This window comes from Tenacibaculum sp. HL-MS23 (assembly GCF_032463465.1).
Classification (GTDB): Bacteria; Bacteroidota; Bacteroidia; order Flavobacteriales; family Flavobacteriaceae; genus Polaribacter; species Polaribacter bernardetii.
This window is the reverse complement of the sequence record NZ_CP135989.1, coordinates 2,610,344-2,668,014: the sequence shown is the minus strand read 5'-3', so window position 1 is coordinate 2,668,014 and position 57,671 is coordinate 2,610,344. Positions and strand designations below refer to the sequence as shown.

Annotated in this window: 51 protein-coding genes and 5 tRNA genes (2 of these 56 running past the window's edge); 19 read left to right on the top strand and 37 right to left on the bottom strand. The window is 32.1% G+C overall.

The features are described 5' to 3' along the window. The 4 genes in view from hemN to RRF68_RS12440 are tightly spaced (at most 39 nt apart) and all read right to left on the bottom strand, a layout consistent with a single transcriptional unit that may run on beyond the window. Positions 1 to 39 carry the start of an oxygen-independent coproporphyrinogen III oxidase gene (gene hemN, locus RRF68_RS12455; RefSeq protein WP_315944532.1) on the bottom strand. 1,323 nt of this gene lie to the left of the window's left edge, so the window shows 39 of its 1,362 coding nt (coding positions 1-39); its start codon is at positions 37 to 39; its stop codon lies off the left edge, out of view. Next, on the bottom strand, positions 39 to 704 hold the full coding sequence (gene deoC, locus RRF68_RS12450; RefSeq protein WP_315944531.1) for a deoxyribose-phosphate aldolase: 666 nt from the start codon (positions 702 to 704) through the stop codon (positions 39 to 41). The genes hemN and deoC overlap by 1 nt, the downstream gene beginning before the upstream one ends. A gap of 3 nt (positions 705 to 707) precedes the next feature. Further along, on the bottom strand, positions 708 to 1,040 hold the full coding sequence (locus RRF68_RS12445; RefSeq protein WP_315944530.1) for an AraC family ligand binding domain-containing protein: 333 nt from the start codon (positions 1,038 to 1,040) through the stop codon (positions 708 to 710). Between the two features lie 39 nt (positions 1,041 to 1,079). After that, complete coding sequence (locus RRF68_RS12440; protein ID WP_315944529.1) at positions 1,080 to 3,452, bottom strand: heavy metal translocating P-type ATPase; 2,373 nt, start codon at positions 3,450 to 3,452, stop codon at positions 1,080 to 1,082. Positions 3,453 to 3,555: 103 nt separating this feature from the next. Here RRF68_RS12440 and RRF68_RS12435 point away from each other — a divergent pair, with 103 nt between their 5' ends. Continuing rightward, the gene (locus RRF68_RS12435; protein WP_315944528.1) at positions 3,556 to 4,242 is read left to right on the top strand and encodes a Crp/Fnr family transcriptional regulator; all 687 of its coding nucleotides are present in this window, start codon (positions 3,556 to 3,558) and stop codon (positions 4,240 to 4,242) included. Between the two features lie 49 nt (positions 4,243 to 4,291). Here the strand turns inward: RRF68_RS12435 and RRF68_RS12430 are convergent, their stop codons facing one another. The 24 genes from RRF68_RS12430 to RRF68_RS12315 form a co-directional block, all read right to left on the bottom strand. Further along, complete coding sequence (locus RRF68_RS12430) at positions 4,292 to 4,600, bottom strand: DUF3467 domain-containing protein (RefSeq protein ID WP_315944527.1); 309 nt, start codon at positions 4,598 to 4,600, stop codon at positions 4,292 to 4,294. Between the two features lie 54 nt (positions 4,601 to 4,654). Then, the gene (rpoC, locus tag RRF68_RS12425; RefSeq protein WP_315944526.1) at positions 4,655 to 8,926 is read right to left on the bottom strand and encodes a DNA-directed RNA polymerase subunit beta'; all 4,272 of its coding nucleotides are present in this window, start codon (positions 8,924 to 8,926) and stop codon (positions 4,655 to 4,657) included. A gap of 107 nt (positions 8,927 to 9,033) precedes the next feature. Beyond that, a complete protein-coding gene (gene rpoB, locus RRF68_RS12420; RefSeq protein ID WP_218773114.1) occupies positions 9,034 to 12,846 on the bottom strand; it encodes a DNA-directed RNA polymerase subunit beta in 3,813 nt (1,270 codons plus the stop codon). A gap of 236 nt (positions 12,847 to 13,082) precedes the next feature. Beyond that, positions 13,083 to 13,454: a 50S ribosomal protein L7/L12 gene (rplL, locus tag RRF68_RS12415; RefSeq protein WP_315944525.1), complete on the bottom strand. Its 372-nt coding sequence runs from the start codon at positions 13,452 to 13,454 to the stop codon at positions 13,083 to 13,085. 48 nt (positions 13,455 to 13,502) lie between these two features. Continuing rightward, positions 13,503 to 14,018 carry a 50S ribosomal protein L10 gene (rplJ, locus tag RRF68_RS12410; RefSeq protein ID WP_218773116.1) on the bottom strand — a complete coding sequence of 172 codons (516 nt, stop codon included), beginning with the start codon at positions 14,016 to 14,018 and terminating at the stop codon, positions 13,503 to 13,505. A gap of 21 nt (positions 14,019 to 14,039) precedes the next feature. Next, a complete protein-coding gene (gene rplA, locus RRF68_RS12405) occupies positions 14,040 to 14,729 on the bottom strand; it encodes a 50S ribosomal protein L1 (RefSeq protein ID WP_218773117.1) in 690 nt (229 codons plus the stop codon). A gap of 20 nt (positions 14,730 to 14,749) precedes the next feature. Then, on the bottom strand, positions 14,750 to 15,187 hold the full coding sequence (gene rplK / locus RRF68_RS12400; protein ID WP_218773118.1) for a 50S ribosomal protein L11: 438 nt from the start codon (positions 15,185 to 15,187) through the stop codon (positions 14,750 to 14,752). A 65-nt stretch (positions 15,188 to 15,252) separates the two neighbouring features. Then, the gene (gene nusG, locus RRF68_RS12395) at positions 15,253 to 15,801 is read right to left on the bottom strand and encodes a transcription termination/antitermination protein NusG (protein ID WP_218773119.1); all 549 of its coding nucleotides are present in this window, start codon (positions 15,799 to 15,801) and stop codon (positions 15,253 to 15,255) included. A 2-nt stretch (positions 15,802 to 15,803) separates the two neighbouring features. Further along, positions 15,804 to 15,995, bottom strand: coding sequence for a preprotein translocase subunit SecE (gene secE, locus RRF68_RS12390; protein ID WP_218773120.1), 192 nt, complete (start codon positions 15,993 to 15,995; stop codon positions 15,804 to 15,806). A gap of 53 nt (positions 15,996 to 16,048) precedes the next feature. Beyond that, a tRNA-Trp gene (locus RRF68_RS12385) sits at positions 16,049 to 16,120 on the bottom strand. 56 nt (positions 16,121 to 16,176) lie between these two features. Then, the gene (gene tuf / locus RRF68_RS12380; RefSeq protein WP_315944524.1) at positions 16,177 to 17,364 is read right to left on the bottom strand and encodes an elongation factor Tu; all 1,188 of its coding nucleotides are present in this window, start codon (positions 17,362 to 17,364) and stop codon (positions 16,177 to 16,179) included. Between the two features lie 75 nt (positions 17,365 to 17,439). Further along, positions 17,440 to 17,512, bottom strand: a tRNA-Thr gene (locus RRF68_RS12375). Positions 17,513 to 17,529: 17 nt separating this feature from the next. Further along, positions 17,530 to 17,602 (bottom strand) — tRNA-Gly (locus tag RRF68_RS12370). Between the two features lie 71 nt (positions 17,603 to 17,673). After that, positions 17,674 to 17,756 (bottom strand) — tRNA-Tyr (locus RRF68_RS12365). 42 nt (positions 17,757 to 17,798) lie between these two features. Continuing rightward, positions 17,799 to 17,872 (bottom strand) — tRNA-Thr (locus tag RRF68_RS12360). A 99-nt stretch (positions 17,873 to 17,971) separates the two neighbouring features. Next, positions 17,972 to 18,280: a ribosome hibernation-promoting factor, HPF/YfiA family gene (gene hpf / locus RRF68_RS12355; protein WP_218773122.1), complete on the bottom strand. Its 309-nt coding sequence runs from the start codon at positions 18,278 to 18,280 to the stop codon at positions 17,972 to 17,974. Between the two features lie 14 nt (positions 18,281 to 18,294). Continuing rightward, positions 18,295 to 19,182, bottom strand: a complete 888-nt coding sequence (locus RRF68_RS12350) for a tyrosine-type recombinase/integrase (RefSeq protein WP_315944523.1) — start codon at positions 19,180 to 19,182, stop codon at positions 18,295 to 18,297. Positions 19,183 to 19,269: 87 nt separating this feature from the next. Then, positions 19,270 to 19,467, bottom strand: a complete 198-nt coding sequence (gene rpsU / locus RRF68_RS12345; protein WP_028888499.1) for a 30S ribosomal protein S21 — start codon at positions 19,465 to 19,467, stop codon at positions 19,270 to 19,272. Between the two features lie 309 nt (positions 19,468 to 19,776). Then, positions 19,777 to 20,943: an acyl-CoA dehydrogenase family protein gene (locus RRF68_RS12340; protein WP_218773124.1), complete on the bottom strand. Its 1,167-nt coding sequence runs from the start codon at positions 20,941 to 20,943 to the stop codon at positions 19,777 to 19,779. A 26-nt stretch (positions 20,944 to 20,969) separates the two neighbouring features. Continuing rightward, positions 20,970 to 21,869, bottom strand: coding sequence for a ComEA family DNA-binding protein (locus RRF68_RS12335; protein WP_315944522.1), 900 nt, complete (start codon positions 21,867 to 21,869; stop codon positions 20,970 to 20,972). 11 nt (positions 21,870 to 21,880) lie between these two features. Continuing rightward, on the bottom strand, positions 21,881 to 23,497 hold the full coding sequence (locus RRF68_RS12330; RefSeq protein WP_275314888.1) for an alanine/glycine:cation symporter family protein: 1,617 nt from the start codon (positions 23,495 to 23,497) through the stop codon (positions 21,881 to 21,883). A gap of 87 nt (positions 23,498 to 23,584) precedes the next feature. After that, on the bottom strand, positions 23,585 to 24,484 hold the full coding sequence (locus RRF68_RS12325) for an SDR family oxidoreductase (RefSeq protein ID WP_315944521.1): 900 nt from the start codon (positions 24,482 to 24,484) through the stop codon (positions 23,585 to 23,587). Then, positions 24,484 to 25,488 carry a potassium channel family protein gene (locus RRF68_RS12320; RefSeq protein ID WP_218773128.1) on the bottom strand — a complete coding sequence of 335 codons (1,005 nt, stop codon included), beginning with the start codon at positions 25,486 to 25,488 and terminating at the stop codon, positions 24,484 to 24,486. The genes RRF68_RS12325 and RRF68_RS12320 overlap by 1 nt, the downstream gene beginning before the upstream one ends. Then, the gene (locus RRF68_RS12315; protein ID WP_218773129.1) at positions 25,485 to 25,712 is read right to left on the bottom strand and encodes a PspC domain-containing protein; all 228 of its coding nucleotides are present in this window, start codon (positions 25,710 to 25,712) and stop codon (positions 25,485 to 25,487) included. The genes RRF68_RS12320 and RRF68_RS12315 overlap by 4 nt, the downstream gene beginning before the upstream one ends. 108 nt (positions 25,713 to 25,820) lie before the next feature. Here RRF68_RS12315 and uvrA point away from each other — a divergent pair, with 108 nt between their 5' ends. The 6 genes from uvrA to RRF68_RS12285 all read left to right on the top strand — a co-directional run bounded on the left by uvrA (position 25,821) and on the right by RRF68_RS12285 (position 37,433). Continuing rightward, on the top strand, positions 25,821 to 28,643 hold the full coding sequence (gene uvrA, locus RRF68_RS12310) for an excinuclease ABC subunit UvrA (RefSeq protein WP_315944520.1): 2,823 nt from the start codon (positions 25,821 to 25,823) through the stop codon (positions 28,641 to 28,643). Positions 28,644 to 28,709: 66 nt separating this feature from the next. Then, positions 28,710 to 29,420: a TIGR00730 family Rossman fold protein gene (locus tag RRF68_RS12305; RefSeq protein WP_275314890.1), complete on the top strand. Its 711-nt coding sequence runs from the start codon at positions 28,710 to 28,712 to the stop codon at positions 29,418 to 29,420. A gap of 91 nt (positions 29,421 to 29,511) precedes the next feature. Continuing rightward, the gene (locus RRF68_RS12300) at positions 29,512 to 30,474 is read left to right on the top strand and encodes a hypothetical protein (RefSeq protein WP_315944519.1); all 963 of its coding nucleotides are present in this window, start codon (positions 29,512 to 29,514) and stop codon (positions 30,472 to 30,474) included. A gap of 65 nt (positions 30,475 to 30,539) precedes the next feature. Beyond that, on the top strand, positions 30,540 to 32,294 hold the full coding sequence (locus RRF68_RS12295) for a hypothetical protein (RefSeq protein WP_315944518.1): 1,755 nt from the start codon (positions 30,540 to 30,542) through the stop codon (positions 32,292 to 32,294). 116 nt (positions 32,295 to 32,410) lie between these two features. Continuing rightward, positions 32,411 to 34,864: a thiamine pyrophosphate-dependent enzyme gene (locus tag RRF68_RS12290; protein WP_315944517.1), complete on the top strand. Its 2,454-nt coding sequence runs from the start codon at positions 32,411 to 32,413 to the stop codon at positions 34,862 to 34,864. Positions 34,865 to 34,997: 133 nt separating this feature from the next. Then, positions 34,998 to 37,433: a zinc-dependent metalloprotease gene (locus RRF68_RS12285; protein WP_315944516.1), complete on the top strand. Its 2,436-nt coding sequence runs from the start codon at positions 34,998 to 35,000 to the stop codon at positions 37,431 to 37,433. A 49-nt stretch (positions 37,434 to 37,482) separates the two neighbouring features. On the opposite strand, the gene RRF68_RS12280 is transcribed toward RRF68_RS12285, so the two are convergent. Then, entirely contained in the window at positions 37,483 to 38,754 is a 1,272-nt protein-coding gene (locus RRF68_RS12280) for a DUF2851 family protein (RefSeq protein ID WP_315944515.1), read from the bottom strand. 242 nt (positions 38,755 to 38,996) lie between these two features. Between RRF68_RS12280 and RRF68_RS12275 the strand changes: the two genes are divergently transcribed. From RRF68_RS12275 to RRF68_RS12265, 3 genes are all read left to right on the top strand, one after another. Next, complete coding sequence (locus tag RRF68_RS12275; RefSeq protein ID WP_315944514.1) at positions 38,997 to 39,626, top strand: NAD(P)H-dependent oxidoreductase; 630 nt, start codon at positions 38,997 to 38,999, stop codon at positions 39,624 to 39,626. Between the two features lie 119 nt (positions 39,627 to 39,745). Next, positions 39,746 to 41,182 (top strand): sodium:solute symporter, encoded by a 1,437-nt coding sequence (locus RRF68_RS12270; RefSeq protein ID WP_315944513.1) that lies wholly within the window; start codon positions 39,746 to 39,748, stop codon positions 41,180 to 41,182. Further along, positions 41,175 to 41,333 carry a hypothetical protein gene (locus tag RRF68_RS12265; RefSeq protein WP_218773138.1) on the top strand — a complete coding sequence of 53 codons (159 nt, stop codon included), beginning with the start codon at positions 41,175 to 41,177 and terminating at the stop codon, positions 41,331 to 41,333. The genes RRF68_RS12270 and RRF68_RS12265 overlap by 8 nt, the downstream gene beginning before the upstream one ends. 80 nt (positions 41,334 to 41,413) lie before the next feature. On the opposite strand, the gene RRF68_RS12260 is transcribed toward RRF68_RS12265, so the two are convergent. From RRF68_RS12260 to RRF68_RS12250, 3 genes are all read right to left on the bottom strand, one after another. Further along, positions 41,414 to 41,671 carry a DUF6952 family protein gene (locus RRF68_RS12260; RefSeq protein ID WP_315944512.1) on the bottom strand — a complete coding sequence of 86 codons (258 nt, stop codon included), beginning with the start codon at positions 41,669 to 41,671 and terminating at the stop codon, positions 41,414 to 41,416. A gap of 82 nt (positions 41,672 to 41,753) precedes the next feature. Beyond that, positions 41,754 to 42,062: a thioredoxin family protein gene (locus RRF68_RS12255; protein WP_315944511.1), complete on the bottom strand. Its 309-nt coding sequence runs from the start codon at positions 42,060 to 42,062 to the stop codon at positions 41,754 to 41,756. A gap of 77 nt (positions 42,063 to 42,139) precedes the next feature. Continuing rightward, positions 42,140 to 42,781, bottom strand: coding sequence for a peroxiredoxin (locus RRF68_RS12250; protein WP_315944510.1), 642 nt, complete (start codon positions 42,779 to 42,781; stop codon positions 42,140 to 42,142). Between the two features lie 264 nt (positions 42,782 to 43,045). On the opposite strand from RRF68_RS12250, the gene RRF68_RS12245 reads away from it, so the two are divergent. Then, positions 43,046 to 43,615 carry a hypothetical protein gene (locus RRF68_RS12245; RefSeq protein WP_275314899.1) on the top strand — a complete coding sequence of 190 codons (570 nt, stop codon included), beginning with the start codon at positions 43,046 to 43,048 and terminating at the stop codon, positions 43,613 to 43,615. On the opposite strand, the gene RRF68_RS12240 is transcribed toward RRF68_RS12245, so the two are convergent. Beyond that, complete coding sequence (locus RRF68_RS12240; protein ID WP_315944509.1) at positions 43,612 to 45,147, bottom strand: GH3 auxin-responsive promoter family protein; 1,536 nt, start codon at positions 45,145 to 45,147, stop codon at positions 43,612 to 43,614. The two genes, RRF68_RS12245 and RRF68_RS12240, sit on opposite strands and share 4 nt — an antisense overlap. Before the next feature lie 155 nt (positions 45,148 to 45,302). On the opposite strand from RRF68_RS12240, the gene RRF68_RS12235 reads away from it, so the two are divergent. The 3 genes from RRF68_RS12235 to RRF68_RS12225 are packed head-to-tail and all read left to right on the top strand — an operon-like array spanning position 45,303 to position 46,211. Further along, positions 45,303 to 45,662, top strand: coding sequence for a YtxH domain-containing protein (locus RRF68_RS12235; RefSeq protein ID WP_218773144.1), 360 nt, complete (start codon positions 45,303 to 45,305; stop codon positions 45,660 to 45,662). Then, positions 45,662 to 46,024 (top strand): hypothetical protein, encoded by a 363-nt coding sequence (locus tag RRF68_RS12230; RefSeq protein WP_315944508.1) that lies wholly within the window; start codon positions 45,662 to 45,664, stop codon positions 46,022 to 46,024. Before RRF68_RS12235 ends, RRF68_RS12230 begins: the two co-directional genes overlap by 1 nt. After that, entirely contained in the window at positions 46,005 to 46,211 is a 207-nt protein-coding gene (locus RRF68_RS12225) for a hypothetical protein (protein ID WP_315944507.1), read from the top strand. Before RRF68_RS12230 ends, RRF68_RS12225 begins: the two co-directional genes overlap by 20 nt. A gap of 100 nt (positions 46,212 to 46,311) precedes the next feature. On the opposite strand, the gene RRF68_RS12220 is transcribed toward RRF68_RS12225, so the two are convergent. From RRF68_RS12220 to RRF68_RS12205, 4 genes are read right to left on the bottom strand one after another with little or no spacing between them, the layout of a single operon-like run. Continuing rightward, a complete protein-coding gene (locus RRF68_RS12220; RefSeq protein ID WP_315944506.1) occupies positions 46,312 to 47,475 on the bottom strand; it encodes a sigma-54 dependent transcriptional regulator in 1,164 nt (387 codons plus the stop codon). Positions 47,476 to 47,522: 47 nt separating this feature from the next. Further along, positions 47,523 to 48,368 (bottom strand): mechanosensitive ion channel family protein, encoded by an 846-nt coding sequence (locus RRF68_RS12215; RefSeq protein WP_275314902.1) that lies wholly within the window; start codon positions 48,366 to 48,368, stop codon positions 47,523 to 47,525. A 13-nt stretch (positions 48,369 to 48,381) separates the two neighbouring features. Further along, positions 48,382 to 49,704: an ABC transporter permease gene (locus tag RRF68_RS12210; RefSeq protein ID WP_275314903.1), complete on the bottom strand. Its 1,323-nt coding sequence runs from the start codon at positions 49,702 to 49,704 to the stop codon at positions 48,382 to 48,384. 3 nt (positions 49,705 to 49,707) lie between these two features. Continuing rightward, positions 49,708 to 50,637 (bottom strand): ABC transporter ATP-binding protein, encoded by a 930-nt coding sequence (locus RRF68_RS12205; protein WP_275314904.1) that lies wholly within the window; start codon positions 50,635 to 50,637, stop codon positions 49,708 to 49,710. Between the two features lie 189 nt (positions 50,638 to 50,826). On the opposite strand from RRF68_RS12205, the gene RRF68_RS12200 reads away from it, so the two are divergent. From RRF68_RS12200 to RRF68_RS12180, 5 genes are all read left to right on the top strand, one after another. Then, positions 50,827 to 51,285, top strand: coding sequence for a MarR family winged helix-turn-helix transcriptional regulator (locus tag RRF68_RS12200; RefSeq protein ID WP_218773151.1), 459 nt, complete (start codon positions 50,827 to 50,829; stop codon positions 51,283 to 51,285). Between the two features lie 18 nt (positions 51,286 to 51,303). Next, positions 51,304 to 53,709 (top strand): 3-hydroxyacyl-CoA dehydrogenase/enoyl-CoA hydratase family protein, encoded by a 2,406-nt coding sequence (locus tag RRF68_RS12195; protein WP_315944505.1) that lies wholly within the window; start codon positions 51,304 to 51,306, stop codon positions 53,707 to 53,709. A gap of 5 nt (positions 53,710 to 53,714) precedes the next feature. After that, positions 53,715 to 54,905 carry an acetyl-CoA C-acyltransferase gene (locus tag RRF68_RS12190; RefSeq protein ID WP_315944504.1) on the top strand — a complete coding sequence of 397 codons (1,191 nt, stop codon included), beginning with the start codon at positions 53,715 to 53,717 and terminating at the stop codon, positions 54,903 to 54,905. Between the two features lie 18 nt (positions 54,906 to 54,923). Continuing rightward, entirely contained in the window at positions 54,924 to 56,720 is a 1,797-nt protein-coding gene (locus RRF68_RS12185; RefSeq protein ID WP_275314905.1) for an acyl-CoA dehydrogenase family protein, read from the top strand. A 311-nt stretch (positions 56,721 to 57,031) separates the two neighbouring features. Continuing rightward, positions 57,032 to 57,671 carry the 5' portion of a cyanophycinase gene (locus RRF68_RS12180; protein WP_315944503.1) on the top strand. The gene runs 581 nt beyond the window's last position, so the window shows 640 of its 1,221 coding nt (coding positions 1-640); the start codon lies at positions 57,032 to 57,034; its stop codon lies beyond the right edge, outside the window.

The following is a 57,671-nucleotide window of genomic DNA, read 5'->3' as shown; positions in this document are numbered from 1 at the left end:
TGGACCCGGAATATTATATTTTTGTATAAGTGAATTCATTAATATATACCTTTATCTGAGACTCCTTTTGTAACTAAAGACACTCCCGATGATGTTCCTAAACGAGTTACACCCATAGTAATATATTCTTCAGCAATTTCTTTGTCTCTCACTCCGCCGGCAGCCTTTATTTGCACTTTATCATTCGTAACTTCTTTCATTATTTGAATATCAGTTGTAATTGCTCCGCTTGTTCCGAATCCTGTAGATGTTTTTATAAAATCTGCTCCTGCATTAACCGCTAATTGCGATACCTCTTTAATTTGTCCTTTTGATAAATAACAATTTTCAAAAATCACTTTTAATGTGTTTTTACCAATAGCTTCTTTTATCAATCTAATCTCATTTTCAACATACGCAATTTCGCCATCTAGTAATTTACCTATATTAATAACCATATCAATTTCTGATGCTCCGTTTTCTATACAATTTTGTGCTTCAAAAACTTTTACTTCTGTAGTCATCGCTCCTAAAGGAAATCCGATTACAGCCGCAATTTTCACATTCGTGTTTTGCAACTCTTCTTTTACTAATTTAACATACGATCCGTTTACACAAACTGCATAAAAAGCATGTTCCTTTGCTTCACTACACAATTGAATAATTTCACTTCTTGTTGCTGTTGCTTTTAGTAGTGTATGATCTATATATTTATTTATTTGCATAATTTATATGTTTTTAACTCTCTTTATAGTGTCTAATTTCGATAAAGTTAATCGCACAACACTCTCTTCTACAGCTGTAAGATTATGAATTATTTTTGGTTCTAATGAAATTAAATCACCTGTATTTAATTGTTTTACTTCTCCTTCTAAACCAAAATCAATACAACCTTTTAATACCTGAACAATAATAGCAAATGGCGCCTGATGATCTTTCATTATCTGTCCTTTTTTGAATACTATTCGTATTTCTTTCGAAAAATCAGTATCCAGTAATAATGACACTGCTGGCTTATTTTCATTGAAATTTACCTCTTCTAAAAATGATGCTATCTTCATATATTTTTTATTAAATATCCATTACGGATTTGGTAATTACTATTTTATTTTTCTTCCTAATAAATTTGTTGCAACAGTTGTAAATACCACAATACTAATAGAACTTAAAGGCATTAAAATTGCTGCGATTACAGGTTTTAACTGACCTGTTGTTGCAAAATACAATCCTATTAAATTATAACATAAAGAAAGTATAAAGCTATACTTAATTATTTTAATTGCTTTTTTTGAAACTTTCATATAACTCGCTATTTGATTGAATTTAGAAGCATCTAAAATAGCATCGCAAGCAGGTGAAAACACATTGATATTTTCTGACAATGAAATTCCGACATTACTCTGTGCCAAGGCCCCTGCATCATTAAGTCCGTCACCAATCATAATTACATGCGCTCCTTTATTTTGTAATTCTTCCACATAATGCAATTTATTTGCTGGCTTTTGATTGAATAAAAACGAAGTGTTTTTTGGTAACAACGTTTCTAAATATTTCTTTTCTCCTTCATTATCACCAGAAACAACAGCTAAATTATAGTTAAAATTTAATTCAGAAAACAAATCTCCAACACCGTTTCTATAGGCATTTTTAAAAATATACTTTCCTTTATATTCATCATTCACACGAATATGAACAGAGGTATCTAGATTAATTTGTTCTTCCGTATTTTTCACAAAAGAAGAAGATCCAACTCTTATTTTGGTTTCTTTTGATGTCGCTTCAATCCCTTTTCCAGTAAACTCTTTAAAATTGGTCACAGAAATCATTTCTTCTTTTAAAGAACCGTATAACATTCTACTTAACGGATGGTTTGAAGCTCGCAACGTACTTTTTAATAGTGCTTTTTCTTCGGATGACAACTCAACACCTTTATAATCAATTTCATTTTCTTTACTGGTTGTTAAAGTTCCTGTTTTATCAAAAATTACACTATCAATTGCTGCTAATTGCTCTACCACAGTAGCATTTTTTAAATAAAATTTCTTCTTACCTAAAATACGCAACATGTTTCCTAAAGTAAACGGTGCAGCTAAAGCAATGGCACACGGACACGCTATAATTAACACTGCCGTAAATACATTTAGCGCTTTACTTGCATCAAAATACAACCAAAATGCAGTAGCAATAAATGCGATTAATAATATTGTAATTGTAAAATGCTGACTAATACGATCTGTTAATGTTTTAAAAGACGAATTTTTATCTTTTTTAAACACATCGTTACTCCATAATTGCGTTAAATAACTTTGTGAAACCGACGTTAAAACTTCCATTTCTATAATTCCAGATAATTGTTTTCCACCTGCGAATAATTTATCTCCTGATTTTTTTGATACAGGAATAGCTTCTCCTGTAACAAAACTATAATCAATTTTAGCATCACCGTTTATCAAAATTCCATCTACGGGAATTAATTCTTGATTTCTAATTAGCAGTCTATTTCCTTTTTCAACATCATATATCTGTACATTTTCTTCTTTTCCTTCGGATGAAATCCTTGTAACAGCAATCGGAAAATACGATTTATAATCACGCTCAAAAGACAAGAAATTGTAGGTTTTTTGCTGAAAAAACTTCCCTAATAATAAAAAGAAAACCAATCCTGTTAAAGAGTCAAAGAAACCTGTTCCCAAATCAAAAATAATTTCTGCCGAACTTCGGATAAATAAAACAGCAATACCTAAAGCAATCGGAACATCAATATTTAAAATTTTAGAACGCAACCCTTTATAAGCCGAAATAAAATAATCCTGCGAAGCATAAAAAACTACAGGTAATGAGAATACAAACATTAACCAACGGAAGATTCCTTTATAGTGCTCTAACCAAAAACCTGATACTTCAAAATATTCTGGAAATGATAAAAACATTACATTTCCGAAAGAAAATCCAGCGATGCCTAATTTATAAATCAAGCTTCTATCTACTTTCTTTTTCCCTACTTCATAATCCTCTAAACTAATATAAGGTTCGTAGCCTATAGAGCTTAACAGCACTACAATTTCTTTTAATGAAATGGTTTCAGAATTATACGTGATCCGTACTGTCTTTTTAGGAAAATCAACTTGCGAAGCACTAACATTTCTTTGCAACTTATGTAAATTTTCTAATACCCAAATACACGAACTACAATGTATATGTGGAATATATAAATTTACAACATGTATGTTACCATCATTAAACTCTAATAGTTTATCAACAATAGCTACGTTGTCTAGAAAATCGTATTTTCCTTTAATTTCTTCAGGAATAGCTCCTGGATTGTTTTGAAAATCATAATAACAGGTTAAATCGTTTTCTGAAAAAATTTCAAAAACCGTTTTACATCCATTGCAACAAAAAAACTTTTCTTTTACAGAAATTGTTTTTGTGTCACATTCGTTACCACAATGAAAACATAGTGTGTTTTCCATATTTACTCTTTTGCCTAGTACAAATATCTACTATCGTCAATTATTAAAACATGATATTTATCAGCTTTTAGTTATATTTGAATCTCCTAAACAGACCGCTAACATGAGCAAATGTGAACAATGCATTATTCGTCAATTTAATTCTTTAAAATCTCTTACAAAAGATGAATTAGTTAGAATTGCTGGTTGTAAAACTTCTAAAACAATAAAAAAAGGATCGGTTTTATTTGAAGAAGGGGAACATATAAATGGGGTTTTTTGTATTAAAGACGGCGTTTGTAAAGTCTCTAAAATGAGTGATAACGGTAGAGACCAAATTGTAAATTTGGTTAGAAAAGGAGACATACTTGGTGAACGAAGTTTAATAAACAATGAAGCTTCTAACTTAAAAGCTATTGCTGTAAATGATATGGAAGTTTGTTTTATTCCTAAAGAAGAAATTGTTAGGGATTTAGAAGGAAACCCTAAGTTTACAATGGATATTCTTAAAAACATGGCTTTAACGCTTAAATCAGCTGATAATTTTATTGTTGATATGGCTCAAAAAACTGTTAAACAACGTTTAGCTGCAACATTGCTAAGTCTTGATGATAGATTTGCTAAAAATGAAAACGGAGCTTTAGATATACTTTTATCTAGAGAAGATATTGCTAATATTATTGGTACAGCTACCGAATCGGCAATTCGATTACTTTCTGAATTTAAAAAGAAAAAAATAATAAACTTAAAAGGTAAAGAAGTTTTTATTCTTGATATTCAAGCTTTAAAAGATATTTCTACAGGATTTTAAATTTCTATTTAAAACAAAAAAAACGCCTAATAATAGACGTTTTAAATTTTTAAGCTTCACCGGTTGTTCCTCCAAAATTCATCGGAATAGGCATCTGCTCATAATCTTTTATTTCACCGTGCGCTTGTTCAAATTTTCTAACATTTTCAGCTAAAGCCTTTGTAAGTCTTTTAGCATGTTGTGGTGTTAAAATAATTCTCGATTTTACTTTTGCCTTAGGTACACCTGGCATTATATTAATAAAATCTACTATAAATTCAGATACTGAATGATTAATAATTGCTAGGTTACTATACGTTCCTTCAGCAACATCTTGATCTAATTCAATATTTAATTGTGGATCTTTATTTTCTTCCATAATATAAGTTATAAAAAAAGACCTCTAAAATTTAGAGGCCTTTTGTATTAGAAATTATAAATTTTTCTCCATTTCATCACTAGGTCCAACAATCTGACGATCGTAAGATCTCATTCCTGTTCCTGCTGGTATACGTTTACCAACAATTACATTTTCTTTTAATCCTTCTAAGGTATCTATTTTACCGTTTACTGCGGCTTCGTTTAATACTTTAGTCGTTTCCTGGAATGACGCTGCTGATATAAACGACTTCGTTTGTAACGAAGCTCTAGTAATACCTTGTAATACTTGTTCAGCTGTTGCTGGCTGAGCATCACGAGCGGCTACTAAGTTTTTATCTGCTCTACGTAAAATTGAGTTTTCATCTCTTAATTGACGAGCTGAAACCATTTGACCTGGTTGTAAATTCTCTGAGTCTCCAGCATCTTCAACAACTTTCATTCCGTAGATAGCATCGTTATCTGTAATAAAGTCGTTCTTATGAATTAATTGATTCTCTAAGAATAAAGTATCTCCAGAATCAATAATTCTAACTTTACGCATCATTTGACGAACTACTACTTCGAAATGCTTGTCATTAATTTTCACACCCTGTAAACGATATACTTCTTGAATTTCGTTTACTAAGTATTCTTGTACTGCAGAAGGTCCTTTAATATTTAAAATATCTATAGGAGTTGTTGCTCCGTCAGATAACGGCATACCTGCTTTAATGAAATCGTTTTCTTGAACTAAAATCTGGTTAGATAATTTCACTAAATACTTAGTAATATCTCCTGTTTTAGATTCAATAATAATCTCACGATTACCACGCTTAATTTTACCGAAAGATACTACACCATCAATCTGAGCAATTACTGCTGGATTAGATGGGTTACGTGCTTCAAATAATTCTGTTACCCGTGGTAAACCTCCTGTAATATCCCCTGCTTTACCAGACTTACGTGGAATCTTAACTAATGTATGACCAGACGCTACTTTGTCGCCATCACTAACCATTAAGTGAGCACCTACTGGTAAACTATACGAACGTAAAGCATTACCATCAGCATCTTCAATAATTAATGAAGCAATGATTTTCTTATTTTTAGAATCGATCATTACCTTTTCTTGGAAACCAGTTTGTTCATCAATTTCAACAGAGTAATTAATACCTTGCTCTAAATTGTCAAACTTAACTCTACCATCAAATTCTGATACGATAACTCCGTTAAATGGATCCCATTGACATACTGCATCTCCTTTTTTGATGGTTTTTATATCTTTATTAAAGATAATCGATCCGTAAGGAATAATGTTTGTACTTAATACGATATCAGTCTTTTTATCAATAATTTTAATTTCCGCTGTACGTGATATAACGATTTCAATTTCTTTACCGTCGTTGTCTTTACCACTTACTGTGCGTAAATCTTCAATCTTAACTTTACCATCAAATTTTGCAATTAACTTATTCTCTTCAGAAATGTTTCCTGCAACCCCACCAACGTGGAATGTACGTAATGTTAACTGTGTACCAGGCTCTCCAATAGATTGTGCTGCAATTACACCAACTGCTTCACCTCTTTGAACTTTTTTACCTGTTGATAAAGATTGTCCGTAACATTTTTCACAAATACCTCTTTGAGATTCACATGTTAATGCAGAACGAACTTCTACTTTATCAATTCCTGATGCTTGAATCTTATCAGCTAAATTAGGTGTAATTAATTCACCTGAACCAACTAAAAGATCTTCAGAGTTTGGAGCATAAACATTATGTAATGATGTACGACCTGAAATACGATCACTTAAAGATTCAACGATTTCATCATTTTTCTTTAATGGAGCTACTTCTAACCCTCTTAAAGTACCACAATCAACTTCGTTTACGATTACATCTTGAGATACATCTACTAAACGACGTGTTAAGTATCCTGCATCGGCTGTTTTTAATGCGGTATCGGCTAATCCTTTACGTGCACCGTGTGTTGATATAAAGTATTCAAGAATAGATAATCCTTCCTTAAAGTTAGAAAGAATTGGATTCTCAATAATTTCTCCACCACCAGCTGTCGATTTTTTAGGCTTTGCCATTAATCCACGCATACCTGTTAACTGACGAATTTGCTCTTTAGATCCACGTGCTCCAGAATCTAACATCATAAATACTGAGTTAAATCCTTGTTGGTCTTCACGTAAACGCTTCATAGATAATTCTGTTAATCTATTATTCGTAGATCCCCAAACATCAATTACTTGGTTATAACGTTCTTTTTGTGTTAACATACCCATGTTGTAGTTTCCTACAATTACATCCACTTCTTTATTAGCTTCTGCAATCATGCTATGTTTTTCTTCTGGAATAATGATATCTCCTAATGAGAATGATAAACCTCCTTCAAAGGCATATCTATATCCCATATTTTTAATTTCATCTAAGAAACTTCCTACAGCAGGAATGTTGGTAACTTTTAAAATCCCTCCAATAATTCCTCTTAATGATTTTTTAGTTAAAACCTCATTGATATATCCAGCTGCTTTTGGTACTTTTTCGTTAAATAAAACTCTACCAACTGTTGTTGCTATAATTCTAGTAACGTCTTGCCCATCTACAACATCGTGTGTACGAACTTTAATACCTGCATTTAAGTCTACTTTTTCTTCATTTAAGGCTATAATAACCTCTTCTGGAGAATAGAAAGTTAATCCTTCACCTTTAATAGGCACTTCTGGAGTAGACTTTCTTTCTTTAGTCATGTAATAAAGACCTAATACCATATCCTGAGATGGTACCGTAATAGGTGCACCATTAGCAGGGTTTAAGATATTGTGTGACCCTAACATTAATAACTGTGCTTCTAAAATAGCTTCAGGTCCTAATGGTAAGTGAACTGCCATTTGATCCCCATCAAAATCGGCATTGAAGGCAGAACAAGCAAGTGGATGTAATCTAATTGCTTTTCCTTCAATTAATTTTGGTTGAAATGCTTGTATACCAAGTCTGTGTAATGTAGGTGCACGGTTTAATAAAACTGGATGCCCTTTAATTACATTTTCTAAAATATCCCAAACAACAGGTTCTTTTCTATCTATAATTTTCTTTGCAGATTTTACAGTTTTTACAATACCTCTTTCTATTAACTTACGAATAACAAAAGGTTTGTATAATTCTGCTGCCATATCTTTTGGCAATCCACATTCTGATAATGCTAATTCTGGTCCAACAACAATTACCGAACGTGCAGAATAATCAACACGTTTACCTAATAAGTTTTGACGGAAACGACCTTGTTTACCTTTTAAACTATCAGATAAAGATTTTAATGGTCTGTTAGATTCAGTTTTTACTGCAGATGATTTACGTGTGTTATCAAACAATGAATCTACTGATTCTTGTAACATACGTTTCTCATTACGTAAAATAACCTCTGGTGCTTTAATTTCCATTAATCGCTTTAAACGATTGTTACGGATAATTACACGACGGTATAAATCATTTAAATCTGAAGTAGCAAAACGACCACCATCTAATGGCACTAACGGACGTAATTCTGGTGGTATAACTGGTACCGCCTTCATAATCATCCACTCTGGGTTGTTTTCTCTATTTTTTTGAGAATCTCTAAAAGCTTCTACAACATTTAAACGTTTTAAAGCTTCGTTTTTACGTTGTTTAGAAGTTTCTGTATTTGCTTTGTGACGTAATTCAAATGATAATGATTCTAAATCGATTCTTTCTAATAAATCAATTAAACATTCAGCTCCCATTTTAGCAATAAACTTCGTAGGATCTGTATCATCTAAATACATATTTTCTTGTGGAAGTGTATCTAAAATATCTAAATACTCTTCTTCTGTTAAGAAGTCCATTTTTTGTAATGGCTCTCCGTCAACAGTTTTAGCGTCACCTGGTTGAATTACTACATAACGTTCGTAGTAAATAATCATATCTAACTTCTTTGATGGCAAACCTAAAAGGTATCCCATTTTGTTAGGTAATGATCTAAAATACCAAATGTGAGCTACAGGTACCACTAAATTAATGTGACCTACTCTATCTCTACGTACTTTTTTCTCAGTAACTTCTACTCCACATCGGTCACAAATAATTCCTTTATAACGGATTCGTTTGTATTTACCACATGCACATTCATAATCCTTTACAGGACCGAAGATACGTTCACAGAATAAACCATCTCTTTCTGGTTTATGTGTACGGTAGTTTATAGTTTCTGGTTTTAAAACCTCACCTCTTGAAGCGCCTAAAATAGACTCTGGTGATGCTAAACCAATTGAAATTTTGTTAAACTTTTTAACAGTGTATTTTTCGTTCTTTCTTGCCATAATGAGTAATGGATTCGAATTAAAAATTTGCCTCTAATGAAGCGTATATTTAAAATGATTTATTGGTAGGTAATTAAAATAATTACCTACCAATATTTCACTGTTTGTTATTCCTCTAATTTAACGTCTAATCCTAAACCTTTCAGTTCGTGCATTAATACGTTAAAAGATTCTGGTAAACCTGGTTCTGGCATAGTTTCACCTTTTACGATTGCCTCGTAAGTTTTGGCTCTACCTAATACATCATCAGATTTCACTGTTAAGATCTCACGTAAGATACTCGATGCACCATATGCTTCAAGTGCCCAAACTTCCATCTCTCCAAAACGCTGACCACCAAACTGAGCTTTACCTCCTAATGGTTGTTGTGTAATTAATGAGTAAGGTCCGATAGAACGCGCATGCATCTTATCTTCAATCATGTGACCTAACTTAATCATATAAATTATACCTACCGTTGCTGGTTGATCGAAACGTTTCCCTGTACCTCCATCATATAAATATGTATGTCCGTAACGTGGAATTCCTGCTTCATCTGTTAAGGCATTAATCTGATCAATGTTTGCTCCATCAAAAATTGGTGTAGCATACTTTTGATCTAATTTTTGACCTGCCCATCCAAGAACTGTTTCATAAATCTGACCAATATTCATACGAGATGGTACTCCTAATGGATTTAATACGATATCAACTGGTGTTCCGTCTTCTAAGAAAGGCATATCTTCTGCTCTTACAATACGAGCAATAATACCTTTGTTTCCGTGACGTCCTGCCATCTTATCTCCTACTTTTAATTTACGCTTTTTAGCAACATAAATTTTTGCAAGTTTTAAGATTCCTGCTGGTAATTCGTCCCCTACTGAAATAGTAAATTTCTCGCGACGTAAAGAACCTTGTAAATCGTTAACTTTTATTTTATAATTGTGAACTAATTCAACAACTAATCTATTTAAGTCTTTATCTGTCGTCCAAGTTCCGTGTAAGTGTGTAAAATCACCTACAGAATTTAACATTTTTTGAGTGAATTTTTTACCTTTTGGTAAAACCTCTTCTCCTAAATCATTAAATACACCTTGAGACGTTTTTCCTGTAATTAAATTGAATAATTTTTCAATTAATACATCTTTTAAATCTTCGAACTTATGAACATAAGACGCCTCTAAAGTTGCAATTGCTTCTTTATCACGAGCACGTTTTGTTTTATCTTTTACAGCACGTTTGAATAATTTCTTATTAATTACTACACCTCTTAATGATGGTGACGCTTTTAATGATGCATCTTTTACATCACCTGCTTTGTCACCAAAGATAGCTCTTAATAATTTTTCTTCAGGAGTTGGATCAGATTCTCCTTTTGGTGTAATTTTACCAATTAAGATATCACCAGGATTTACCTCTGCTCCAATACGAATCATTCCGTTTTCATCTAAGTCTTTTGTAGCCTCTTCAGAAACGTTAGGAATATCGTTTGTTAATTCTTCAGCTCCTAATTTCGTATCACGAACATCCAAAGAATATTCATCAATATGTATAGAAGTGAAAATATCTTCACGAACAACTTTTTCAGAAATTACAATCGCATCCTCAAAGTTATACCCTTTCCAAGGCATAAAGGCTACTTTCATGTTTCTTCCTAAAGCTAATTCTCCTTTTTGTGTTGCATAACCTTCACAAAGTACTTGACCTTCTTCAACTCTATCACCAACTTTTACAATTGGTTTAAGGTTAATGTTCGTACCTTGATTCGTTTTTCTAAACTTAATTAAGTTATATGAAATATCATCAGAGTCAAAGCTTACTAAACGCTCTTCATCAGTTCTATCATACTTAATTTTTATCTTATTAGCATCAACATACTCAACAACTCCAGCACCTTCAGCATTGATTAAGATACGAGAATCTTTAGCAACTCTACGCTCTAATCCTGTACCTACAATTGGTGATTCTGGACGTAATAATGGAACTGCTTGACGCATCATGTTCGATCCCATTAATGCACGGTTGGCATCATCATGCTCTAAGAAAGGAATTAACGACGCTGAAATAGATGCTATCTGGTTAGGAGCAACATCCATATAATCAATCTCAGTAGGTGTAACTACAGGGAAATCTCCCCCTTCACGTGAAATTAATTTATCTCCAACAAAATCTCCATCTGCATTAATCTCTAGATTAGATTGTGCAAATTTCATTCCTTCTTCTTCTTCAGCACTTAAATATATATGCTCTTGGTCTAACTCGATGTTTCCTTCGATTACCTTTTTATAAGGTGTTTCGATAAAACCTAAATTATTAACTTTTGCAAATACAGCTAAAGATGAAATTAATCCAATGTTCGGCCCTTCTGGCGTTTCAATCGGACATAAACGACCGTAATGTGTATAGTGAACATCACGAACCTCAAAACCTGCTCTTTCTCTAGATAAACCTCCAGGTCCTAGTGCAGATAAACGACGTTTGTGCGTAATCTCTGCTAATGGATTGGTTTGATCCATAAATTGAGATAACTGGTTAGTACCAAAAAACGAATTAATTACTGAAGACAATGTCTTCGCATTAATTAAATCAATCGGAGTAAATACTTCGTTATCACGTACATTCATTCTTTCACGAATAGTACGAGCCATACGAGCTAAACCTACACCAAATTGACCTGCTAATTGTTCACCAACAGTTCTTACACGACGGTTAGATAAGTGGTCGATATCATCTACTTCTGCTTTCGAGTTAATTAACTCAATTAAGTATTTGATAATCGTAATAATATCATTTTTTGTTAATACCTTCTGATCAATTGGTTCGTTTAACTGTAATTTGGTATTCATTCTAAAACGACCAACTTCACCTAAACTATAACGCTGTTCAGAGAAGAATAATTTTTCAATAATTCCTCTTGCTGTTTCCTCATCTGGCGGCTCAGCATTACGTAATTGTCTATATACGTGTTCTACTGCTTCTTTTTCAGAATTGGTAGGATCTTTCTGTAATGTATTGTGAATGATTGCATAATCTGCCATGTCATTATCTACCTTATGCAATAAGATAGTTTTAGCACCTGCATCGATTATTTCATCAATATGTTCTTTTTCTATGATAGTATCACGGTCAAAAACTATTTCGTTACGCTCAATAGATACAACTTCTCCTGTATCCTCATCAACGAAATCTTCATGCCAAGTTTTTAAAACTCTAGCTGCTAGTTTACGCCCTAATACCTTCTTTAATCCTGCTTTAGAAACTTTTACTTCTTCCGCTAAATCAAAGATCTCTAATATATCTTTATCTCTTTCAAAACCGATGGCTCTGAATAACGTAGTTACTGGTAATTTTTTCTTTCTATCAATATAAGCGTACATTACTTGATTGATATCAGTTGCAAATTCTATCCAAGATCCTTTAAAAGGAATTACTCTTGCAGAGTATAACTTGGTTCCGTTTGCGTGGAAAGATTGTCCAAAGAAAACACCAGGTGAACGGTGTAACTGAGAAACCACAACTCTTTCTGCACCATTAATAATAAAGGTACCAGAATTAGTCATGTAAGGAATTGTACCTAAATACACATCTTGAACAATTGTTTCAAAATCTTCGTGTTCAGGATCTGTACAATAAAGCTTTAATCTTGCTTTTAATGGTACACTATGTGTTAATCCTCTTTCTATACATTCTTGAATGCTATATCTAGGTGGATCTACAAAGTAGTCTAAAAATTCTAATACAAATTGATTACGTGTATCTGTAATCGGAAAGTTATCCATGAAGGTTTTGTACAAACCTTCTTCACCACGCTCATCTGCTTTAGTTTGCAATTGGAAAAAGTCTTGGAATGACTTTACCTGTATATCTAGAAAATCTGGATAGTCGGTACCTAATTGCGATGATGCGAAGTTAATTCTTTCAGTAGTGTTTATCGTTGCCAAAAGAGATGCTATTTTTAAATTAAAAATATTATTTTTTGAAACTATATAGTTTCAATAATGCAATTTTAATTGCTTTGCTGACTTAAAATCAGCTCTTTATAGTCGTATTATCACTAGTCTAAAACAGTAATAAAATAAAGAACGAATATATACACAAAATGGTTTAGGACTAGAAACATGAGTTCCTAGTACCTAAACCTTAATTGTTTTATCCCGTTTTAACTCGGGAGTATAGCTTACTTAAGCTCTACTTCAGCTCCTGCTTCTTCTAAAGATTTTTGAAGACCTTCTGCTTCATCTTTAGATACTCCTTCTTTGACTGGTGCTGGTGCACTATCAACGATTGCTTTAGCTTCTTTTAAACCTAATCCAGTTAATTCTTTAACTAACTTTACTACCGCTAATTTAGAACCACCTGCTGCTTTTAAGATTACATCAAATTCAGTTTGCTCTTCTGCTGCATCTCCTCCTGCTGCTGGACCTGCTACTGCTACTGCTGCTGCTGCTGGCTCAATACCATACTCATCTTTTAAAATATCAGCTAATTCATTAACCTCTTTTACTGTTAAGTTAACTAATTGCTCTGCGAAATCTTTTAAATCTGCCATTTTAATTGTTTTTGAAATTTTTATTATTTAGTTTATTAGTGCGCGAAATTATTTTTCTGATAACGTCTTTAAAATACCTGATAATTTATTACCTCCTGATTGTAATGCTGAAACAACATTCTTAGCAGGTGATTGTAATAACGAGATAATATCTCCAATAAGTTCTTCTTTAGACTTAATGTTAACTAGTGAGTCTAATTGGTCATCTCCAACATAAACTCCCTCTTCAACATATGCTCCTTTTAATAAAGGTTTGTCTGATTTTTTTCTGAACTCTTTAATAACTTTTGCTGGTGCATTTGCAACTTCAGCAATCATCATTGAAGTATTACCTTTTAAAACATCCTGTAAATCTCCGAAATTTTTATCAGAAGCTTCCATTGCCTTTGAAAGCAAAGTGTTTTTAACAACAGCTAATTCTACGCCAGCTTTAAAACATGCTCTACGTAAGTTAGATGTAGTTACTGCATCTAAAGCAGAAATATCTGCTAAATAAATGATACTTGTATCTGCTAATCTTGCTGTTAAATCTTGTATTACTTGTGATTTGTCTTCTCTTGTCATAATTAAAAAGTTTTAACTGCCTTATGATACAGATTTTTCATCTACAGCAACACTAGGACTCATAGTTGAAGACATAAAAATACTCTTAATATAGTCTCCTTTAGCCGCTGTTGGCTTTAATTTAATTAACGTTTGTAGTAACTCATTTGCATTTTCCTGAATCTTCTGAGCATCAAATGATACTTTTCCGATCGCAGCATGTACAATACCAGTTTTATCAACTTTAAAGTCAATTTTACCAGCTTTAACTTCCTGTACTGCTTTTGCAACGTTCATAGTTACTGTACCTGTCTTTGGGTTAGGCATTAAACCTCTTGGTCCTAACACACGACCTAATGGTCCTAACTTACCCATAACACTAGGCATAGTAATAATAACATCAACATCAGTCCAACCTCCTTTAATCTTCTGAAGGTACTCATCTAATCCAACATAATCTGCTCCCGCTTCTTTAGCTTCAGCTTCTTTATCTGGAGTAACTAATGCTAATACTTTAACATCTTTACCTGTTCCGTGTGGTAATGTTACAACTCCACGTACCATTTGATTTGCTTTACGTGGATCTACTCCTAAACGTACTGCTAAATCAACTGACGCGTCAAACTTTACAGTTGTAATTTCTTTAACTAAAGCTGATGCATCTTTTAAGCTGTAAACTTTAGAGCTATCTACCTTAGAACGAGCTTCTTTTTGCTTTCTAGTAATTGCCATTTCTAAATATCTTTTAAAGTTTAAGCAGGTGCATCACCTGTTACTGTTAATCCCATAGAACGAGCAGTTCCGGCAATCATTTTCATTGCAGATTCGACTTTAAAGGCATTCATATCAACCATTTTGTCTTCTGCAATTCCTCGAATTTGATCCCAAGAAACACTTGCTACTTTTTTCCTATTTGGTTCTCCTGAACCTTTCTTAATTTTGGCCGCTTCTAATAATTGTACTGCAGCTGGTGGTGTTTTTACAACAAACTCGAAAGATTTGTCTTTATAAACAGTAATCACGACAGGTAATACTTTACCTTGTTTGTCCTGTGTACGTGCATTAAATTGCTTACAGAACTCCATGATATTAACACCGGCAGCACCTAAAGCGGGTCCAACTGGTGGCGACGGATTCGCAGCACCTCCCCTTACTTGTAGTTTAACTAATTTACTTACTTCTTTTGCCATTGTTTAAGATTTAATGATTTGTTTAAAATGGAAGCTTTAAACACATCTAAATATAGGTGTAACGATTATATTTTTTCTACTTGCGTATAATTTAATTCTAATGGAGTTTTTCTACCGAAAATCTTAACCATTACTTCTAATTTACGCTTCTCCTCATTAATATTTTCAACTGCCCCGTCGAAACCATTAAAAGGACCATCGATTACTTTTACTGTTTCTCCTATATTAAAAGGAATTACAATATTTTCATCTTTTACAGAAAGTTCATCAACTTTTCCTAACATTCTGTTTACTTCTGATTTACGCATAGGCACTGGCTCTCCTCCTTTAGTTTCACCTAAAAAACCAATAACATTTGTTACTGACTTAATTACGTGAGGAACTTCACCTGCTAAATTAGCTTCTACCATTACATAACCCGGAAAATAAACTCTCTCTCTGTTAACTTTTTTTCCGTTTCTTTCTTGAATAACTTTTTCGGTTGGTACAATTACCTGGTTTACGTAATCTGTCAATCCGAAACGAGCGATTTCAGTTTCAATATAGGCTTTAACCTTATTTTCCTGTCCTCCTACTGCTCTAACTACGTACCATTTCATTACTGAATCAGCCATCATTAAAACATTTTAAAGAAATTATCTAATCCTGTTTGAAAAACTTTATCTACTCCTGCTACTACTAAAGCAAAAACAATTGTAAATGCAGCAACAACAACAGTAGACTTTTGTGCCTCTTCACGAGATGCCCAAGTCATATTTGTATTTAGTTCTTCAAAAGAACCTTTAATATATTGTATAAAGTTATTCATTTTCTTATCCTTTTAACGAGTTACGATATTAATCGCAACTCGTTTTGATTATGCACGGACGGAGAGATTCGAACTCCCGACACCTGGTTTTGGAGACCAGTGCTCTACCGCTGAACTACGCCCGTATTTTAAAAGGAGTCTCTCATTTAAGAGACTCCTTTTTATAATGTAAACTAATTGATTAGTCTAAAATTTCAGTTACCTGACCTGCACCTACTGTTCTACCACCTTCACGGATAGCGAACTGTAAACCTAAGTTTAATGCAATTGGTTGGATTAAATCAACTGTAATAGTTAAGTTATCACCAGGCATAACCATTTCAACACCATCAGGAAGAACAATATTTCCTGTTACATCAGTTGTACGTACGTAAAACTGTGGACGGTAGTTGTTATGGAATGGAGTGTGACGTCCACCTTCTTCTTTTTTCAATACATACACCTCAGCCTTAAACTTAGCGTGTGGAGTTACAGAACCTGGCTTACAGATTACCATCCCTCTTTTAATATCTTCTTTTGCAATACCTCTTAATAAGATACCAGCGTTATCTCCTGCCTCACCTCTATCTAAGATTTGACGGAACATTTCGATACCAGTTACTGTAGAAGTTAACTTCTCAGTACCCATACCAATAATATCTACAGCTTCACCAGAATTGATGATACCAGTTTCAATACGACCAGTAGCAACAGTTCCACGACCTGTAATTGAGAATACATCTTCAATAGGCATTAAGAAAGGCTTTTCAGTTTCTCTTAAAGGCTCTTCGATCCATGCATCAACTTGTGCCATTAATTCTAAAACAGTATCAACCCATTTTTGTTCACCATTTAAAGCTCCTAAAGCAGAACCAGCAACAACAGGACCATTATCTCCATCATACTCATAGAAAGATAATAATTCTCTTACTTCCATTTCAACTAACTCAAGTAACTCTTCATCATCAACCATATCCACCTTGTTTAAGAAAACAACCATACGTGGAATACCTACCTGACGACCTAATAAGATGTGCTCACGAGTTTGTGGCATTGGACCATCTGTTGCAGCTACTACTAATATAGCTCCATCCATTTGAGCAGCACCAGTTACCATGTTCTTTACGTAATCGGCGTGACCTGGACAGTCTACGTGCGCGTAGTGACGGTTTTGAGTTGCATATTCAACGTGAGAAGAGTTAATTGTAATACCTCTTTCTTTTTCTTCTGGTGCGTTATCGATTTGATCAAAATCTCTAGCTTCAGAGAATCCTGCATCAGCTAATACTTTAGTGATAGCAGCAGTTAATGTAGTTTTACCGTGATCTACGTGACCAATTGTACCAACGTTTAAGTGGGGCTTCGAACGATCGTAAGTTTCTTTTGCCATGATTATTAATTTTAATTCTTAGTTAAATATATTTAGTGTTACTTTAAATTCTTTTTTAAAAAAACTCTAAAAAAGAGCCAATGACCGGATTTGAACCGGTGACCTCATCCCTACCAAGGATGCGCTCTACCAACTGAGCTACACCGGCCTGGATAATTATTATAGAGCGAAAGACCAGGTTCGAACTGGCGACATTCAGCTTGGAAGGCTGACGCTCTACCAACTGAGCTACTTTCGCGTATTTTTAAAACCTTTCATTAATAATCAAAAGTTGAAGCTTGATATATTAACTAATCGGTTTTAAAAAAGTGGGGAGAGCAGGATTCGAACCTGCGAAGTCGTAAGACAACGGAGTTACAGTCCGTCCCAGTTGGCCGCTTTGGTATCTCCCCTTTGGTAATTTAAAACTATGTTAAAGAACTTTCTTTATTTTGAGCCGATGAGAGGACTCGAACCTCCGACCTGCTGATTACAAATCAGCTGCTCTAGCCAGCTGAGCTACATCGGCTTTTATTGTCATAAAAAACAATCCGCTATTTCTAACGGATTGCAAATGTATAAAGTAATTTTTATATTCTAAAGCTTTTTTAGATTATTTTTTATCTTTTTATGATACTAATGAATCTCGATGCTTTTCTTTTGATTTTTTTAAGCTTCTTTTTAATGAGTCAACAGCAATATTTACACCCTCTTCAAAGGTTTTATTCTGTTTTTTAACCATCAATTCACTTCCCGGAATATTTATTTTTATTTCTGTAATTTTATTTTCTTTCTCACTTGTTTTCTGAACTTTTAAAAAAACTTCTACATCAACTATCTTATCATGAAACTTCTCTAAACCTTCTATCTTCTTTTCAATGTAATCTATCAAACTTTTATCTGCTGTAAAGTTTACTGACTGCGTGAATACTTTCATAATTTTTTAAATCTTTATTTTGACTCTCTAGGGTGAGCCTTGTTAAACACTTTTTTTATCTGCTCCAAGCTATTATGCGTATACACTTGGGTAGCGGCTAAACTTGAATGCCCTAGTAATTCTTTAACCGAATTTAACGACGCACCATTATTAAGTAAATGTGTTGCGAAAGCATGCCTTAATATATGTGGGCTTTTTTTTGCTTTTGTGGACACTCTACTAAAGTACAAATTAATTATTCGGTACACAAGAGTTTCATAAATTTTAACCCCTTTTTTGGTTATCAAAAGCTCCTCTACTCCTTTTAATTCTTTTTCTTTTTTTAACGCTAAATACTGATTTAAAGTAATTAAGATAGACGGCAACAGCACTACAAACCTCTCTTTATTTCTTTTACCCAAAACTTTTATTAATTGCCTACTAAAATCGATATCTTTTTCTTTAATATTAATCAGCTCTATTCTTCGCATACCTGTTGAATACAACAACTCTACAATTAACTTATTTCTTACTGATTCAAAATCTACTTCTTCATTTAAAATAGCCAATACTTGCTGTATTTCTTTTTTATCAAAAGGTGCTTGTATTTTTTTCTGAACTTTTAATGCTTTGTGTTTTGCTAACGGATTAACTTCAACTTCTTTTACTTTCTGAAGAAAGGTGTAAAAAGTTTTTAAAGAACTCACTTTTCTATTTATACTTCTATTCGAAATTTGCTTATCAACAAGACTCACTATCCATGTTCTAATTTGATTGTAATGAATTGTCGTTAACTCTTCTTGCTCAAATTCAGCCACACAAAAATCTTTAAATGCTACAATATCTGTTCGGTACGCATTTATAGTGTTTATAGAGTAGTTTTTTTCGTGCTCTAAATATTTTAAGAAAGCTGCTACAAGCATTGGTTTTGTTTTTATTGAAATAAATATACAAAAAAACCTGTATTGATAAATCAACACAGGTTTTATATTACTCTTTATAAACTATTTCTAGCTTACTTCTTCTTTCGTTCTTAATCCTTGAACGTAAGACGCTTTTTTCATTTGAGCACGTTTAACGACAGATGGTTTGTTAAACTGTTTTTTGTCGCGTAATTGTCTTAAGATTTTTACGTCTCTGAACTTTCGCTTATAACGTTTTAACGCTCTATCGATATTCTCTCCTTCTTTAATTGGAATAATTAACATGTGTTAGCACCTCCCTTCATTGTAGTCTCTAAATTTTTATTTTTAGGACTGCAAATGTACTGAGTCTTTTTTAATTAACAATTAAATTTTTACTTATTTTAAATTTCACTGTCGCATTAGCGATTGAAACGGCATCCTTTTTTATTTTTTTTATAAAAAAGATATAGTGTAAAGCGCGACCTGAAAGGGAATGCCCAAAATATCTTCAATGTAAAGGTAAAATTAGGTTGCTGGTTTATATTCCTTCTTATCTATGATCATTTTTGCGATGCAGAAAATGCATTTTCGCAAAAACGACAATCAACAATATTAGGTTGCTGGCTTATATTCTTTCTTATCTATGATCATTTTTGCGATAATTTCTTTCAAAATTTCAGAAGTACCTCCACCAATTGGTCCTAAACGGCTATCTCTTAATAAACGTGCTAACGGATACTCTTCCATATAGCCATAACCTCCTAATAACTGTAAAGCGTCGTATATAACCTCATCTGCCATTTTTGTGGATAGCATTTTACTCATACTCGCCTCTTTTACCACATAAACACCTTCGTTTAGCCTCTTTGTAATTGAATAGTTATATTCTCTACACATATCGACTTTAGATGCCATCTCTGCTACTTTATGACGTAACGCCTGAAACTTATCTAATGTTTTACCAAAAGCTTCTCTTTCGCTCATATATGTTATCACATAATCTACAGCAAACTCAGCTCTTGCATGTGCATTGATTGCCATTATTAAGCGCTCTAAAGCAAAATGCTGCATTATGTACGGAAAGCCTTTTCCTTCTTCGCCCATTAAATTCTCTGCAGGAATTACTACATTATCAAATGCAATTTCTGCCGTATCTGAAGCTCTCCAACCTAGTTTATCTAACTTTGTTGATGAAATTCCTGGTGTATTTCTATCTACCAAAAGAATACTCATTCCTTTATGTTTATCCTCCGGATTTGTTTTTGCTGCAACTACTAAGTAATCAGAATACACACCGTTTGTAATAAATGTTTTAGACCCGTTAATTACATAGGTATCTCCTTTTTTAATTGCAGTAGTTCTCATACCTGCAACATCACTACCACCAAAAGGTTCAGAAATACATAAACATCCTATCATATCTCCGTTAATACTCGGAGTTAAATATTCTTTTTTGATTCTGTCGTCTCCTTCTTTATTTAAGTGTGTCATTGCCAAGTAAGCGTGCGCCCACATATTTGCTGCAAAACCACCTGAGTTTATTTTTTGTAATTCTTCTAAAAAAATCACAGTATAAAAAAGATCTAAACCTAAACCACCGTGTTCTTCTGGTTGATTTAACCCGAAATAACCCATTTCCCCGAATTTCTTCCAAATGAAACGCTCAACGGTTCCGTCTTTTTCCCACTTATTTATATGAGGAACAACTTCTTTTTGCAAAAAGTCCTTAAAACTCTGTCGAAAAAAGTCATGTTCTTCAGTAAAGTACATACTATTCATAATTATATATTCTGTTTGTTGTTTGTTTATTCTGCTTTCAAATATAAAACTATTCTGTCATATTTCTCAATAGGGAAACCGTCAATGTTTTTTATTTCCACAATATTTTGAAGTTCAGCTGCCTCATCTCTATATTCAAAAATCTTTTTACAGAGATCGTAATCAATATATGGATTTTTTAAAACCTCCTTAAAAGTAGCCGTATTTATATTTATTTTTTGAATTTGTGGTTTTTCATAAATCTTAAACCTTTTTACAACTCTAGCTACAGTTGATTTATCAACTCCCCACACTTCGTTTAATTGCGATGCAAAAGAAAAACCTTGTAGTTTTTTTCGATATTTTATGATTCTTTCTGAAATCACTTCACCAACACCATTAACAGCTTCAAAATCTTGCTGTGTGGCTTTATTTATATCATCAGTTGTTACCGAAGTTCTTTTACTCGGTGTCTCTTTATACACTGAATTAACTTTTGATTTATTATTTGATGCTAACTTATTACGTTTTACAACCCAATCTGGGAATTTAAAATAAAGTGAAATCTTATTTAATAAACTGTCTGACACTTTTGTTATTTCCTGAAACTCTTGTGCTGAGTTTACGAATTTACGTTGTGCCCGGTAAGCATGCAATCTATCAATTTCTTGAAGAGACATTCCTAATTGTTCTCCTTTAAAATCGGTAATATAATTAGGGTTAAAGGGATAAGTTTTAGGTTTCCTTTTCTCTAGCTCAACACTCTTTAAACTATCTATTTGTTTCTGAAAAGTTAGTAACTCTTTTGAACTTGTATCCGTTATTGCATCCGAAGAAAAATCTGAAAAGAAATAAACAAACTGAAGAATAACTATAATAAATACCAAAAAGAAAATCCCATTTCTTTGGCGTTTGTTATACCAGAAATGGGATTTAAATATTTTCATTTTAAAGAATTTTACATATGATCGTTAACATCTATAGCGCCATCTTCAATTGCTTCTTCTTTCTTATTAATTGCATTGGTGTATTTTATTAACTCTTTTTTAATAACCGGAGATAACATAATTACACCTATAATATTTGGTACAACCATTGCAAAAATCATTGCATCAGAGAAATCAATTACTGCACCTAAACTAATAGAAGCACCTATAACTACAAACATTAAAAATAATACTTTATAAACTAAATCAGTAATTTTTCCTTTACCGAATAAAAATTTCCATCCTTGCATACCGTAATAAGACCAAGAAATCATTGTAGAAAATGCAAATAAAATAACTGCAATTGTTAATACGATTGAGAAGTGAGGTATTACAGAATCAAACGCTATTGCTGTTAATTCAACTCCTTCTTTAATCTCTACACCATACTGCATAAATTGCCCGTCGAAATTTGTAATAATAATTACCAAAGCTGTCATTGTACAAATAACCACTGTATCTACAAATGGCTCTAATAAAGCAACAATACCTTCACTCGCTGGATATTTTGTACGAACTGCTGAATGTGCAATTGCTGCAGAACCTACACCTGCTTCATTTGAAAAAGCACCTCTTCTAATACCTTGAATCATTACTCCAATTAAACCACCTGCAATTCCTAATCCAGAGAAAGCTCCTTCATATATCAACATAAAAGCATCATCTATCAATGAATAATTAGCAAATAAAATAATTAAAGCTGCTAAAACATATATTCCTGCCATAAAAGGCACTACTTTTTCTGTTACAGAGGCAATTCTTTTTATTCCTCCAATAATAACTACAGCTACTAATGCCGCCATTACTAATCCAAAATACATTCCTGCATTTGGCCCTGTTAATTCAAATAATTTGGTAAACTGTGCAGCTGCTTGATTGGCTTGAAACATGTTTCCACCACCAAAAGAACCTCCAATAACAAATATTGCAAATAAAACTGCTAATACTTTACCTAAGCCTCCTGCTCCTTTTTCTTTTAATCCTTTTGTCAAGTAATACATTGGACCACCATAAACAGTACCATCTTCACCAACATCTCTATACTTTACACCTAAAGTACATTCTGCAAATTTAGAAGCCATCCCTAATAAACCAGCTACGATCATCCAGAATGTTGCTCCCGGACCACCTATTGATAATGCTACTGCAACCCCTGCAATATTACCTAAACCAACCGTTGCAGATAATGCAGCTGTTAATGCTTGGAAGTGAGAAACCTCTCCGTCGGCTCCTTCATCTTTTATAGTTTCAAAAACATCTCCTCCTGGAGTTTGATCTCCGTATAATTTATCTACTCCGTGCTTTTCAATATCTTCGTATTTACCTCTAACAACCTGAATTGCTGTCACAAAGCCTGTAAAATTAATAAATTTAAAATAAAAAGTAAAATATAAAGCCCCTCCTATTAACACGATAAGTACCCAAGGTATTTGAAAAGTTTCTGAGAAAGGAATTTCATAGAATATAGCTTTTACAAACCAACCTGTATAATCTTTAAAAATTGTATCAATTTTATCTGTAGTACTGCTTTGTGCAAATGTTAACAACGGTGTTATTAATAATAACAACGTAAGAAGTCTTTTCTTCATAATAAATATGTTAGTTTTTATATTTTGTAATGCGCAATATCCTAAAAAAAATGCACTTCCGACAAGTTTTATGCGTTAAATGTGGCTTTACATTATCTTTTCTTTAAATTTTCGCAAATCTTCTTTAAATGATTTTGGTTGAAAATTTAATTCTTTATTTGTTTTAGATAAATCAAATCCTGTTTTAGATGGCCTAATTGCTTTTTGATTTAAATCATTTGTTGCTATCGGTTTAATCAAACTTTTATCTAATTTAAAAACATCTGCTATTTGCTGTGCAATCTCATAAATACTTAATAACGTGTTTGATGAAATATTAAAAATCCCTGTAGACTTTTTATCTATTACTATTTTACACGCTTGCGCCAAATCTTCAACATAAGTAGGCATACGAAATTGATCTTTAACAATTGTAATTTCTTTTTTATCCTCTAAACTCTTCTTTACCCACAATACAATATTACTTCGGGTCATATCAAACACTTTGCCGTATACCAAAATAGTGCGAAGAATCGCATAATCTATTTTAGAGGCTGTTAAAATATTTTCTGATTTCAATTTAGATACTCCGTAATAGTTTAGCGGATTTGGAGTGTCGGTTTCTTTATAAGGACCACTTTCACCATCAAATATAAAATCGGTAGATATATGTATTAAATGTATGTTATTTACTTCTGAATATTCTTTTAACGATTCTACAACACCTATATTTAATAGATCACATGCTTTTTTATCATCTTCACAAGCATCAACATTTGTCATTGCTGCCGTGTTAACAATAACATCAGGCTTGCATGCTGTTAAGTTTTTAAGAAGTATTTTTTTATCAGTAAGGTCAACAGAAACATATTTAAAATTGGTTTTACGACTTCTATTTTCCCCTCTAGAAAATCCGCTTACAGTATATTTTTCTTTATCCTTTAATAAAAGGTTTACTAAGGTTTGCCCAAGTAAACCATTACTTCCGGTAACAACTATATTTTTCATTAAAACAACTCTCTTAATTTAATTATTTGCTCTGGGCGACCTAAAACAATTAAGTTTGCGCCTGCTGTTAACTTTACCGAAGCATCTGGATTTATGATATATTCTTTATCCGTAGTTCGATAGCCAATTACAGTGCATCCTGTTTTTTTACGCAAATCTAAATCTAAAATGGTGCTATTTAAATACTCCTTAGGCAGGTTATCTATCGCTATTTCTTCTAAATTCGCTGTTGTATCGCCCTCTATAGTTAATCTATCTACAAATTCTATAACATCAGGCGTAACAACTAAAGATGCCATATGCGCACCTCCTAATTTATCAGGCATAATTACATTATCTGCTCCTGCTATTTTAAGCTTGCTATAAGAAGTTTCTTTAGACGCCCTACTTATTATCTTTGAGTCTTTATTTAATTGATTTGCTGTTAACACTACAAATAAATTATCAGCATCCGAAGGTAAAACGGTAATTAAATTAGCGGCATTTAAAATACCTGCTTTTAATAATGCTTCATCGGTTGTTGCATCTCCCTCTATATTTAATATTCCTTTTTCGTCTAATTGCTTTATAATATCCTCATGCATTTCTATAACAACAACGTCTTTTTTGTAGCTATTTAATTTAGCTATTGCTTGCTTCCCATTTCTACCATAACCACAAACAATAGTATGCCCTTTTAACTTTTCTATTTTTTTTTGCACTTTTTTTATTTTTAGTTGACGAAAAAACTGACCGCTTATTAAATATTCAGAAAACGAGGATACTGCATAACCGAAAATAAATAAACTTGATAATATTAAACCTATCGTAAATATTTTTTCTCCTGTACCAAAAGGATGAACTTCTCCAAAACCAATAGTGGTTATGGTAATTATAGTCATATATAAAGCATCAATAAAAGAATAATTGAATATTATTAAATACCCTCCTACTCCTATTGATAAAATTAATACTGAAAATAAGATTGCTTTGTATAACCTTGATTTAAATACATTATTTATCATAAATCGAAAACAGAGGTTCTTTTAGTGTAAATCATATCTTTTAATTTTAATACAAATGCCATTGTTAAATATAAAGCAAAAGATAAACCCACGGTTACAAAAGATATGTAAATAAAAAACAATCGCACATTGGTAGCTCGCATACCTAAACGATCTGCCAACCTTGAAGACACTGCAAAACCATGGCGTTCAAAAAAATGACGTACCGAATGAATAAATTTCATAATTAACTTATTTTCATTGCAAGGTACCAATTTACAATGATTTGTTTATAACATCGGCTTTAAAATAAATTTGGTTTCTGTAACTTTGCTTTTCGTAAAAATCTCACTTTGAAAGAACAAGAGTACATAGAAGTATACGGAGCACGCGCTCACAATTTAAAAAACATCGATGTAAAAATACCTCGAGAAAAACTGGTGGTTATTACTGGCTTAAGTGGTAGCGGAAAGTCATCACTAGCTTTCGATACTATTTATGCTGAAGGACAGCGTAGATATATTGAAACTTTTTCGGCATATGCTCGTCAGTTTTTAGGCGGATTAGAAAGACCTGATGTTGATAAAATTGATGGATTATCGCCCGTAATTTCTATCGAACAAAAGACGACTAATAAAAGTCCGCGTTCTACCGTAGGAACTATTACCGAGATTTACGATTTTCTTCGTTTACTCTTTTCTCGTGCCTCGGATGCATATTCTTACAATACAAACGAGAAAATGGTAAGTTATTCTGATGAGCAAATCAGGCAACTAATTTTAAAAGATTTTAATGAAAAGCGCATCGCAGTTCTTGCGCCTTTAATTAAATCTAGAAAAGGGCATTATCGAGAGCTTTTCGAACAAATTTCTAAACAAGGTTTTGTCCGCGTTCGTGTAGACGGAGAAATAAAAGAGATTGTAAAAGGAATGAAACTTGACAGATACAAAACTCATGATATTGAAGTAGTTATAGATCGTTTAATTATAAACGAAAAATCAGAAAAACGTTTAGAAGAAACTATAAAAACAGCTTTATATACCGGAAATAATATTTTAATGGTGGTTGATGTTGACGATGAAAAGCCTCGTTATTTTAGTCGCGAATTGATGTGTCCTACAACCGGAATTGCATACCCGAATCCAGAACCAAATACATTTTCATTCAACTCACCAAGAGGTGCATGCTCTAATTGTAACGGTTTAGGTATTACCAATGAAATTAACGAGAAAAAGGTAATTCCAGATCATACCATTTCAATTAAAAAAGGCGGAATTATTCCTTTAGGAGAACAAAAAAGTAGTTGGATTTTTAAACAATTACAAACTATTGCCGATAGACACAATTTTAAACTTACCGACCCGATAAATAAAATCCCGCAAGACGCGATGCATATTATTTTACACGGTGGTAATGATAAATTTGAAATCAACTCTAAAGATCTTGGTGTAACTAGAAATTACGAAATAGATTTTGAAGGAATTATAGCATTTATAGATAATCAACATAAAAATGCAGAAAGCACTTCTATTAAACGCTGGGCAAAAGACTTTATGGATGAAGTTAGCTGTTCTGTTTGCGAAGGTAAAAGATTAAAAAAAGAAGCGCTCCATTTTAAAGTTGTTGATAAAAACATTAGTGATTTAGCACAAATGGATGTTACCGAGCTAGCTACTTGGTTTAAAAATATTGAAAGTAGCCTTTCTGAAAAACAATTAATAATTGCTGCTGAAATACTAAAAGAAATCCGAACTAGAATTCAGTTTTTATTAGATGTTGGGTTAGATTATTTAACTTTAGACAGAACTTCTAAATCACTTTCTGGCGGTGAAGCACAACGAATTCGATTAGCCACCCAAATTGGCTCCCAATTAGTTGGCGTTTTATATATTTTAGATGAGCCAAGTATTGGTTTACACCAACGAGACAATGAAAAACTAATAAAATCACTTATTAAATTACGTGATGTTGGTAATTCGGTTTTAGTTGTTGAACACGACAAAGACATGATTGAACAAGCCGATTTTGTTTTCGATATTGGTCCGGGTGCAGGTGTGCACGGAGGTGAAATTGTAAGCGCAGGAACTTTTGAAGATTTAAAATCGCACGACACTTTAACTGCAGATTACTTAACAGGAAGAAAAGAAATTGCTGTTCCGAAAGAAAGAAGAGCAGGAAATGGTAATTTTATTAAACTATCCGGAGCATCAGGAAACAACTTAAAAAATGTTTCTGTAAAGTTTCCTTTAGGGCAAATGATTTGTGTTACCGGAGTTTCAGGAAGCGGGAAATCTACTTTGATAAACGAAACATTATATCCTATTTTAAATGCCCATATTTATCGTGGTGTAAAAAAACCAATGCCTTATAAAAAGATTGAAGGCCTAGAACATATCGATAAAGTAATTGATATTGACCAATCTCCTATTGGTAGAACTCCACGCTCAAATCCTGCAACCTACACAGGTACTTTCGGAGAAATCCGTAGTTTATTTGCTAAAACTCCAGAAGCTGCCATTCGCGGTTATAAACCTGGTCGTTTTAGTTTTAATGTAAAAGGCGGTCGTTGTGAAACTTGTCAAGGAGGTGGAGTTCGCGTTATTGAAATGAATTTTTTACCAGATGTTCAGGTAGAATGTGAAACCTGCCAAGGAAAACGTTTTAATAGAGAAACGTTAGAAATTCGTTATAAAGGAAAATCGATTTCTGATATTTTAGACATGACGATTAATGAAGCTACAAACTTCTTTGAGCATATTCCTAAAATATATCGCAAGCTAAAAACAATTAAAGATGTTGGTTTAGGGTATATTACTTTAGGGCAACAATCAACTACACTATCTGGTGGAGAAGCACAACGTATAAAATTAGCATCAGAATTATCAAAAAGAGATACCGGAAACACTTTTTACATTTTAGATGAACCTACCACAGGTTTACATTTTGAAGATATTCGTGTTTTAATGGATGTTTTAAATGAATTAGCTAACAAAGGAAATACCGTGTTAATTATTGAACACAACATGGATGTGATTAAACTTGCTGATTACATTATTGATATTGGTATGGAAGGCGGTAAAAATGGCGGAAATGTTTTAGCCACGGGATCTCCTGAAAAAGTAGCTAAACATAAAACAAGTTATACTGCTAAGTTTTTAAAAAAAGAACTAAATTAGCAAGCTTGCTAAAGATGTAAATTAGCAATATAAATTGTTACATTAATTATAAAAGAATTTATGAGTATGAGTCCGAACGATGACAGAAAAATTAAAGAAAAATTACAACCAAAAACTTGGAATGAAATAAAAACAAACGATTCTTGGGCTATTTTTAAAATCATGGCCGAGTTTGTTGAAGGGTACGAAAAATTAAGTAAAATAGGACCTTGTGTGTCTATTTTTGGTTCTGCAAGAACAAAAACAGATGACCCTTATTATAAACTAGCTGAAGAAGTTGGTTTTAAATTAACTGAAAACGGATTTGGAGTAATTACCGGTGGTGGACCAGGAATAATGGAAGCTGGTAATAAAGGAGCGCATAGAGGAAAAGGAACTTCGGTTGGATTAAATATCGAATTACCTTTCGAACAACACGATAATCCTTGGGTTGACCGTGATAAAAACTTAAACTTCGATTATTTTTTCGTTCGTAAAGTTATGTTCGTTAAATATTCTCAAGGTTTTGTTGTAATGCCAGGTGGTTTTGGTACTATGGATGAGCTTTTTGAAGCAATCACATTAATTCAAACTAACAAAATTGGTCGTTTTCCTATTGTTTTAGTAGGAACAAAATTCTGGGCAGGTTTATTAGACTGGATAAAAAACACCTTGTTAGAAGAAGGTAATATTAGTGAAAAAGATTTAGATTTATTTAGAGTTGTTGATACTGCTGATGAAGCTGTAGAGCACTTTAATAAATTTTACAAGAAAAACGAATTAAAACCAAACTTTTAAAAATAATTACATAAAAAGCTCGTTGATTCTTCAACGAGCTTTTATCTTTAATTTGAAACATCAATTACTCCTCTTTTTTATCTCACTTTTCATGTCCTGTTATACAGTAACAGCGCAAACGAATACTATTGAAATAGATGCAAAACTAGATGATAAAAAGGATTTACTTCACATCAATCAAAAAACTGTTTACTATAATAATTCTTCAGATACATTAAATACTATTTTTTTACATAACTGGTCTAATAGTTATAAAGACAAAAATACTCCACTAGGAAAACGTCTTATAGAAGATTATAAAAAAGACTTTTACTTTTCTAAAGAAAAAGATAAAGGTTTTACCAAAATACATGAGATTACAGTAAACAATAAAAAAGCTACTTTTAATGTAAAAGAAAATCAGCCTGATATAATTGAAATACCTTTAAAAGGTCTTTTAAAACCAAATGACAGCTTAATTATAGCTACAAATTATATTGTGAAAATTCCAAGTGCTAAATTTACAGGATACGGAAAAACTAAAAACGGATATCACTTACGATTTTGGCATATTACACCTGCTGTTTATAATAAAAAATGGCAACTGATGAGCAATTTAAATATTGATGATTTATATGAAAACCTAACAAACTACACTATAAACATTTCTATTCCTAAAAAATATACTATTGAAAGTAATCTGCCTCAAAAGAAAATTAAGCAAAAGAGTAACACGCTCTATTATTTAAAAGGTAAAAAAAGAAAAGATATTTTTCTTCACATTGACTCCCTAAATCAATTCAAATCCTTTAAATTAAAAGACAAAAAAATAATAACAGACACAAATTTAAAAAATATACCTAGAGACACTACTGCCAAAATAATAAATAAACAAATTGACTTTATTGAGGGTTTTTTAGGCAAACATCCACATAATGAAATTTTTATTGATGCTGCCACCATTAAAAAAATTCGTTACATGAAATTTACGGACTTCCTAGATGGCTTAAACCTTTTCCTGAGAATTTCAGGTGGGAAATCAACTTTTTTAAAGCACTTTCTAAAAGATATATAAATGATGCATTAATACTAAACCAGCGAACAGATTATTGGCTTACAAATGGTTTAGAAACTTTTTTAATGATGAAGTATATTGATGAGTATTATCCAAATATTACTGTTTTGGGTAAATACGCTAAATACTGGCCTATTAAAACATATAATTTATCAAAACTAAAGCAAAATGATAAATACTCTTTTGTATATCAATTTAGTGCACGTAAATTTTATGACCAACCATTAAATACTCCTTCTGACTCTCTTTCTAATTTTAACCAAAAGGTTGTTAGCGAATACAAATCTGGGTTAGGATTGCTCTATCTTCAAGATTATATCGGAGGTGATACTTTGACTCAGTCTTTAAAAGAATTCTACGCTAAAAATCAATTAAAAGAAACAAACAGTAATCAATTCAAAGAGTTACTTCAAAAAAACACTTCAAAAAATTTAGAATGGTTTTTTAATGATTATTTAAAGACTAGTAAAAAAATAGATTACAAGATTTCTAAAATAAAAACAACGAGAGGAAAAGACTCTTTACTTGTTACTATAAAAAACAAAAGAAATATACCTTCTCCAATAGCTTTATACGGTATCCAAAAAAAGAAGGTTATATTTAAAAAATGGGTTACAGGAACCGATTCTATAAAAAAAATTAAAATTAAAAAAGGAGGTTTTGATAAACTTGCTTTAAATTACGAAAACATTTACCCGGAATATAATTCCCTCGATAATTTCAGAAATGTTAACAATACACTTATCAATAAACCAATAGATTTTCAGTTTTTTACAGATGTTGAAAACCCTTATTACAATCAATTATTTTATTATCCCGATTTTAAATATAATTTATATGACGGTGTAATTTTAGGAGTAAACATCAATAATCAAGCTGTGATAAGCCATAATTTCGAATTTAGCCTAACGCCCAATTTCAGTACAAAAAGCAATAATTTTTCAGGATCCTACGGTTTTTCTTACAATCATTTTTTTAAGAAAACTAAAATTTATAAAATTCGTTATGGTTTTAGCGGAAGTAGTTTTCACTATGCACCAGAGTTATATTACACTACGTTTGCTCCTTCTGTTAGCATTCAGTTTAGGAGAAATACATTACGCGAAAACGGATTAAAACTTTTTATTGCCAGGTTAATTAGCGTTAATAAACAAGTGGAATTAGGCAAAACCAAAGAGGCCAGTGATAAATATAATGTTCTTAACTTAAGGTATATCAACTCTAATTTTAATGCAATTAAAAGAACTCAATATGCTATTAATGCGGAATTAAACTCTAGTTTTAGTAAAATAACAACCGATTTTCGTTATCGTAAGTTTTTCTCGGCGGACAAAAGTTTTGATGTTCGTTTTTTTGGAGGATTTTTTTTACATAACAAATCTGAAGGAGATTATTTTAGTTTCGGATTAAATCGTGGTTCTGATTATTTATTTGAACAAAACTTATTTGGGCGTTCTGAAAACGAAGGAATTTTTAGTCAGCAATTTGTAATTGACCAAGCTGGTTTTAAATCAAAATATAGTAAACCTCAATTTTCGAATCAATTAATAACATCAATAAACACAAGTGTTAGTGTATATAAATGGGCAGAATTTTATAATGATGTTGCAATGCTTAAAAATAGAGATACCTCACCTAACTTTTTTTACGAGAACGGAATACGTTTAAATTTTATCCCTAATATTTTTGAATTTTACTTTCCTATTTACACTAACGAAGGTTTTGAGGTTACACAAGAAGCATATCCTACAAAGATTAGATTTGTAATCACCACAAGTATTGACAGAATTTATAATTTCCTTAGAAGAGGTTTATTATAGATACTTCAACAAAACTTCTTTTTTTTGATTTTTTTGAAGAATATTCAGTAATAGTTGAAATTTTTAAATTTCAACTAAAAAAACTATCTTTGTAAGCACACCAAAACCAGAAGATAATGAAGCAAAAGACCGAAATAGCTAACACTCAACAACTTTCTTTTAAAGATTTTAAAAATGAAGTTTTAAACGACTATCGAATTGCACGCTTAAGTAGAGAATGTAGTTTATTAGGACGTAGAGAAGTTTTAACAGGTAAAGCAAAATTCGGAATTTTTGGTGACGGTAAAGAAGTACCACAATTAGCGATGGCTAAAGCTTTTCAGAATGGAGATTTTAGATCTGGTTATTACCGTGATCAAACTTTTATGATGGCAATTAACCAATTAACTCCTCAACAATTTTTTGCTGGATTATATGGTCATACAAATATAGATGCCGAGCCAATGTCTGCTGGTCGCCAAATGGGAGGACATTTTGCTACACATTCTTTAGATGAAAACGGAGATTGGAAAAACTTAACTGCTCAGAAAAATTCTTCTGCAGATATTTCTCCAACCGCAGGTCAAATGCCACGTTTATTAGGTTTAGCACAAGCTTCTAAAATTTACCGTAATGTAGATGGTTTAGAAAGTTTTACTGACTTTTCTAATAAAGGTAATGAGGTTGCTTGGGGTACAATTGGTAACGCAAGTACTTCTGAAGGTTTATTCTTCGAAACTATTAATGCTGCTGGTGTGTTGCAAGTACCAATGGTAATGAATGTTTGGGATGATGAATACGGAATCTCAGTACACGCAAAACATCAAACGACAAAAGAAAGTATTTCTGAAATTTTAAAAGGATTTCAAAAAGAAAACGATACAAACGGTTACGAAATTTTTGTTGTAAACGGATGGGATTATGTACAATTAATTGATGTTTATAACAAAGCTTCAAAAATTGCAAGAGAACAACATATACCTGTTTTAATTCATGTAAAAGAATTAACACAACCACAAGGACACTCTACTTCTGGTTCTCACGAAAGGTATAAATCTGCAGAGCGTTTACAGTGGGAACAAGAATTTGATTGTCTTGCTCAGATGCGTAAATGGATTTTAGAATTCGAATTACAAAATGAAGACGGAACTACTTTAAAATTTATTGATTCTGAAGAGGATTTAATAAAAATAGATAAAGAAACTAAAAAAGAAGTTAGCAAAGCAAAACGTGATGCTTGGAGTGCTTACACAAATGAAATAAAAGAAGAAGTTGCTGCTGCTGTTGATTTGCTAGAAAAAGTAGCTCAAAAAAGTAACAATGCTTCATTTATCAATAAATATAAAAATGATTTATCGGCGATTACTGAACCTATCAGAAAAGATATTTTGGTTGCTGGCCGTAAAACATTACGTTACTTAAAGGATGAAGATTTTGCAGAAAAAACAACACTTCAAAACTTTATTAAAGCATCTATAGATAATGCTGCTGTAAAATTTTCTGCTCACCTATTAAGTGAAACAGCATTAGCTACAGAAAAAATTACTGCTGAAACACCAACATATGCTGCTGAGAAAAACTTAGTAGATGCACGTGTTATTATGCGTGATAATTTTGATGCTATCTTTAATAAATACCCAGAAGCTTTAATTTTCGGAGAAGATGCTGGATATATTGGTGATGTAAATCAAGGTTTAGAAGGTTTGCAAGAAAAATATGGCGAACTAAGAGTTTCTGATACAGGTATTCGTGAAGCTACAATTTTAGGGCAAGGTATTGGAATGGCAATGCGTGGTTTACGTCCAATTGCTGAAATTCAGTATTTAGATTACCTTTTATACGCTTTACAAATTATGAGCGACGACTTGGCAACACTTCGTTACCGTACTTTTGGCAAACAAAAAGCACCGCTAATTATTCGTACTCGTGGTCACCGACTAGAAGGTATTTGGCATTCTGGTTCGCCAATGGGTGGAATTATAAATAATATTCGCGGAATTCATGTTTTGGTTCCAAGAAACATGACCAAAGCTGCCGGGTTCTATAACACTTTATTAGAAGGTGATGATCCTGCTTTAGTAGTAGAATGTTTAAACGGATACCGTTTAAAAGAAGAATTACCTACCAATTTAGGAGAATTTAAAACACCAATTGGTGTTGTTGAAACAATAAAAGAAGGAACAGATATTACTGTAATGTCTTACGGTTCTACGCTTAGAATTGTAGAAGAAGCTGCTAAAGAATTAGCACAAGTAGGTATCGATATCGAAATTGTAGATGCACAAAGTTTATTACCTTTTGATTTAAATCACGATACAGTAAAGTCGGTTGCTAAAACAAATCGTTTATTAGTAGTTGATGAAGATGTACCAGGTGGAGCTTCTGCTTATTTATTACAAGAAATTGTAGAAAATCAAAATGGATACAAACACTTAGATAGTAAACCACAAACCTTAACTGCAAAAGCACACAGGCCTGCTTATGGTACAGACGGAGATTACTTCTCTAAACCATCTGCTGAAGATATTTTTGAGAAAGTATACGAGATTATGAATGAAGCAAATCCTGCTAAATTTAAAAGCTTGTACTAAGCATAATATTACAATAATCATTAAAAATCCCAAACGTAAATGTTTGGGATTTTTTTTTAACAAAACAATAAGTTTAAAAGTTCTACCTTTTTGGTATTTTAGTAAATTTTATATTAAAAACTCAACACAAACAATGAAAAAACTACTAATATTATCTTTATTATTAGCATTTGTTTTTCCTTCAGAAATAAATGCGCAAAGACGAAAATCAAAGAATAAAAAAGAAACTTCAACCGAGAAATCTAAACCTAAAAATAAGACAAAAAAATACTCTGATTTTGTAAAAAAAGACACAAAATCTGACGAAGGTTTATTTAAAGTTCATGAAAACGAAGGAGAATACTTTTATGAAATTCCGAAAAGTTTATTTGGAAAAGAAATGCTTTTAGTAAGTCGAATTAAAGAATTGCCTTCAAATTTTGGAGGAGGTTATATAAATGCTGGTTCAAAAACAAACGAGCAAGTTGTCGTTTGGGAGCAATTTAAAAAGAAAATCCTCCTAAAAATAAAATCTTATAATGCCATTGCAAACGATTCTTTACCAATTTACAAATCGGTAAAATCAAACAATTTAGAACCTATTTTATATGCGTTTGATATCAAAACAGAAAGCAAAGATTCTTCTGCTGTTTTAATTAACGTTACTAAATTTTTCTCTTCAGATGTTAAAGCAATTAGCGGAATAGGAAGTAGATCAAGAACCCAATACAAAGTAAAAAAATTGGATAGCAAAAGAAGCTTTATCAATACCATAAAAAGTTATCCTAAAAATATTGAAGTTATACAAGATTTTACTTTTGATGCAAGTAAACCACCTTCAAACAGAAATGCAGGTACCATTAGTATCAGAATGAATCAGTCAATGATTTTACTACCAGAAAAACCTATGACACCGCGTTTATTTGACAAACGTGTTGGGTATTTTACTGTTGGAACAGTAGATTATAATTCAGAAAAATTAAAAGCAGATAGCAAAAGGTATATTAGCCGCTGGAGGTTAGAACCAAAAGATAAAGAAGCTTACGCAAGAGGAGAATTGGTTGAACCTATTAAACCGATTGTTTACTATTTAGATCCGGCAACGCCAAAAAAATTACGCAAGTATATAAAACAAGGTGTAGATGATTGGGCTGGAGTTTTTGAAACTGCTGGATTTAAAAATGCTATTATGGCGAAGATGCCACCGAGCAAGGAAGAAGACCCAGAATTTAGCATGGAAGACATTAGATATTCTTCAATAAGATATGTGGCAAGTACTACAAGAAATGCCGTTGGGCCAAGTGTTTCTGATCCTCGTTCTGGTGAAATTATTGAAAGTGATATTATTTGGTATCACAATCATTTACGTTCATACAGAAACAGGTATTTATTAGAAACTGGTGCTGCAAATCCTTCTGCTAGAACCTTAGATACTCCTGATGAAGAAATTGGAGAAATGATGAGAATGGTTATTGCTCATGAAATCGGACACGCATTAGGTTTACCTCATAATATGGCCGCAAGTTATGCATACCCAACAGAATCTTTACGAGATGGTGATTTTACTCAAAAAAACGGAATCGCAGCAACTATTATGGATTATGCTCGTTATAATTATGTAGCACAACCTGAAGATAAAAACATTCGTTTTATTCGTCAGTTAGGACCTTATGACCATTACTCTATTAATTGGGGATACCGTATAATTCCTACTGCTACGACTCCTAAAGACGAAGTAAAAACTTTAGATAAATGGATTGATGAAAAAGCAGGTGATCCTATTTATAAATTTGGGTATCAACGTAGAGGTGGATTTGATCCTGCTTCCCAAACAGAAGGTATTGGAAACGATTTAATAAAAGCAAGTTCTTACGGAATTAAAAATCTAAAAATCGTTGCTAAAAATTTACCTGAATGGACCTCTGACCAAACCAATGATTATGCCGATTTAAATGAATTATACGGAGAATTATTAAGCGTTTGGAATCGTTATATAAACCATGTAGTTGGTAATATTGGTGGTGTTTTTGAAGATAACAAAAAACCTAATCAACAAGGTAATGTGTATTCGGTATTAGCAAAAAGCAAACAAAAAGAATCGTTAAATTGGTTATTAAAAAACACCTTCACCACACCAAATTGGTTATTAGATAAAAATATTTTAGCAAACATTAATCACACGGGCTATGTTGAAAGAATAGGGCGTTTACAAAATCGTCATTTAAGTAGTTTATTGAGTGAATCCCGCTTACAAAGAATGACTAATTCGGAAGTTACTAGTGATGATTTTTATGCTGCAGCAGATATGGTTAAAGATCTTAGAAAAGGTGTTTTTTCTGAAGCTAATTCAACTAAAAACGTAACTGTTTATAGAAGAAATTTACAAAAGAATTTTATTGACAGACTAGGTCTTTTACTGAATAGTAAGAGCGCTAAAAACTCTGATATTTCTTCAATTTCTCGCGGTGAGTTAACTTCTTTAAAGTATTTAACAAACAATGCTAGTAAAAGAGCTGTAAATAGTATTACAAAATACCATTACAAAGACTGTATCGCAAAGATTGATGCAATTTTAAACCCTAAAAAATAATAGTATCTCGAGTAATCTTTAACTATCGACTCCGCTCGATATAACATTATTACTTTCTTAACAAACTAGTACCTATTGCGCATTGTAAACAGCGTTTCTTTGCGCAATAGTTGTTTTTAAGCTCTAATAAAGCCTGACTTTCAAAAGCATTTTTAGCTGTAATATTTAAATCTGAAAACTTAGTTATTATTGAGTTTCTCTCTGGCTTTATTTGTTGCATCAATTTAAAAAAACCTTCACTATTTACTTCTCCTCTAATTTGTTCGTTCACAAACTTTAACGGCAAAACAGTGTTTACCAACAATAAATCTATAAATGATTTTGTGAGTTTTTTTGCTGATTTTTTTGATTCGGTTTCAAACGTATAATGTGTCTTCCAAAAATCAGCTATTGCTACTGAAAACAAATCATAAAAATCTTCTAGTTTATTTAACTCCATCAATTTAGAAAACAAATTTTGATATTTAAAAAACAACGCTACTAACTGTGCTATTCGAATAGTAGGAAAATTTGTTGGTCGCATTCTAAAAAATTGAAATAAACTATTAGAAATTGGCAGTAACTTATATTTATGCTTTAAATATGCATATTCGTTTTTTAATTGAATAAAATACGAATCCTCTACTTCACTCTCTAAAAATCCTGCTTGTCCGAATAATAAAGCTGACAATTGGAATTCATTAAAACGGACTTTTTTTAAAATTGAAAACTCAAACGATTGCGCTAACTGTAAAAAAGCTTCTCCATTAATTTTCAATCCAAAATTTTTAGCTAATAATTGAAATAAAACACTCTCGAAATCATTATTTGATTTCACTAATAACTCTTTTATTAATACCGCCTTGTTTTCTAATCGCTCAAAATACAATCGCTCTAACCAATTACTCATCAAAAAAGAATCTACTTCATTAATTTCTTGCTCACACGGAATCCAACGAAGTTGTTTAGAAAATAACGATTGATAATTATTAAGTACGTTTTTATCAATTAAACCATGCAACTCAAGAGTTGGTAATGGCTTATTATTTTTCATAAAAACAGCTGAATCATGTTGCCAAACTACATGTAAAATTACGGCATCATAGTTTTTATCTTCTTCGTGTTTGTGTAAATACCAATCAGATGAGTTGATGTGAATTTCAACATTCCCAATCCATAATTGATTATTTATTTTAAGATGCGCATTTAAAAAGTCTGGTCCAGTATTTAAATTATGAGTCCCGGATTTAATTATTTGAATCGTTTCGTTAGCTACAGATTTTAAGCTGCTCGAAGGAAACAACTTATTTTGCCATAAAAAATGTAGAAAATCTTCTTTCATAATCCGGAGTTAGCAATTATTTTTTGACCATTAAGATATAAAAATATTACTAAACCACTTTTTATCAGCAATTTAAACACTTCAACAAAAGCATTAATCATAGAAAAACAACTCATTCAACTTTAACCTTTTCGAGTAAAACAAAATGAAAGATTAAATTTATTGGCTCATCAATTTTTATAATAATCAAATAGTTGTTTTTATTAAAAGCTATTGTAATTTTGTAATCTAAATAAATTAGAATGAACAGTATAGAAAATTTAAAATGGCGTTATGCTGTTAAAAAATTCGACGAAAATAAATCACTTTCAGAAGTACAAATAAACATTTTAAAAGAAGCTTTTAATTTAACAGCTACTTCATACGGATTGCAACCAATTAAAATGGTCGTTATTAAAAATAAAGAAATTCAAGAGCAACTAGTTGTTCATTCTTGGAATCAGCCACAAGTATTACAAGCGTCACATGTATTGGTTTTATGTATTCCAAAAGAATACACTACTAAAGATATTGATTCTTATTTTTCATTGGTAAAAAACATCAGAAATACTCCTGATAAAATTTTAAATCCGTTTAAAGAAATGTTGAGTTCTTCAATAGCTAGCAAAAAGCAAGAAGAATTAACTATTTGGAACAAAAACCAAGCATATATAGCCTTGGGTAATTTAATGACTGTTGCAGCAAACGAGCAAATAGACTCTTGCCCAATGGAAGGTTTTATTCCTGAAAAATATGATGAGATTTTAGGTTTAGACAAACATAATTTAACATCTGTTTTAGTATTGCCTGTTGGTTTTAGAGCGGAAGACGATTATATGAAAGATCTAAAAAAGGTTCGTAAAAATATAGAAGACGTAATTATAGAAATGTAATCTTAAAATAAATGAACGGAATTGAAAGATTTCAATTCCGTTCATTTAAAATTTATTAAACCCTTTGCATTTAATTTACAATTACAATTTAGTACATTCGTAATTCATAATTAAACCGTATGCAACCACTACACATAATACTCCTTATTCTTGCCTATTTTGGGGTACTAATTCTTATTTCTTACATCACTGGTAAATCGGCAAACAATAATACTTTTTTTAAAGCAGATAATTCTTCTCCTTGGTATTTAGTTGCCTTTGGTATGATTGGCGCTTCTTTATCGGGTGTAACTTTTATTTCTGTTCCTGGTTGGATTGAAGGACAACAAATGAGCTATATGCAAATGGTATTGGGTTATGTTGTTGGTTATGCTGTTATTGGTTTGATATTACTCCCGTTATATTACCGACTAAACCTTACTTCTATCTACACCTATTTAGAAGATCGTTTTGGTAGATATTCCTATAAAACCGGAGCTTCTTTTTTCTTATTATCAAGAACTGTAGGTGCTGCTTTTCGATTATTTTTAGTAGCCAATGTATTGCAATTAATTTTGTTTGATGCATACGGAATTCCATTTTGGGTAACCGTAACCATTACTATTTTATTAATTTGGTTATACACTTTTAAAGGAGGAATAAAAACGATTGTTTGGACGGATACCTTACAAACTTTATTTATGCTAATCGCCGTAGGAGTTTGTATTGTTACCATTAAAGATGAAATGCAAATAGAAAGCTTAGCTTCTTATATATCAGACAACAAATTATCTAAAATGTTCTTTTTTGAGGATTGGAAATCTGGAAATTATTTTTGGAATCGCTTCTTCTCAGGTGCATTTATAGCTATTGTAATGACAGGTTTAGATCAGGACATGATGCAAAAAAACTTAACATGTCGTAACTTAAAAGATGCACAAAAAAATATGTTTTGGTTTACGCTTGTGTTAGTAATTGTAAACTTTTTCTTTTTAGCATTGGGTGTTTTATTAACCGATTATGCTACTACAAACGAAATTAACGCACACAAAGATCAATTATTCCCAACGATTGCCATGAGTGGCGAGTTAGGCTTAGCAACTTCTTTATTCTTTTTACTAGGATTAATAGCTGCCGCTTATTCAAGTGCCGATAGCGCATTAACTTCTTTAACAACTTCTTTTAGTATTGATATTTTAGAAATTGATAAAAAAGAAAAAAATCAAGAAAGAACACGAAAAAAAATACATATCTTATTCTCAATCATATTAATTGCAACAATTTTAGTTTTTAAATATTTTATTGCTGATGCCAGCGTGATTGCTAAAATATTTCAGTTTGCAGGTTATACTTATGGGCCATTATTAGGTTTATATGCCTTCGGATTATTTACCAAGCTAAATGTAAAAGACAAGTTAGTTCCTGCTATTTGCATTGCATCGCCAATACTTACTTATTTGATAAGTATTTTTAGCAAGTCGCAATTAAATTTCGACTTCGGATTCTTTGTATTAGTATTAAACGGATTTATTACTTTCTTCGGATTGTTAGCTATAAAAAAATCTAAAAATGCCTAAAAAAGGAAAAGCAAAAAACACTGTTAATAAAGCCAAACATACGCGCTTAATGAAACAGAAAGAGAGCAAGGTAAAACTCGAAAAACAACGAAATAAAGAGCGTTTAAAAGCCCTTGTAAAAAAGATGAATGAACAAAAAGAAACGGAATAGCTTTATTTGTTTCAAGCAATACTTCAACAAAAAAATCCCGAGCTTTAAAACTCGGGATTTTTAGTATATAAATCTTAAAACTATTTATCAATTGATCCTAAAACACGTTTCATAAAATTATTTAACGCTTCTTTTTTAGGGGTACCATCTTTAATCATTTTATCAACTTCAATAGCACCATACATATTAGATATCAACTCACCAATAACATCTAATTCCTCATCTTTTAATGAAGGAACTTCTGTTAAAGCTTCTAATGTTTCAATCGTTTCTAGTATATAATCCTGATCGTTTTCTTCAATAAATGAAGTTAAGTGTTTTATAACTGGTAATTTCATAACTTTTTTCTGTTTTTTTCAGGTCTAGCAAAGTTGAGACCTTATTATTATAGTATCGCCACTTTGCGCTAGCTGATAGAAATTATATTACTTCGTTAACTAAATCTTTTAACACATCAAACTTATTGGTTTGTGCTTGGTTTACAAACTTACCATCTACAAAAGTGGCAAAGGTTGGTAAATTACTTACATCTGCCAATTGCCTGCTTTCAGGAAATTTTTCTGCATCAACAATTATAAAAACCATTGCTTCATTTTCAGAAGCTAATTTCTTAAATTTTGGTTTCATAATACGACAATTACCACACCAAGTTGCCGAAAACTGTACCGCTACTTTTTTATTGTTTGCTACTAAATTTGCTAAATTATCTTGACTTAATTCTTGTACCATAGTTTTATTTTATTAGAAAGGAGTTCGTGTATTTCATCCCCCAATTAGTACACGAACGTGCTCCTTTCTTAGTATTATTAGTTTGCTGCTAAATACTCAGCTGTTCCTTTTGCGTTTGGCTTCATTGCTGTTTTACCTTCTTCCCAGTTTGCAGGACATACTTCTCCATTTTTCTGAACGTGAGCATAAGCATCAATTAAACGTAAAAATTCATTTACATTACGACCTACTGGCATGTGGTTAATTCCTTCATGAAAAACAGTTCCTTCTTCATCAATTAAATAAGTAGCTCTATATGTTACATTATCTCCAACAACTTGTACTGTTTGAGTTGCTTCATCAAAAACCTCATCAGAAATATCTAAAATCCCTAAGATTGATGATAAATTACGATTACTATCTGCTAAAATTGGGTATGTAACACCTTCAATTCCTCCGTTATCTTTTGGTTGATTTAACCATGCAAAGTGAACTTCTGGAGTATCACAAGAGGCACCAATTACAATTGTATTTCTTTTTTCAAATTCTCCTAATGCAGCCTGAAAAGCATGTAACTCGGTAGGACAAACAAAAGTAAAGTCTTTTGGATACCAGAATAACAATACTTTTTTCTTGTTATTTACTGCTTCTTCTAAAACATTTATTTTGAACGTATCTCCCATTTCGTTCATTGCATCTACATTTAAATCTGGAAATTTTTTACCTACTGCTGTTGCCATTTTTATATTTTTTTATTGATTATTATTCATTTTAACGAGTACAAATATACCAAGCAAAACAAGTAGAACAGAAAAAAATTGATGCTAATTTTTTATATTTATATCAATTTTACTTATACCTAATAGCTGTAATTATTACTTTATACTATTTCAAGTTTTTAGCTTATCTTTTAAATATATACGCTAAAAGAGTTAATTATAGTTTTATATACGTTAATTTAACTGTAGTTTTTCTATTATTTTTGATGCAACTTAATTATACCTATGAACAATTTAAAAAACAAAACAATTCCTAAAGAAATTTTAACCAAGGTTACAAAAGCACTTTCGTACTTTCCTTCTTTAGAAAACATACCTATTACTTTTAAATTTAAAAAGGACATTAAAAAATCGACTATGCAAGCGCAACCTGAGTTTTTAACCGTTTTATTTGGAAAAAAACCAAGGCATTATGTTATTTTCATCAGCGAAAAATTTAAAATCTCAGGTACCGAATTAAGAACAAGAGATATTCCTTATGATGTGTTTGTTGGTTGGATTGGTCATGAACTTGGGCATATTATGGATTATGAAGAAATGAGTAATTCTCAATTAATATGGTTTGGTTTTAAATATATCCTTCTCGAAAAACACATTATTAACGCCGAAAGAAAAGCGGATCATTTTGCTGTTCAGCAAGGAATGGAAGATTATATTATGAAAACTAAAAACTTCATTTTAAATCATGCCGATATAACACAAACATATAAAAACAGAATGAAGCGTTATTATTTATCTCCAGAAGAAATTATGCAACTAGTTAACGATCGTGATAATGTTACTTTAAAACCTTAAGCTTTTAAAGCTTCTTTTACAAAGGCTTCCCACTCTGTAAATTTCTCACTTCCCATAACTCTCTCCATTTTTACTTGACCTCCTTTTTTCTTATTTCTCTCGCTCCAACTATGAAAAATAGCAGCAGGTATTATATTCACTTTTACCCCTTCTAAAGCTTTACTTCTCGCTACTTTGTAATTTTTATTTGCTTCTTTTAAAAATGTGTCTAATTTTTCAGCAACTAGCGATTCATCTTCTTTTAAATCTGTTCCGATATACCAAGTATGATAAAACTCATCATCTTTATGTCGTTTTGCACAAATAGTATATTCTGTTATTTGTGTATTAAACTGCTCTTCTAAATGCTTCATTCCTGCATCCATTTTATTAACAGATAATTGCGACCCAACCGTGTTTAAGAAAAACTTAGTTCGACCTGTAATTTTAATTTCTGCTCTTTCAACATCCGTGAATTCAATTGTATCACCTATAAGATATCTCCACAAACCACTTACCGTACTTATTATTAAAACATAATCTTGATTTAATTCTACATCTTTTAAGCCAACAGAAGGTGCGTCATCTTTTAACGATCCGTCCGAGAGTATATACTCGGGTTTAAAAGGAACAAATTCAAAATAAATACCTTCATTTGTATTTAACTGCATTGCGTCTGTTTCTGGTCTTACTTGTGTTGCAATATATCCTTCGGATGCTAAATAGGTATCTATCACCGTAACTTCTTTTCCTAATAAAGCTTTAAAACTTTTTTCATATGGGCCGAACGCCACACCTCCTGAAGTATAGACTTGAAGGTTTGGCCATATTTCGTGAATATTAGTTAGGTTGTGATATGCTATTACTTTTTGCAACATTAATTCTATCCAAGAAGGAATGCCGCTTAAAGCACCAATATCCCATTTTTCTGCATCTTCAGCAATTTTTTGTACACGTGTATCCCAGTCACCAATTTTAGCAATATCTTCACCTGGCTTATAATAACTTTTGAACCAAAACGGAATATTACTTGCAGTTATACCGCTTATTTCACCTTCTTCTTTGTCATCTTTTCGTTGATTTAAATCGGTAGAACTACCCAACATCATAATTTCTTTCTCAAAAAAATCAGAAGGCAAATCGAAGTTTTTAAGAGCCAACACTTGTTTAATTCCAGATTGTCTTATAGCTTCTAACATTTCGTTAGTAACAGGTATTCTTTTACTTTCTGATCCTGTTGTACCTGAACTTAACGCAAAATAATCTGGACTATTAGGCCATGTTACATTTTCTTGTCCTTCATGTAACTTAAACCACCACTCTTTATTCATTGTGTCATAATCAAAATAAGGAACTTCTTTAGCAAACGGAACTGCTAATTGTGGTGTTTTTAAGATCTCTTCAAATTTATATTGCTTACCAAACTGTGTATTTTTAGCTGTAGTTAATAAGTCATTTAAAACCTTTTCTTGATTTTCTATATGATTATCACTCTTTACTAATACGTTTGCCATATCAATAATTCCTTTTATAATACCTCCTAAAACTGCCATAAACCTTAATTTTTATCAAAAATAAGCAAGAAAAAGCATTAAACAGCATAAAAATAGCTATTGAGTTAACATTAATATTTTTTGAGTCAAGCCTTGCTTCTCTTCTCAATTACCTTTGTAGCATAAATAATTATTAACCTAAAAATAAGATAAACATGAGTGATGATAAAAATATTTTTGGAGTATTAGTAGGAATGGCAGTTGGTGCCGGAATTGGGGTGTTATTTGCACCAGATAAAGGAAGTAAAACAAGACAAAAAATAGCAGATGGCGCTGTTTCTGCAAAAGAAACTATTGTTACAGAAGCTACACACCTTAAAGACGAAGTTGCTACAAGAGCTGAAGCTTTAAAAAACAATGTTTCTGATACTTTAAGTACAAAAAGTCATACGTTAGAAGAAAAATTAGACACCATTATTACGGACGCTAGTTACAAGGCTGAAGATGTAATCTCTAACTTAGAATTGCGTCTTAAAACATTAAAGGCTAAGAATAAAAAATTACAAACTAAATAATGTCTGTTTTTAAATCTTTACACACAAATTCAGAAAGAGCGATCGAAAAAGGCGAGGATTTTATTAAAAATTCTGAAAAATACTATAAGTTAAAAGTTTTTCAGGTTTTAACCTCTTCTCTTAGCATGATTTTTAATTTTGCTATTGTAGGTATTTTTATACTTATTGCCTTTATATTTTTAGCTGTTGCAATGTCATCAGTTATTGGTAAGTATTTAAACAATCCTTTTTTAGGATATATTTTAGTCGCATTACTTTTTTTTGCTTTTGGACTTATTGCATATTTAGTAAGAAACCGTATAGATAACTTTGTTATTAAAAGTTTATCTGAAAAATATTTTGATGATGAAGAAACACTATAAAAACAGTCAGGAAATAACTACCGAATTAAAAAAACTACGTCTTAAACGTGATATTTCTGTTGAAGAAATTAAACTGATAAAAGAGCAGTTAAAAGAAGATTTGTCAATTGCTAATTGGATAAGAACATTGGCAACAAATCTTGGTAAATTAGGTGCTTATAATTTTGCAAAAAATATGATGAAATAACGTGCTATATGAATACAGGAATTTTATTTAACGAAAAATACCTAGAAAATGTTTTAAAACATCTTCTAGGTATTTATATTTAATCGTAATTTTACGATCCCTATTTACTTGCAAATAATTTTATATCATTTTCTGACACTTCTTTCTCTCCAAGAATAATTAAACGTTCTACTACATTACGCAACTCTCTAATATTACCTGTCCAATCATATTCTTGCAACAATTTAATGGCACTTTTCGAAAAGCCTTTCTTTGGCATTCCTTGTTCTGTTGATATTTTCTCTGAAAAGAAATCTACCAATAACGGAATATCATTTCTTCGATCATTTAATGCTGGTACTTTTATTAAAATTACCGCTAGTCGATGGTATAAATCTTCTCTAAATCTTCCTTCTGCAATTTCCTCTTTTAAATCTTTATTGGTCGCTGCTACAATACGCACATTTACCTTTATATCTTTATCAGAGCCTACACGCTGAATCTTATTTTCTTGCAAAGCACGCAATACTTTTGCTTGCGCCGATAAACTCATATCACCAATTTCATCTAAGAAAATAGTTCCTCCATTTGCGGCTTCAAACTTACCTGCTCTATCTTTATTTGCTCCTGTAAAAGATCCTTTTACATGACCAAACAGCTCACTTTCTATTAATTCAGACGGAATCGCAGCACAATTCACCTCAATCATTGACCCTTTTACTCTGTCTGATTTTTCGTGTAACCAATGTGCCACCAATTCTTTTCCGGTTCCGTTCGGACCAGTAATTAAAACGCGTGCATCGGTAGCTGCTACTTTTTCAATAATTTCTTTAATGTGAATAATCGCATCACTCTCACCAATCATTTCGTAATTCTTGCTTACTTTCTTTTTTAACCGCTTGTTTTCTACAACCAATTCTTTTTTATCTAAAGCATTACGAACCGTATTTAATAAACGATTTAAATCTGGCGGCTTAGAAATATAATCGAATGCTCCTAAACGCATCGTATTTACAGCGGTATCAAGATCTCCATGTCCAGAAATCATTACTATAGAAGTTTCTGGTTTCATTTTTTTAGCTTTTTCTAACACCTCAACACCATCCATTTTTGGCATTTTAATATCACATAAAACTAAATCATAATCATTGTTTTTAATCATTTCAAATCCTGATAATCCGTCTTCAGCTTCTTCAACCTGATACGCATCATTTTCTTCTGAAATAATTTTTTTTAACACCCTGCGGATTGCAGCTTCATCTTCTATTATTAATATTTTCGACATATATATATAATCTTTTTAATAATTTTTAAAATGCAAGAACCAAGCCACTATGCTTTCTTTTCAATAATATGAATATCTCTTTGAGGAAACGGAATTGAAATATTGTTTTCTCTAAACAATTCATCTATCTTAAATCGTAATTCGCTCTTTGGTATTTGTGCCTGAAAACTATCATTTAATGTAAAGACAAGTTTAAAATCTAAAGAACTATCTCCAAAGTTTTCAAAAAACACTACTGGCTCTGGATGACTAAAAACTTTTGGATGAGAAATTGCTGCCGATAACAATAATTTTTTAACCAACTGCACATCGCTTCCATAGGCTACACCTACTTTTACGCTTTCACGAGTTGTGGTTCCGTTTTGAGTCCAATTATACAAACTATTCGTTAAGTACTTATGATTAGGAATTACCAATACTCTATTATCAATCGTTACAGCTCTTGTAGTACGCAGTTTTATTTCTTCTACCCTACCAACTTTATCATCTAACTCTATAATATCGCCCACATGTACACTTTTATCAAGAATGATAAAAACACCAGATATAATGTCTTGAAAAAAAGTTTGCAATGCTAAACCAATACCTATTAATAATGCTGATGACGCTACTAATATTGCACTTAAATTAACACCTGCAGAAGATAAACTTATTGAAAAAACGATTAAATAAAGAAGCCAACTTGCAAAAGAAAAAATAGTATCAAACTTATTTTCATCCTCTTTTTCTAACCTATTCTTTACAAATTTTTTAAAATACTTAAGAATAAACCTTACTATTATAAAGGCTATAATTAACAATAAAATTGTTTTTACTGTTATATCTATTTCCTTGCCCCCTAAAGGCACTTTAATGTTTAAAAAACTTGTGATCTCTTTTAATATATCTTTCATTTTAAATAATTATTTAACCGTTATAACGAATCCATTTCCATAAGTCTTTATACGTTGGTTTTTTACCGTACATTAAAATACCTACACGGTAAATTTTTGCTGCAAACCATACGATTAGCATAAATGTAAGGATTAGGATTAACATTGATATTGCTATTTCCCACCAAGCTACACCAAACGGAATACGCATTAACATTACAATTGGTGATGTAAAAGGAATGTATGAAAAAATTACGGATACAGGCCCATGAGGATCGTTCATTACTGTAGCGAAACCAACATATACTCCTAAAATTAAAGGCAACATTATTGGCATCATAAATTGCTGTGTATCGGTTTCATTATCAACTGCGGCTCCTACTGCAGCAAATAATGAGCTATACAACATATAACCTCCTAAGAAATAGAAAATAAATAAGAAAAACATTTTTAACAAAGGCAACCTAAGTATTTCCTGAATAATCATTTCACCTTTACCTCCTGCTGCTTTTTGCATCGCTTCCATTTGTTCTGCGGGTACTTTTGCAGATTGCATTTCTACCATATCAACTCCAAAAACTGATGAAGCTACTAAACTAAATATCAACAATAAAATTCCCCAAATGAAAAATTGCAACAAACCTGCAGATGCATTACCTATAATTTTACCTAACATTAACTGAAAAGGTTTTACTGAAGAAACAATTATTTCAATTATTCTACTTGTTTTTTCTTCAATAACACTTCGCATTACCGAAGTACCATAAATCATTACAAACATCATTAATAAATAACCTGCTAAGCCACCCATTGCAATTTTTAATCCGTTTATTAATTTAGAAGATTTTTCGCCTGAGAAATTAAACATTTTTATATCTGTCGACATTTTTGATGCTTTAATTTGTGCTAAATCAATGCCGAATTTTGTTAACTTTTCGTTTTGCAATGTTTTATCAACCTTGCTTTCTAAATTCCCCATGATTGACATACTTGGCGAATCTTTTGAGAAAAACTCAATTGAATTTGCCAATACTTCCAAGCTATCTATTTCAGGGATGTATAGCGCTCCGTAATAATCACCATCCTCTACCTTCTTTTTAGATTCTTCAATTCCGAGTGCTGTAAAATCTTCGTATTTAACTGTTTTAGAATCTTTAAAGATATCTTTAGAAAACAAACCTGACTCATCTACATAAACTATTTTCTTAACTTTTTCGTCATTTTTTTTCATCAAGAAAAAAACCAGCGCACCCATACCAATCATTAATAACGGACTTAAAAAAGTCATCATTATAAACGATTTATTTCTAACCTTAGCAATGAACTCGCGTTCTATAATTAATCGTAATCTGCTCATTTTTTAATTGTTTTTATTTACTGCCTGAATAAAAATATCGTTGGCACTTGGTATTAATTCAACAAAATGCTGTACTTGTCCCTGGGTTGTTAAAAATGACAATAAATCATTTGCTGAATTACCGTTGGTTAATTGTACATTTAATTTTAATCCATCATTTAACAATTTAAAATCAGCTGGTAGCACATTAAAGCTCTCTTTCAACTTAGCTTCAACCTCTTCCGGATTTGCCGTGTTTACACCTACCTGAAAAGTATTTGTTCTAAACTCTTTTTTAATATCATCTAACTTACCGTCTAAAATCTTGTTAGATTTATCTATTAAAGCAATATAATCACACATTTCCTCTACAGATTCCATTCTGTGTGTAGAAAATATTATCGTTGCTCCTTCATCGCGAAGTTGTAAAATTTCTTTTGCTATTAATTGTGCATTAATCGGGTCGAAGCCTGAAAAAGGTTCATCAAAAATTAATAATTTAGGCTGGTGTAATACGGTTACTATAAACTGTATTTTTTGTGCCATTCCTTTAGAAAGCTCTTCAATTTTTTTATTCCACCAAGCACCAATATCAAATTTATCAAACCAATATTTCAATCGTTTTTTGGCTTCAGCTTTACTCAATCCTTTTAATTGCGCTAAATACAAAGCTTGCTCACCAACTTTCATCGATTTATACAAACCCCGTTCTTCTGGTAAATAACCAATATACTCTATATGATTAGGAGCTAGTTTTTCTCCATCTAAAATAATTTCACCACTGTCAGGCATTGTAATTTGATTAATGATTCTAATCAAAGATGTTTTTCCTGCTCCGTTTGGTCCTAAAAGCCCGAAAACGCTTCCTTTAGGAATTTGTAATGACACATTATTCAACGCCGTATAATCACCGTAACGCTTTACTACATTATTAATTTCTAATAAATTATTCATCGATTTTATAGTTGATTAGCTGCTGTTTGTCGCAAACCAGCAATGACAAACTTACATATTTTTACATTGATTAGTAACATCTTTAAAGCAAACGTTACATATTAATTCAGTGTTAAATTTACTATGCACGCATAACTTTTTTCAAAAATACTATGCATGCATAATAAATTTCTGTATCTTTGGCTTCACATGGATAAAAATAAATCAATAGATCACCAACTAAGAGCCACATGGCAAGCTGTTGCAAAAATGTACAATGAGCAAGCTGCAAAGCATGACAGTACGATGGCAACTGCTTTTGTTTTATTGAATATAGATTTTGAAAAAGGAACTCCATCAACTGCTTTAGGTCCGTTAATGGGAATGGAGCCTACAAGCCTTTCTAGGTTATTAAAAACAATGGAAGATAAAGGTGTTGTTTGCAGAGAAAAAAGTCCTACCGATGGAAGAAGCGTTATTATAAAACTTACAGATTACGGTAAAGAAATGCGTCAAATTTCAAAAGGTCATGTCTATCAATTTAACAACGAAGTACGAAAACATATTACTGAAGAAGAATTAAATTTATTTTTTAAAGTAACAACAACCATAAACAAACTTATTACAGAAAAAACGGTATATAATAGTACCAATAAAAAAGCTGTATAAAAACAAACCTATAAACAAATGACAAGAAGAATTAAAAAAGTAGCAATCGTCGGTTCTGGAATTATGGGAAGCGGTATTGCTTGTCATTTTGCTAACATTGGCGTTGAAGTCTTATTATTAGACATTGTTCCTAGAGAACTTAACGACAAAGAAAAAGCAAAAGGACTTACGTTAGAAGACAAAGCTGTTCGTAATCGTTTGGTTAATGACGCTTTAACAGCTTCTTTAAAATCAAAGCCATCTCCTATTTATAAAAAAGAATTTGCAAGTAGAATTACTACTGGAAATTTAGAGGATGACATTGCTAAAGTTGCCGATGTAGATTGGATTATGGAAGTTGTTGTTGAACGATTAGATATTAAAAAAATCGTTTTCGAAAAATTAGAAAAATATCGTACTCCTGGTACTTTAATTACTTCTAATACTTCAGGTATTCCTATCAAATTTATGAATGAAGGAAGAAGTGAAGATTTTCAAAAGCACTTTGCGGTAACTCACTTTTTTAACCCTCCACGTTATTTAAAATTATTCGAAGTTGTTCCTGGTCCTGATTGTAAACAAGAAGTAACTGACTTCTTAATGGATTATGGTTCTAAATTCTTAGGAAAAACTTCAGTATTAGCTAAAGATACACCTGCTTTTATTGGTAACAGAATTGGAATCTTCGGAATTCAATCTTTATTTCACCAAGTAAAAGAATTAGGGTTAACTGTTGAAGAAGTTGATAAATTAACCGGTCCGGTAATCGGTCGCCCAAAATCAGCAACTTTTAGAACTGTTGATGTTGTTGGTTTAGATACTTTAGTACATGTTGCTAACGGTATTTATGAAAACTGTCCTAACGACGAAGCTCACGAATTATTTAAACTACCAGGTTTCATCAACACTATGATGGACAATAAATGGTTAGGAAGTAAAACAGGGCAAGGTTTTTATAAGAAATCAGTAAACGCTGAAGGAAAGAAAGAAATTTTAACGTTAGATTTAGATACGATGGAATATCGTTCTAAAAAACGTGCTTCTTTTGCTACTTTAGAATTAACAAAAACTATTGACAAACCAATTGATCGCTTTAAAGTATTAGTTGGCGGAAAAGATAAAGCGGGTGAATTTTACCGTAAAAACTTCGCAGCAATGTTTGCGTATGTTCAAAATAGAATTCCAGAAATTTCTGACGAATTATATAAGATTGACGATGCTATGAAAGCTGGTTTCGGTTGGGAAAATGGACCTTTCGAAATTTGGGATGCTGTAGGTGTAGAAAAAGGTATCGAATTAATGAAAGCTGAAGGAAAAGAGCCAGCTGCTTGGGTTACCGAAATGGTAGCTAAAGGAGAAACTTCTTTCTATACAGTTAAAGAAGGAGCAACTTACTTTTATGATGTTGCTTCTAAAGCACAAACTAAAAAGCCAGGTCAAGATTCATTTATCATCTTAGATAATATTCGTAAAACTACCGAAGTATTTAAAAACTCAGGAGTTGTTATTGAAGATTTAGGAAATGGAATTTTAAACTGTGAATTCCAATCTAAAATGAACACCATTGGTGGCGATGTTTTAGCTGGATTAAATAAAGCGATTGACTTAGCTGAAAAAGATTTTCAAGGATTAGTAGTTGGTAACCAAGGAGCAAACTTCTCGGTTGGAGCAAATATCGGAATGATTTTTATGATGGCTGTAGAGCAAGAATATGATGAATTAAATATGGCTATCAAGTATTTTCAAGATACAATGATGCGCATGCGTTACTCTTCTATTCCTACAATTGCTGCACCGCATGGTATGTCTTTAGGTGGTGGATGTGAATTATCATTACACTCAGATAAAGTCGTTGCCGCTGCTGAAACCTATATGGGATTAGTCGAATTTGGTGTTGGAGTTATTCCTGGTGGTGGTGGTTCTAAAGAAATGGCTTTACGTGCTTCTGATACTTTCCGTACAGGAGATGTTCAGTTAAACGTATTACAAGAGTATTTCTTAACTATTGGTATGGCTAAAGTAAGTACTTCTGCTTATGAAGCTTTCGATTTAGGATTATTAGAAAAAGGAAAAGATCTAGTTGTTGTAAACAGAGAACGTCAAATTGCTGAAGCTAAAAAGCACGCTGTATTAATGGCTGAAGCTGGTTATACACAACCTGCCGCTCGTAAAGATGTATTAGTTCTTGGTAAACAAGCATTAGGTGCATTTATGGTAGCGACGGATTCTATGCAAGCAAGTAATTTTATATCAGAACACGATCAGAAGATTGCAAATAAATTAGCCTACGTAATGGCTGGTGGAGATTTATCAGAACCAACAAAAGTTTCTGAACAGTATTTATTAAACCTAGAACGCGAAGCTTTCTTAAGTTTATGTTCAGAGCGCAAAACATTAGAGCGTATTCAACACATGTTAAAAACTGGTAAACCATTAAGAAACTAAGAAATATGAAAACAGCATATATAGTAAAAGGATATAGAACTGCCATAGCAAAGTCTAAAAGAGGTGCGTTCAGATTTAAAAGAGCTGATGAATTAGCTGCTGAAACTATCGCATATATGATGGAACAGTTACCTGATTTTGACAAAAGTCGTATTGACGATGTTATTGTTGGTAATGCAATGCCAGAAGGTTCTCAAGGATTAAACATGGCACGTTTAATCTCTTTAATGGGATTAAAAACAGAGGATGTTCCTGGAGTAACCGTAAACCGTTTTTGTTCTTCAGGAATAGAAACTATTAGTATGGCAGTTGCAAAAATTCAATCAGGAATGGCTGAATGTATTATTGCAGGTGGAGCTGAAAGTATGAGTTCTGTACCAATGACAGGATTTAAACCAGAATTAAACTACGATACAGTTGCAGCTGGTCATGCAGATTATTACTGGGGTATGGGAAATACTGCAGAAGAAGTTGCTAAGAAATACAACGTTTCTCGTAAAGACCAAGATGAGTTTGCTTTACAATCTCATTTAAAAGCATTAAAAGCACAAGAAGAAAACCGTTTTCAAGATCAAATTGTTCCTATTAAAGTTGAAGAAACTTATGTAGATGCAAACGGAAAACGCGCAACAAGAGAATATACAGTAACCAAAGATGAAGGACCTCGTAAAGGATCTAACATTGCAGGTTTAGAACGTTTAAAGCCAGTATTTGCTACGAACGGAAGTGTTACTGCTGGTAACTCATCTCAAACAAGTGATGGTGCTGCTTTTTTAATGGTTATGAGTGAAGATATGGTGAAAGAATTAAACCTTAAACCAATTGCTCGTATGGTAAGTTATGCTGCCGCTGGAGTACCACCTAGAATTATGGGAATCGGACCAGTTGCTGCAATTCCAAAAGCATTAAAGCAAGCAGGATTAAAACAAGAAGATATTAGCTTAATTGAATTGAACGAAGCATTTGCTTCGCAATCATTAGCTGTAATTCGCGAATTAGGATTAGATGCAGACATCATTAATGTAAATGGTGGAGCAATTGCATTAGGACACCCATTAGGATGTACTGGAGCAAAATTATCTGTTCAATTATTCGACGAAATGCGCAAGCGTAATATGCAAGGAAAATACGGAATGGTAACAATGTGTGTAGGTACCGGTCAAGGTGCTGCAGGTATTTTCGAATTCTTAAACTAACAACAAAAAATAACAAAAATGGCAGATTTATTAAGAGGAGGTCAATTCCTTGTAAAAGAAACAAAATGTGAAGATATATTCACACCAGAAGATTTTTCTGAAGAACAAGTAATGATGAAAGAAGCGGTTAAAGAATTTAACGACCGTGAAATCATTCCTCATAAAGTACGTTTCGAACAGAAAGATTATGCTTTAACCGAAGAAACTATGCGTAAAGCTGGTGAATTAGGTTTCTTAGGTGTGTCTGTTCCTGAAGCTTATGGCGGATTAGGAATGGGATTTGTTTCTACCATGTTAACTTGTGATTATATCTCAAGTGGTACAGGTTCTTTTAGTACTGCTTTTGGTGCGCATACAGGTATTGGTACAATGCCAATTACTTTATATGGTACCGAAGAACAAAAACAAAAATTTGTTCCTGCTTTAGCAATGGGTGAGCGTTTTGGTGCTTACTGCTTAACAGAGCCAGGTGCTGGATCGGATGCAAACTCTGGTAAAACTACTGCCGAGTTAACTGAAGACGGAAAACATTATAAAATTAACGGTCAAAAAATGTGGATTTCGAATGCAGGTTTTGCTGAGATTTTTATCGTTTTTGCTCGTATTGGTGATGATAAAAATATTACTGGTTTTATCCTAGAGTATGATAAAGCAAATCCTAACGGAGTAACTTTAGGTGAAGAAGAACACAAATTAGGTATTCGTGCCTCTTCTACGCGTCAAGTATTCTTTAGCGATACTTTAGTACCGGTAGAAAACATGTTGTCTACTCGTGGTGGTGGTTTTAAAATCGCTATGAATGCATTAAATGTAGGTCGTATTAAATTAGCTGCTGCTTGTTTAGATTCTCAAAGAAGAGTAATCACTTACGCTACACAATATGCTACAGAACGTAAGCAATTTAAAACTCCTATTGCAGAGTTTGGTGCTATAAAAATGAAATTAGCTGAAATGGCAACTAATTCTTACGTAGGTGAATCTGCGTCGTATAGAGCTGCTAAAAATATTGAAGACAGAATTTCAATGCGTGAAGCAGAAGGAAGCAGTCATCAAGAAGCTGAATTAAAAGGTGTTGAAGAATATGCTATCGAATGTTCTATCTTAAAAGTAGCTGTTTCTGAAGATGTACAAGCTTGTGCTGATGAAGGAATTCAGATTTTTGGAGGAATGGGATTCTCAGAAGAAACTCCAATGGAGTCTGCTTGGAGAGATGCTCGTATTGCTCGTATTTACGAAGGAACTAATGAAATTAACAGGTTACTTTCTGTTGGTATGTTAGTAAAGAAAGCAATGAAAGGTCATGTTGATTTATTAGGGCCAGCAACTGCTGTTGGTAACGAATTATTAGGTATTCCTTCTTTTGACACTCCAGATTACTCAGAATTATTTGCTGAAGAAAAAGAAATCATCGCGAAGCTTAAAAAAGTATTCTTAATGGTTGCCGGTGGTGCCATTCAAAAATACGGACCAGACTTAGAACAGCACCAACAATTATTAACTGCTGCTTCTAATATTCTAATTGAAGTTTACATGGCTGAATCTGCTATTTTAAGAACTGAAAAGAATGCAAAACGTTCTGGAGAAGCTTCTCAAAAAGAGCAAATTGCAATGTCTCAGTTATATTTATACAACGCTGTAGATATCATTATCAAAAATGCTAAAGAAGGAATTATTTCTTTTGCAGAAGGTGATGAGCAACGTATGATGTTAATGGGTCTTAAGCGTTTTACAAAGTACGCAAACTACCCTAACGTAGTTGAGTTACGTAACACAATTGCAGAAAAATTAAAAGCAGAAAATAAGTACTGCTTCTAATCCTCTAAGAGGAATTAGGTAATAATATATTTCATAATTAGCCAAAGTTGTTAGCGTAACAATTTGTTATCTAACTGTAATAGCTAATTACTGATTTAAAATCTTCTTAAACTTTATAGGTTTTAGAATTTAGTTGTTTGTTTAAAGATCGTCAAATTAATTTTTGACGGTCTTTTTTTATTCCCTTAACTTTAAGTTATTAATAGTATTTTTAAACAATAGTTTTTGTTAAAAAAAACCATCCAACAAAAAAATAAAACTTTCTTCTTATTTATAACTCAATAAGGTTACTTATAGAAACAAAACACATTATGAAAATCAGAAAAGTAGTATTCAAGAATTTTAACCTAGCGCCAATATTTTTAGTTTTCATCATATTCTTTACTAATTGTCATAAAGAGAACAAATTAAATCAAACTAAAAATGAATCTATTGGCCCTAAAAATGGAACGCTTTTAATTGGTGGAGGAGGAATGACTGATGAAATGTGGCAAGTATTTTATGAATTAGCAGGAGAAAAATCGGCAAAACTTGTGGTAATCCCAACTGCTTTTGATGAAAACTCGATAAATTACGATCCTGATTTTAAAATTTTAGAAAGACAATTTATTTCTCGTGGTTTTGACAGTATTAAGTTTATGCATACAAGAGACACACTTATTTCAAATAGTAATAATTTTATAAAACCGTTAAAAACTGCTACTGCTGTTTGGCTTACCGGTGGCAGGTCTTTTAGAACTTCGGCTGCTTATTTAAATACAAAAACACATACCGAATTAAAGAATGTTTTAAATCGTGGCGGTATTATTGGCGGGCATTCCGCTGGTGCTTCTATTCAAGGTTCTTATTTAGCAAGAGGTGGACGAAAACCAAATGATAATTATAAAATCTTTAATGATTTTAATACTGGTTTTGGTTTTGTTACAAACACAGCTTTCGACCAACATCACT

What these genes read in the sequence shown, in the direction of transcription:
- RRF68_RS12255 (WP_315944511.1), bottom strand. Translation starts at nt 42,062, where the DNA reads ATGGTACAAGAATTAAGTCAAGATAATTTAGCAAATTTAGTAGCAAAC.
- RRF68_RS12290 (WP_315944517.1), top strand. Translation starts at nt 32,411, where the DNA reads ATGAAGCAAAAGACCGAAATAGCTAACACTCAACAACTTTCTTTTAAA.
- RRF68_RS12245 (WP_275314899.1), top strand. Translation starts at nt 43,046, where the DNA reads ATGAACAATTTAAAAAACAAAACAATTCCTAAAGAAATTTTAACCAAG.
- RRF68_RS12330 (WP_275314888.1), bottom strand. Translation starts at nt 23,497, where the DNA reads ATGAAGAAAAGACTTCTTACGTTGTTATTATTAATAACACCGTTGTTA.
- rpsU (WP_028888499.1), bottom strand. Translation starts at nt 19,467, where the DNA reads ATGTTAATTATTCCAATTAAAGAAGGAGAGAATATCGATAGAGCGTTA.
- rpoC (WP_315944526.1), bottom strand. Translation starts at nt 8,926, where the DNA reads ATGGCAAGAAAGAACGAAAAATACACTGTTAAAAAGTTTAACAAAATT.
- RRF68_RS12350 (WP_315944523.1), bottom strand. Translation starts at nt 19,182, where the DNA reads ATGCTTGTAGCAGCTTTCTTAAAATATTTAGAGCACGAAAAAAACTAC.
- RRF68_RS12230 (WP_315944508.1), top strand. Translation starts at nt 45,662, where the DNA reads ATGTCTGTTTTTAAATCTTTACACACAAATTCAGAAAGAGCGATCGAA.
- hpf (WP_218773122.1), bottom strand. Translation starts at nt 18,280, where the DNA reads ATGAAAGTATTCACGCAGTCAGTAAACTTTACAGCAGATAAAAGTTTG.
- RRF68_RS12435 (WP_315944528.1), top strand. Translation starts at nt 3,556, where the DNA reads ATGAGCAAATGTGAACAATGCATTATTCGTCAATTTAATTCTTTAAAA.
- RRF68_RS12440 (WP_315944529.1), bottom strand. Translation starts at nt 3,452, where the DNA reads ATGGAAAACACACTATGTTTTCATTGTGGTAACGAATGTGACACAAAA.
- RRF68_RS12270 (WP_315944513.1), top strand. Translation starts at nt 39,746, where the DNA reads ATGCAACCACTACACATAATACTCCTTATTCTTGCCTATTTTGGGGTA.
- tuf (WP_315944524.1), bottom strand. Translation starts at nt 17,364, where the DNA reads ATGGCAAAAGAAACTTACGATCGTTCGAAGCCCCACTTAAACGTTGGT.
- RRF68_RS12240 (WP_315944509.1), bottom strand. Translation starts at nt 45,147, where the DNA reads ATGGCAGTTTTAGGAGGTATTATAAAAGGAATTATTGATATGGCAAAC.
- nusG (WP_218773119.1), bottom strand. Translation starts at nt 15,801, where the DNA reads ATGGCTGATTCAGTAATGAAATGGTACGTAGTTAGAGCAGTAGGAGGA.
- RRF68_RS12320 (WP_218773128.1), bottom strand. Translation starts at nt 25,488, where the DNA reads ATGATAAATAATGTATTTAAATCAAGGTTATACAAAGCAATCTTATTT.
- rplA (WP_218773117.1), bottom strand. Translation starts at nt 14,729, where the DNA reads ATGGCAATTACTAGAAAGCAAAAAGAAGCTCGTTCTAAGGTAGATAGC.
- RRF68_RS12265 (WP_218773138.1), top strand. Translation starts at nt 41,175, where the DNA reads ATGCCTAAAAAAGGAAAAGCAAAAAACACTGTTAATAAAGCCAAACAT.
- RRF68_RS12205 (WP_275314904.1), bottom strand. Translation starts at nt 50,637, where the DNA reads ATGAATAATTTATTAGAAATTAATAATGTAGTAAAGCGTTACGGTGAT.
- rplK (WP_218773118.1), bottom strand. Translation starts at nt 15,187, where the DNA reads ATGGCAAAAGAAGTAAGTAAATTAGTTAAACTACAAGTAAGGGGAGGT.
- RRF68_RS12285 (WP_315944516.1), top strand. Translation starts at nt 34,998, where the DNA reads ATGAAAAAACTACTAATATTATCTTTATTATTAGCATTTGTTTTTCCT.
- rplL (WP_315944525.1), bottom strand. Translation starts at nt 13,454, where the DNA reads ATGGCAGATTTAAAAGATTTCGCAGAGCAATTAGTTAACTTAACAGTA.
- RRF68_RS12195 (WP_315944505.1), top strand. Translation starts at nt 51,304, where the DNA reads ATGACAAGAAGAATTAAAAAAGTAGCAATCGTCGGTTCTGGAATTATG.
- RRF68_RS12315 (WP_218773129.1), bottom strand. Translation starts at nt 25,712, where the DNA reads ATGAAATTTATTCATTCGGTACGTCATTTTTTTGAACGCCATGGTTTT.
- RRF68_RS12340 (WP_218773124.1), bottom strand. Translation starts at nt 20,943, where the DNA reads ATGAATAGTATGTACTTTACTGAAGAACATGACTTTTTTCGACAGAGT.
- RRF68_RS12215 (WP_275314902.1), bottom strand. Translation starts at nt 48,368, where the DNA reads ATGAAAGATATATTAAAAGAGATCACAAGTTTTTTAAACATTAAAGTG.
- RRF68_RS12250 (WP_315944510.1), bottom strand. Translation starts at nt 42,781, where the DNA reads ATGGCAACAGCAGTAGGTAAAAAATTTCCAGATTTAAATGTAGATGCA.
- RRF68_RS12305 (WP_275314890.1), top strand. Translation starts at nt 28,710, where the DNA reads ATGAGTCCGAACGATGACAGAAAAATTAAAGAAAAATTACAACCAAAA.
- RRF68_RS12220 (WP_315944506.1), bottom strand. Translation starts at nt 47,475, where the DNA reads ATGTCGAAAATATTAATAATAGAAGATGAAGCTGCAATCCGCAGGGTG.
- RRF68_RS12280 (WP_315944515.1), bottom strand. Translation starts at nt 38,754, where the DNA reads ATGAAAGAAGATTTTCTACATTTTTTATGGCAAAATAAGTTGTTTCCT.
- RRF68_RS12190 (WP_315944504.1), top strand. Translation starts at nt 53,715, where the DNA reads ATGAAAACAGCATATATAGTAAAAGGATATAGAACTGCCATAGCAAAG.
- RRF68_RS12225 (WP_315944507.1), top strand. Translation starts at nt 46,005, where the DNA reads ATGATGAAGAAACACTATAAAAACAGTCAGGAAATAACTACCGAATTA.
- RRF68_RS12300 (WP_315944519.1), top strand. Translation starts at nt 29,512, where the DNA reads ATGTCCTGTTATACAGTAACAGCGCAAACGAATACTATTGAAATAGAT.
- RRF68_RS12445 (WP_315944530.1), bottom strand. Translation starts at nt 1,040, where the DNA reads ATGAAGATAGCATCATTTTTAGAAGAGGTAAATTTCAATGAAAATAAG.
- RRF68_RS12185 (WP_275314905.1), top strand. Translation starts at nt 54,924, where the DNA reads ATGGCAGATTTATTAAGAGGAGGTCAATTCCTTGTAAAAGAAACAAAA.
- RRF68_RS12430 (WP_315944527.1), bottom strand. Translation starts at nt 4,600, where the DNA reads ATGGAAGAAAATAAAGATCCACAATTAAATATTGAATTAGATCAAGAT.
- RRF68_RS12325 (WP_315944521.1), bottom strand. Translation starts at nt 24,484, where the DNA reads ATGAAAAATATAGTTGTTACCGGAAGTAATGGTTTACTTGGGCAAACC.
- deoC (WP_315944531.1), bottom strand. Translation starts at nt 704, where the DNA reads ATGCAAATAAATAAATATATAGATCATACACTACTAAAAGCAACAGCA.
- RRF68_RS12335 (WP_315944522.1), bottom strand. Translation starts at nt 21,869, where the DNA reads ATGAAAATATTTAAATCCCATTTCTGGTATAACAAACGCCAAAGAAAT.
- RRF68_RS12260 (WP_315944512.1), bottom strand. Translation starts at nt 41,671, where the DNA reads ATGAAATTACCAGTTATAAAACACTTAACTTCATTTATTGAAGAAAAC.
- RRF68_RS12295 (WP_315944518.1), top strand. Translation starts at nt 30,540, where the DNA reads ATGATGAAGTATATTGATGAGTATTATCCAAATATTACTGTTTTGGGT.
- RRF68_RS12210 (WP_275314903.1), bottom strand. Translation starts at nt 49,704, where the DNA reads ATGAGCAGATTACGATTAATTATAGAACGCGAGTTCATTGCTAAGGTT.
- secE (WP_218773120.1), bottom strand. Translation starts at nt 15,995, where the DNA reads ATGAATAACTTTATACAATATATTAAAGGTTCTTTTGAAGAACTAAAT.
- RRF68_RS12275 (WP_315944514.1), top strand. Translation starts at nt 38,997, where the DNA reads ATGAACAGTATAGAAAATTTAAAATGGCGTTATGCTGTTAAAAAATTC.
- rplJ (WP_218773116.1), bottom strand. Translation starts at nt 14,018, where the DNA reads ATGACAAGAGAAGACAAATCACAAGTAATACAAGATTTAACAGCAAGA.
- RRF68_RS12235 (WP_218773144.1), top strand. Translation starts at nt 45,303, where the DNA reads ATGAGTGATGATAAAAATATTTTTGGAGTATTAGTAGGAATGGCAGTT.
- RRF68_RS12200 (WP_218773151.1), top strand. Translation starts at nt 50,827, where the DNA reads ATGGATAAAAATAAATCAATAGATCACCAACTAAGAGCCACATGGCAA.